The following is a 57,671-nucleotide window of genomic DNA, read 5'->3' as shown; positions in this document are numbered from 1 at the left end:
CAGGCAGAAAATATAATGGGAGCCGCTCCGGGCCGGTTTATTCGTTTCCAAAGCTACTAATAGGGCGCAGCTAAATATATAAATTTAATTAAATATGAGAACTTATCTGCGCGTTCTGCAATACGCCCGGCCGCTGGCCAGCTTTCTGCCGCAGTATCTGCTGTTCACGCTGCTGAGCATCTTCTTCGGGCTGGCCAACTTCACGCTCATCATCCCGCTGCTGAAGGTGCTTTTCGACAAAACTGACACCGTGCGGCTGCAAGCCCCAGCCCAGCTGCCGGCGTTTGCGCCCAGCCTGGACTGGATTAAAAACACGTTCAATTTCTACTTTGCCGACATGCTGGCCGCGCAGGGCAAGATGGGCGCCCTGGCCTTCGTGTGCGTGATTGTGGTCGGGTCGGTGCTCTTGAGCAACGTGTTTCGCTACCTGAGTATGCGGCTGCTGGCCGGGGTGCGGGCGCGCGTGATTCAGAATCTGCGCCGGGCGCTGTATCACCGCATCGTGGAGCTGCCGCTGGGCTTTTTTGCCGGCCAGCGCAAGGGCGACCTGATGTCGCGCTTCACCAGCGACGTGCAGGAAGTGGAAACGTCCGTGGTCAACACAATGACGGCCGTCATTCAGGAGCCGCTGAAAATCATTGCATTTTTCGCCCTGCTCTTCTACATTTCGGTGCCCCTGACCTTGTTCACGCTGGTCTTGCTGCCCGTGTCGGGCGGCATCATCGCCAGCATCGCCAAGCGGCTGCGGCGGCAGGCCCAGCTCAGCCAGAGCACACTGGGCTCGATGCTCTCGGTGATTGACGAGACGCTGGGCGGCATCCGCGTCATCAAGGGCTCCAATGCGCAGGCGTACATCAAGGGCAAGTTTGAGGAACAGAACGAGCAGTACGCGCGCACCTCGCGCCGCATCGACAACACCCGCGATTTGGCCTCGCCGTTCTCGGAGTTTGCGGGCGTGGCCGTGGTGGCGGGGCTGCTCTATTTTGGCGGCACGCTCATTCTGGGCGGCGAATCGAGCCTGACCGGCGAGACCTTTATTGGCTACGTGGTCTTGTTTTCGCAGGTGCTCACGCCGGCCAAGGCCTTGTCTTCCTCGTTCGGCAATATTCAGCGCGGGCTCGTGGCGGGCGAGCGAATTCTTCAGCTCATCGACACCGAGCCCGCCATCCGCGACCGGCCCGACGCCGAATCCCTACCCCCCTTCGCGCACGAAATCGAGCTGCGCGGCCTGAGCTTTCAGTACGGCGACGTGCCGGTCTTGGAGCATATCAACCTGACCATCAAGAAAGGCCAGACCGTGGCGCTGGTCGGGCCCAGCGGCAGCGGCAAGAGCACGCTGGCCGACCTGCTGCCCCGCTTCTACGACCCCACGCAGGGCCAGATTCTCATCGACGGCCATGAGCTGCGCGACTGCACCCTGCATTCGGTGCGCGACCAGATGGGCATTGTGGCGCAGGAGAGCATTTTGTTTAATGATACTATCTTGAGCAACATTCGCTTCAACACCCAGGCCACGGATGAGGAAGTGATGGCAGCGGCCCGCATCGCCAACGCCCACGAGTTCATCATGGCCAGTCCCGACGGCTACCGCACGCTGATTGGCGACCGCGGCTCGCGGCTTTCGGGCGGGCAGCGGCAGCGCCTGAGCATCGCGCGCGCCATTTTGCGCAATCCGCCGATTCTGATTCTGGATGAAGCCACCTCGGCCCTCGATACCGAGAGCGAAAAGCTGGTGCAGGAAGCCCTGACGCGCCTTATGCGCTCGCGCACCTCGCTGGTCATCGCGCACCGCCTGAGCACCGTGCAGCACGCCGACGAAATCATCGTGCTCCAGCAGGGCCGCATCGTGGAGCGCGGCACCCATGAGGAGCTTTTGCGCCAGTCCGGCGGCCTGTATCAGCGCCTGAGCCAGCTGCAAACCAGCGCCGTGCTGGCGTAGAGTAGCGTGGACTCTGCGAGTCCGCGCGGGAACGACGCCCGAACATCAGCCTAACAACCCACGCGCGGACTCGCAGAGTCCACGCTACGGCGTTTTCCCTATCTTTCGGCCCCAACCAACTCCTCTGTGCCATGCTTGCTCTCAAACGTTTCGTGACCGTCGTCGTGATGGTGTACCTGCTGCTTGCGCTACTGTTTTTCCTGGTGCCTTCGGTGCGGGCCACGGTGGCGGGCCTCTCGCCGGGCTTGTCGGGGCTGGAGCAGGAGCGGCAGTTTTTCTACTGGCTGGCCGCGATTGGGGCGGGCATCTTGGCCCTGCACCTGCTCACCGAGAATGCCGATAGCGTGATGCTGCGCCGGCAGGTGGCCCAGCACGAGGGCAAGGTGAACGAGCTGAAAGCCAAGCTCTACGACCAGCAGCAGCAGGTAGTACGCCCGGCCAGCACCATCCCGCGCCCGGTCGAAACGACCACGACCACCGTGGTACAGCCCGTCGAAACCGTGGTGCGCCCCGTGGAAACGGTGCGCCCCGCCGAGGCGGCCCCTACCCCCGGCAGCGGCTTCACCATCAGCGCCAACCCCGATGCCATTCCGCGCACCAATCCTTATAACAACCCTGGCCCTGGCAGCACCAATCCGGCCGCCGAGCGCCCGGTGTTTCCGCAGTCCGACCCCAGCCTGTCGAACACGCCGCCCGCCGACCGCCCGGCCCTGTAGGCGGCCGGGAGCTGTGGCGCCCAATTCCCTACCCCCCTGATATTCCGCAACGTGCCCGAACCCGCCGCTGCCCTGACCGACATCCTACGCGCCGAGCTGACCGAAGCCCGCGCCGTCCTCGACCGCTTCCTGGCCGACCCTGACAACCTCGCCCGCGTCGCGCAGGCCGCCGAGCTGATGGCCGCCTCCTTGAAAAGCGGCGGCAAAATCCTGAGCTGCGGCAACGGCGGCTCGCTCTGCGACGCCCAGCACTTCGCCGAAGAGCTGAGCGGCCGTTTCCGCCACGACCGCCCCGCGCTGGCCGCCATCGCCATTACGGAAGCCTCGCACATGAGCTGCGTGGCCAATGACTACGGCTTCGAGTTCGTGTTTTCGCGCTTCGTGCAGGCCCTGGCCCGGCCCGGCGACGTGCTGCTGGCCATCAGCACGAGCGGCAGCTCGCCCAACATCCTGCGCGCCGCCGAAGCCGCCCGCGCCGCCGGCATGAGTGTGGTTTCGCTCACCGGCAAGGATGGCGGCCAGCTCGCCGCGCTCAGCGACGTGGAAATCCGGGTGCCGCATTTTGGCTTTGCCGACCGGATTCAGGAAGTGCACATCAAGGTGATACACGGGCTGATATTGCTAATTGAGCGGCTGATGGTAGTGGGCTAAGAAGCTGTTGAAGTTAGCGAACACGGGGTAGAGGCGCAATATTTTGCGCCTCATCGTTGAACGACGCAGAACGACGCCCAGCAGGACGTTCAACGACAAGGCGCAAAATATTGCGCCTCTACCCCGTGTTTACAAAATAAAGATTAACTCAATCAGCTTCTTAAGTAATCTTGAACGTCATGCTGACGAAGGAAGCATCTTGCGGGGGCAAGTAACTCAATTGTCCAGTTATTTCAATTACCAGTTATTTCAATTAGTTATCCACGCGAGATGCTTCCTTCGTCAGCATGACGTTCTTTTATCATCCATACTAATGCTCACCAAAACCTTCGGCTCGGCCGTGCAGGGCGTCAATGCCTACACCATCACGATGGAAGTCGTGGTGACGGCCGGGACCAACTTCTACGTGGTGGGTCTGCCCGATAATGCTATCAAGGAAAGCCAGCAGCGGATTGAGGCGGCGCTGAAGTCGCGCGGCTACCGGATGCCGCGCACGAAGGTGGTGGTGAACATGGCGCCGGCCGACATCCGCAAGGAGGGCGCCGCCTATGATTTGCCGCTGGCGCTGGGCATCCTGCACGCCTCGCAGCAGCTGCAAACCGAGGTGTTAGATGAGTACATCATCATGGGCGAAATGTCGCTCGACGGCGAGCTGCGGCCCATTCGGGGCGTGCTGCCCATTGCCATTCAGGCGCGCAAGGAAGGCTTCAAGGGCTTCATCCTGCCCCAGGAAAACGCGCAGGAAGCGGCCATTGTAAATAACCTCGACGTGATTCCGGTGAGCACCATGCAGGAAGCCATCGACTTTCTGGAAGGCCGCTTGGAAATTATGCCCGTGCGCATCGACACGCGCGACATTTTCGAGCACGCGGCCAACAAGTACAGCGCCGACTTTGCCGACGTGCAGGGCCAGGAAAACATCAAGCGGGCGCTGGAAATCGCGGCGGCCGGCTCCCACAACGCGATTATGATTGGGCCGCCCGGCGCGGGCAAAACCATGCTGGCCAAGCGCCTGCCCAGCATCATGCCGCCGCTCACGATGCAGGAGGCGCTGGAAACGACCAAGATTCATTCCGTGGCCGGCAAGGTCGGCGCGGGCGCGGGCCTGCTTAGTGCCCGGCCGTTTCGCAGCCCGCACCACACCATTTCGGACGTGGCACTGGTAGGAGGGGGTAGCAATCCGCAGCCGGGCGAAATCTCACTGGCCCACAACGGCGTGCTGTTTTTAGACGAGCTGCCCGAGTTCAAGCGCAGCGTGCTGGAGGTGATGCGCCAGCCGCTGGAAGAGCGCCGCGTGACCGTGGCCCGCGCCAAGGTCAGCATCGAGTTTCCGGCCAACTTTATGCTCATCGCCAGCATGAACCCGTGCCCGTGCGGCTACTACAACCACCCCGAAAAGGAGTGCGTCTGCGGCCCCGGCGTGGTGCAGAAATACCTGAACAAGGTCTCGGGCCCGCTGCTCGACCGCATCGATTTGCACGTCGAAGTCACGCCCGTGACCTTCGACCAGATGACGGAAACCCGCAAATCCGAAACCAGCCAGGACATCCAAATCCGGGTTGATAAAGCGCGCCAAGTGCAGGCCGTGCGCTTCCAGGAATTCCCCGATATTCACTCCAACGCCATGATGCCCTCGCAGATGGTGAAGGACATCTGCCTGATTTCCGAAGCCGGCCGCCAGCTGCTCAAAACGGCGATGGAGCGTCTGGGTTTATCCGCGAGAGCCTACGACCGCATCCTGAAAGTAGCCCGCACCATCGCCGATTTGGCTGGCACCGAGGATATTGAGATTCAGCACCTGGCCGAGGCCATTCAGTACCGCAGCCTGGACCGGGAAGGCTGGGCGGGGTAGAAATTCAATGAGTAATTAATAATGAAAAATGAACAATTGCTTTAAATTCGCCAGTTAGGTATTGCTCCTTATCCGGTACTCATTGTTAATTGATTATGCAACTCCCTCTTTCGCTCGATTATATCCGGCAGGTGCTGGCCGAGTATTTCGCCGATAAGCCCGTGCGGCGAATTCAGGTATTTGGCTCGTATGCGCGGGGCGAGGCCACGGCGGAGTCAGATTTGGATTTGCTGGTGGAAATGGCGCACCCGGTGGGGTGGGAATATTTTGGCTATGCCGAAGACCTAAGCCAGCGACTTGGAATAGCAGTCGATTTAGGTAGCGGCGTATCAGACTATATGTTTCGCTACATTGCCAAAGACCTTAAAACGATATATGAGCCCGAACAAGCAACGGCCGCGTGACCCCGACCGCGCCCGTCATATGGTAGAGGCCGCCAAATTAATTGTTGAGTTCACGGCGCCACGTGAATTTCAGGAGCTGCTGACCGATATGCTATTCAGGTCAGCGGTGGAGCGGCAATTTGAGATTCTCGGCGAAGCCAGCTCGCATATTTCCCCCGCCACGCAGGTGCTTTGGCCTTCGATAGACTGGAAAAAAATCAAGAACTTTCGTAATCTGCTTGCTCACGAATACTTTCGGACCGATTACGCGCAAGTCTGGCACATTGCTCGTAACGAGTTGCCAGGCCTGATACCGGTGCTGGAGGATTTATTCACCGAGCTAGACCGCGAATTCGGCCCCGACGCCCGTGTATAAGCGTCTCGCCAAGCCGCTGCTCTTCCGGCTCGACGCCGAGCGGGCGCACCATCTGGTGTTCGACAATCTGCGCCGAGCGGCCCGCGTGCCCGGCACCGGCGCGCTGCTGCGCGGGCTGTATGACTACCGCCATCCTGGGTTGGAGCGCGAGGTTTTCGGTCTCAAATTTCCGAATCCGGTGGGCTTGGCGGCGGGCTTCGATAAGAACGCGGTGCTGACCGACGAGCTGGCCGCGCTCGGCTTTGGCTTCGTGGAAATTGGGACCGTGACGCCCCGGCCGCAGCCGGGCAACCCGGCGCCGCGCCTGTTCCGGCTGCCGCAGGATGGCGCGCTGATTAACCGCATGGGCTTCAACAATGAGGGCGCCGAAGCCGTGGCGGCGCGGCTGGCCGGCCGCCGCAACCGGCAGCTTATCATCGGCGGCAACATTGGCAAGAACAAGGACACGCCGAACGCCGACGCTGCCCAGGATTACCTCATGGCGTTTCGGGCGCTGGCGGCAGTAGTCGATTATTTCGTGGTCAATGTGAGTTCGCCCAACACGCCGGGCCTGCGCGAGCTGCAAGAGAAAAAGCCGCTGATTGATATTCTCAGCCAGGTGCAGCACGAGAACCAGCGCCGCGCCCAGCCGCGCCCGCTGCTGCTCAAAATCGCGCCCGACCTGAGCGACGCGCAGCTCGACGACATTCTCGAAATAGCGCGGGAAACCAGTCTGGCGGGCCTCGTGGCCACCAACACGACCATCAGCCGCGCTGATTTGAGCAGCGACGCGGCCTACGTGACCGGTCTCGGCGCGGGCGGGCTGAGCGGGCGCCCGCTGCGGGCCCGCGCCACCGAAGTGATTCGCTACCTGGCCAGAGGCAGTGCCGGCAATCTGCCCATCATCGGAGCGGGCGGCATTCACTCCGCCGCCGATGCGCAAGAGAAGCTGGCCGCCGGCGCCACGCTCGTGCAGCTCTACACGGGCTTTATCTACGAAGGGCCGGGGCTGGTGCGGCGCATCAACCGGGCTTTGGTGTTGGCAGGGGGGTAGGGATTAGTAGCGCGGACTTGGTAAGTCCGCGTGAGTCCGCGCGTGAACGAAGCCTACGAACGGCGCCCGCGCGAACTATAACGTTCGCGCTACTAATCCCTACCCCCCTTCGCCGCCCCAAGCCTTACCACTTCACTCCCGCCCGAAACTCAATCACGTCGGCCGCGCCGCGGTGCACTTTCAAATCAACGGACCCGAAAAGCCGGGAAGTGAAGTGGTATTTCAGGCCCAGCCGCTCGTAGTAGAACTTGTTCGATTTGTAGGGATTGTAGAGGTAAAAACCCAGGTGCGAGACGAAGGCCAGCCGCCCAAACAGCAGCTCGTGGCCCAGGAAGGCGCCGGCTTTGCGCACGTCGGGCAGTTGGCGCCGGTCCTGCGCCGTGTCGCGCAGCGTGGCTTGCAGGCTGCGGTCATAAAAGCCTTCCAGGCCCAGCACGAGATTGGACTTGCGGTTGAGGCGGCGCCCGGCGGCGGCAGTCACGGAGTTGACCGCGTACTTGGTCTGGTCGCTTTCGTTGCGCTGCTTGAAGCCCAGGCTAGTGCTCAGATTGAAAAAATAATGCCCCACGTCGGCCGGGGCGGGTGCCGGCGCGGCCCCCAGCGGGGCGGGGCGCCGCTGATGGTAGTTCAGGCCTAGCACCAAGGTCGGCAGGTTGGCGCCGAAGTTGGGCTTGGTGGTCGCGCCGTTGGAGTAGTGGTTCAGGCCTAGGCCCAGCAGCAGGCCCAGGCGCTCGGTCAGGGCCTGGTCGTACTCCAGGCGCAGCTGCAAGGTCGCGTTCAGGGCCGACGAGGCAATGGTGTTCTTGTGATTGGTCTGTTGGTCGTAGGGGTTGGTCAGATAAGCCAGCCCGGTGCCGAGGCGGAAGCTCAAATCGTGCCTGTCCGTGCGCCAGAAGCTCTTGCTCAGGTAGAGGCTGGCGGCGTAGCTCCGGCCCAGGGTCGGGTTGTGATAATTGTAATAGACCAGGGCCAGCCCCACTTTCGGGAATTTATACCAGCCGTGCCAGGGCTGCCGGCCGGTAGTCTGGCGCTGAACGTTCAGCTCGAAGCCCGTGGGGTGGGCCCGGACGAGGTGCTGCACGGCGTAGGTATGGTCGAGGAGGAAGCTGCCCTGGGCGTAGGCCCCGATGATGAGTGGGGCGGGCGGCGCCAGGCCACCCGGCAACGAGTCGGCCCGGACCGGCACCTGCGCGGCAACCGGGGTAGCAGCCAGTAGGGGGGGGAGGCAAGCTGCGCCGCACATCCTGAGGAAGCTCAGAAAATCAGGCAGTAGCGGGAAAGTCATAGTTGAGTTGAAGCGGGAGGGCAAAGTTACGGCTGGCTTCTATTCGACCGGTACCCAGACCGTGGGAGCGAGAAACATGCGAAAAAAGGCAACCCTACCTCGGTTACTAGTAGTATAAAGCGCGATTTTGGCTTCTGCTCTTTTTTGCGCGTAACTCATATTTTTATTAAAGTGGGTTACCAGGAGCCTGGCTTTCGTATAGAGCGTACTCGTCAAGTTAGTTGAGCAGATAAGCCCGATTCACTTCGACTAGCTAGTGACTTGCCAAATAAGTTCTTTCCTACATCTGCATCTGTCCAACCATTCACTCCCCTCCTTTTTTCCATGAAAAAGACAATCCTTTCCCTCACCCTGCTCGCCGGCGCCACCGCCGCCGCTCAGGCCCAGAGCGGGCCCGGCACCCGCTTCGGTCTCAAAGTCGGCGTCGTAGCGGCCGACGTTGCGGGTAAAGATGCGGATGTCCGCTTCGGCGACAACACCCAGAACCGCTTTGGCTTCCAGGCCGGCATCACCACCACGGCCGCCTTCGGGGTCGATGGGTTCTTCCAGCTTCACCCCGAGCTGCTCTACTCCCAGAAAGGGTTTCAGATTAAGCGCAATGGTCAAGAGCAACGGACAACCCTGCACTACATCGACCTGCCGCTGCTGGCGCGCATCAATGCGGCCGGGCTGATTTTCGAGGTTGGCCCGCAGCTTGGCTACCTGATTGGGCGCAGCAACCGGGGCAAGGTGACGGGCGCCGAAACCACCAATATGCAAAAGTTTGACGTTGGCTATATCGTGGGCGTGGGCTATCAGCTCGAGAGCGGCCCCAACGTTGGGATTCGCTATAACGGCGGCGTCAGGACGCTATTCGAAGACAGTGCCGGGAGCAACAACCGGGTCCGCAACTCGGTATTTCAGTTCCAGCTGGGCTTCGCCTTCCCCGGCAGCGGCAGCTAAGCCGTTGTGCTGAATTCTGGAAAAGCCCGGTTCCGCCACGTGTGCGGGGCCGGGCTTTTTGCTAGCAAGGGGGGTAGGGAATCGTGTTAGCATTTCCCTACCCCCCTTGCTGGCAAAAAGCCCGGCCAGCCGTTTCCTTTGCGGGCATGAAAAAAACTATTATTTCGCTGCTGGCCCTCACGCTGGGGCTGGCCGCAACGGCGCAGGCGCAGTACCGCGGGCGCGGCGGCAACGTCTCGCTGGGCCTCAAGGCCGGCGGCTCGCTCAGCACCTTCGCCGGGGCTGATTCGGAGCGTTATAGTAGCCGGTTTCGGTTTCACGCTGGCGTATTCGCCAATCTGGGTCTCAGCAAGCTTATCGCCTTTCAGCCTGAACTGCTCTACTCGCAAAAAGGAGCCGGGCTTGCTGGTAATAACGAGACAAACTATCGGCTGCACTACGTGGACGTGCCGCTGGTCTTTCACGTCAATACCGACGGTTTTTTCCTCGAAGCGGGCCCGCAAATAGGTTTTTTGGCCGCGTCAAGGTTTCATATCGGCAGCTCTTCGGCGGATAATAAATTCCTGTACAAGACAGTTGATTTAGGGTATGTGGCCGGATTGGGCTACCAGCTTAAGCACGGTCCGGGCTTCGGGCTGCGCTACAATGGCGAGTTCACTGAGTTTACCAAGCCCTTCGTATCCGGCAGCCTGGCCAGACAGTCGCGTATCCGCAATAGCGCATTGCAGCTATATGCCACGTACTCGTTTAATTGATTTGCAACCCGTCTTGAAGAAACAAGCCCCCGGTTTTCGCGCGAAAACCGGGGGCTTGTTTTTGTTCCAATTAAGGCCGGCCGGGCCTATCCCTGCTGCGCCACCGCGTAGTTGCGGTAGAAGTGCGGGATGGTTTCGATGCCCTTGAGGAAGTTGAAGACGCCGTAGTGCTCGTTGGGCGAGTGGATGGCATCCGAATCGAGCCCGAAGCCCAGCAGCACGGTGTCCAGGCCCAGCTCCGACTTGAACATGGCCACGATGGGGATGGAGCCGCCGCCGCGCGTGGGCACTGGCCGCCGGCCGAAGGTCGTTTCCATCGCGTCGGCCGCCGCCTTATAAGCGGCCGAGTCGGTGGGCGTTACCACGGGCTCGCCGCCGTGGTGGGGCCGGACGCTCACCGTGACGCCGGCCGGCGCAATGCGCTCAAAATGAGCCTGAAACTTCTGCCCGATTTCGGCCGAGGTCTGGTGGGGCACGAGGCGCATCGAGATTTTGGCGTGGGCCTGGCTCGGAATCACAGTTTTGGCGCCCTCGCCGGTATAGCCGCCCCAGATGCCGTTCACGTCGAGTGTGGGCCGCACGCCGGTGCGCTCCAGGCACGTGTAGCCCGCTTCGCCGGCCGTGGCGGTCAGGCCGATGCTCTGCTTAAATTCTTCTTCTGAAAAAGGTGCCTTGGCCATCTCGGCGCGCTCGTCGACGCTCAGTGCCAGCACGTTATCATAAAAGCCAGGGATGGTGATGCGGCCGTTTTCGTCGTGCAGGCTGGCAATCATCTGGCAAAGTGCATTAATCGGGTTTAGCACCGCGCCGCCGTAGAGGCCGGAGTGCAGGTCGCGGTTGGGTCCCGTGACGGTGACCTCGTGGTAGCTCAGGCCGCGCAGGCCGACTTCGATGCTGGGCACGTCGTTGGCGATGATGCCGGTGTCGGAAATCAGAATTACATCGGCCTTGAGTTTCTCCTTGTTCGCGCGGACGAAGATTTCGAGGTTGTTGGAGCCGATTTCCTCCTCGCCCTCAAACATGAATTTGAGGTTGCAGGGCACGCCGCCGGTGCCGTCCTCGGCGCCATTTTCCTGGCCGCGCAGCATCATTTCCAGGGCCTTGACGTGCATGTACACCTGGCCTTTGTCGTCGCAGGCGCCGCGGGCGTAGATTTTCTCGTCCTTAATCACTGGCTCGAATGGCGGCGAGGTCCATAGCTCGTAGGGGTCGGCGGGCTGCACGTCGTAGTGGCCGTAGACCAGCACCGTGGTCCGGTCCTCGCCCGCGCGGTACTCGCCGTAGACGATGGGGTTGCCGGCCGTCGGGCACAGCTCCACGTGTTGGGCGCCGGCTTCTTCGAGCCGGGTTTTCAGAAAATCAGCCGCCCGCAGCACGTCGTCGTGAAATTTCGGGTCGGCCGAGACGCTGGGGATGCGAAGCCAGTCGAGCAGCTCCGCGAGGAAACGGTCTTTGTTTTGGGCGAGGTAGGCGGGAGCGGGCATGAGGCAGGGGGTAGGAAATGCAGCCATAAAAGTAGGGTGAGCCGTAGGAATAGCTTGGATGGTAGAAACAAGAACGTCATGCTGAGCTTGCGAAGCATCTCGCTCGGAGAAGTAATTGTTGAAGCTTACCGAATTAAGTTAGCTCACCATGCGAGATGCTTCGTTGCATTCAGCATGACGTTCTGAATTTTCTAATCCGTCCCAATTCCTACCCCCCTCCGCCCCATGCAAGCCCGCCCTTATATCCTGGCCGAAACCACCTGGCAGCACGTCAAAGATGCCAACTACGAAGTTGTGGTGCTGCCCTGGGGCGCCACCGAAGCCCACAACTACCACCTGCCCTACGCCACCGACAACTACCAGGTCGACTACGTGGCCGCCGAAGCCGCCCGCCTCGCCTGGGAGGCCGGCGCCAAGGTCGTGGTGCTGCCCACCATTCCGTTCGGCGTCAACACCGGCCAGCTCGACATCACGCTCGATATCAACCTCAACCCCAGCACCCAGCTCGCCATCCTGCGCGACATCGTGCAGGTGCTGGCCCGCCAGGGCATTCCCAAGCTGGTCGTGCTCAACGGCCACGGCGGCAACGACTTCCGCCAGCACCTGCGCGAGCTGCAAGCCGAATTCCCGCAAGTGTTTCTGAGCACGTTGAACTGGTTCAGAGCCGCCGACCGGGGCCAGTTCTTCACCGCCCCCGGCGACCACGCCGACGCCCTCGAAACCAGCGCCATGCTCCACATCGCGCCCAGTCTGGTGCGCCCGCTCGGTGAAGCCGGCTCCGGCCACGCCAAGCAGTTTCGCATCGCGGCCCTGCGCGAAGGTTGGGCCTGGGCGCAGCGCGAGTGGAGCCAGGTGACCGAAGATACCGGCTCCGGCAACCCCGCCGAGGCCACCGCCGAAAAAGGCGCCGCGCTGCTAGCCGCGGTGACGGCCAACATAGCGCAGTTTCTGACGGAGCTGGCGGCGGCGGATGTTAGGGATTTGTACGAGTAGGAGGAGGGGTAGGGAATTATTACTCACCATCCTCACAGGGCAGCTTGGTCAGGCTGACGAAATCCACCTGGACCGGCGAAATATGGCTGCTAGGCGCCGCGCCCTGCGTAGCAAATACAGCCACGTAACGCGGCTCCAGGGCGAAGTCGCCGCGCGCGGCTTCTTTGAAGGCAAAACTTTCCAGCGCGCCCGCCGTGTAGAGGAAGCGAAAGTGGCGGCCACGTTTTTCAATCTTCAGGGCTGACTGGCGCAGGTTGCTAGCCACGAGGCTATCGCCGGGTTGGCGCAGGGTGAACAAGGTAATATGGGCAAACTCTTCGGGTTTGCTGCCGCCCGCCGCCTCGGTCGAGCTGATGCCCTGGATGAGTATCTCGGGCGGCCGGGCATAACCGCCGAAGTAGTTGTTATAAGCTAGCGACACGCGAATCACCTTCCCGGTGAAAGTCTCGTTCTCGGAGAGCAGCAGGCCGGCCTGCTGCCAGTTGTGGGCCGGAAAGAAGTTGCGGAAGTGGATTTCGGCTGAGAAGCACCCGGCCGCGACCCGGTGCACCAGCAGGTTTTTGAGCGGAGCAGTGGCAGCGGCGGGCCAGTTGTCGCCGGGCAGCGTGTAAAGCGTCAGGTAACCGGGCCGGGCGGCGCTCTTGCGCCACCAAGCAGTGTCGAGGTGCTGCACCGTCCAGCCGCGGGCGCGCAAGGAGTCCGGGGCGGCGCTGGTAAACGGCTCCGCAAAATCGCCCGGCGCGGCAGGCAGCAAGCGGCGGCCCCACCACAGACCCAGGCCGATAAGCAGGACCACCACGACCGGCAGGATAAATCGCTTCAGCGCCGGCAGTCGGACCACAGTAGGGGGGGTAGGCACGGATAGTTCGGGCGTCGCCGAAGCGTCTGCCGCGTGCTGGCTGCGGTAGCGAAACCAGTAGGGGTAGTGGCCCTCGTTGCTTTTGCGCTGCGCTTCGTCGCTGTAGGGCGCGCCCAGGATAAAGCGCGCCAGCGTGTCGAGCGTGGCGACCGACGGGTTTTCCTGCTTGCCTTCGGCGCTCTTGAGCACATAAAGCGAGTAGTTCTTCAGGCTCTTGCCGCCCACCACGAGACCGGTTTGCTCGAAAATGGCGGCCGACAACACCTTGCTCTCGGCCTCCGATAGAGGGGTAGTCAGGGAATGCCCTAGGCCTCGGCGGCAGGTCTCCTTAAACAGGCTTATAAAAGCCGCTTCGTTCCGCTCGTTGGGCATACAGCTTGATTCTACGACATTTCCGCGGCATTGCTCGAGGTTTCCAGGGCAATTCCGTCTTTCTGTTGGGCGCGGCCGGACCTTCGCCCTATGCAAAAACGAAACATGGCGACCGTAAAAATCCTACTGCTCTGCGCGGGCCTGCTGCTGGCTCACCGCGCCCAAACGCAAAACCTGCAACTCCATTACGACCTGCGCCGCACTCTCGACCCGGCCCGGAATATGGCCAACTTTCCGTCGCTCAGCTTCGAGTACTTCAAGAACGTGGACACGCTCAACCACGGCGCATTTCTGCTCAAGATGCAGGCCGACCTGACCGGCCGGCGCCGCAATATAGGGCAGCTCTACGCGCAGCTATCCCAAACACTGCGCTTCTGGCAGCCCAAGGTGTTCCTGGCGCTCAGCTACAGCGGCGGGCTGGGCGTCACGCCGGACGGCTATGGCTATTACTTGGCCAGCACGCTCGGCGCGGGCTTCTCCTACCCCTTTCAGTGGAAGGGCGCCTGGCTGGCAGCCAACGTGCTCTACCGCTACAGCGCCTTCGACCGGCCCAGCTACGACCCGCAGGTGACGCTTTACCTCGGCCGGGGCTTTTTCAACTACAAGCTGCTGGTCAGCGGCAGCTTGGTGGGCTGGACTGAAAACCGGAACCAGGGCAACTCGTACACGGCTGGCCTGCGCGGCAAGAAGTTCGCCTTTTTTGGCGACCCTCAGGTGTGGCTCACCGTGCGGAAGGGCTTCGCGGTCGGCACTCGCCTGAATATTTTCTACCACCTGCTCCGCGCCGATAACACCGTCCAGCTTTACCCGACGCTGGGAGCCAAGTACCAGTTTTGATAGAAAACAAAAGCGTACCAACCCCGCCCTTACTGCCGCCCAAACAGCGGTACCCGGCTCTCGGTCCCGCTCCGGAGCCGCCCGATGTTGGCCCGGTGCGTGTAAATGAGCAGCCCGGCCAGCACGAAGCCGACGCCGACCAGCACGGAGTTGGCCGGGCGGAAGGGGGGTAGGAGCTGCAAGAATGCAAAGGCCAAGCCCGCCGTCATCGAGGCCAGCGAGACGTAGCGGAAGGCCAGCAGCATGGCCATAAATACCAGCAGGCAGACGCCCACCGCCGCCGGCGCGATGGCCAGCATCATGCCCAGCACCGTGGCCACGCCCTTGCCGCCCCGAAACCCGGCGAACACCGGGTAGATGTGGCCCAGCACGGCCAGCGCCCCGCAGCCCAGCTGCCAGTATAAAAGTTGATTGTCCGCAATGGTGTCATTCGCCAGCCATTTGGGCAGTGAGGCCGCCACAAAGCCCTTAAGCACATCGACGGCCATAACCAGGGAGCCGGCTTGCTTGCCCAACACCCGAAAGGTGTTCGTGGCGCCGGCATTGCCGGAGCCGTGCTCGCGGATGTCGGGTAGGCCGAACAGCCAGCGTCCGGCCCAGAGCGCCGTTGGGATGGAGCCCAGCAGGTAAGCCAGGGGCAGGGTTAGATAAGGCGAAAGCATGGAAGGCGAGCGGGAAGTTAACGACACAAAAGAACGTCAGGCTGAGCGCAGCGCAGCATCTTGCCGGGGGAAGTAATCAACGGCTTATAACGATTGAGTTACTTCCCTGGTAAGATGCTGCGCTGCGTGCTACCTGACGTTCTTCTGGACGGTTCGCCGCCTACGAATCGCCGAAGGGGTCGTCGGCCGCGTTTTTCTTCTTTTTCTCCTTGCGCTTTTTCACCGGCTCCTCGGTGGGCTGGTCGGCCGGCTCGTCAGTGGGCACTTCGTCGGCGGCTTTCTGCTTCGTCTTTTGTTTGCGCAGGCGCTTGCTGCCGTCCTCGGCGGGGGCATTGGCGGGCTCAGCGGGGGTAGGAGATTCAAGCAGGCCGCTGTTGGGGTCGGCGTCGGGCGTGGCGGGCTCCGCTTTTTGGGCGGGCTTCGGGGCCGGAGCATCCGCTTCGGTGGGCTTGGCGCTGGCGGGGGGGGTAGGGGCTGAAGTAGGCGGCACTTCCAGTACGCCGTCGCCGAAGGGGTCGTCCTTGCGCTGCTTCTTTTTCTTGCTGCCCGACGGCTCGGGAGCAGTCGGCGCCGGCTCGGCGCCGGGGGCGGCGCCGGTTTCGGGCTCGAAGACGTCGCCCTTCTTACGCTTTTTCTTCTTGCCGGCGTCATCGCCAAAGTCCTCGGTCTTGGCCGGGGCCTCGACGCGAGCGGGCAGCTTGCCGGTCTGACCCAGGTGCTCTTTGCGGAAGCGCGCCCGGAAGCCGTCCACATCGGCCAGGTCGCCGACGAACACGCCGTAGTCAGTGGCCGTGTTGTAGTCGTATTTGGCCTTCGAGCTGATGGCGTAGTTGTAGCCATCATCATCGGCCGATTTGGTGAGCAGCAGGCCGTTGGCGTACTTGAAGTAGTACCAGGTCTGGGGCTCTACTTCGAGATACATCTCGACCAGGTCGGCGTTGTTTTCGCGCTTAATTTCCACGTAGCCATCCAGTTGTGCGTTCACGTCGCGCTTGCCCACGCCGGCCAAGCCGAGCTTGCCCACCGAGTACCAGGCCTTGAGCTTGGAGTTCCAGCGTAAATCGACCTTGTTGAGCACTAGGGTGTGCAACTGAAGCTTGGGTGCAATCTTGGAGAGGGCCGTGCCGCCGCGGCTGGCGTAGCCTTCCAGGTCGCGCTGCTCAGCAAATTCGCCCAGCTTGTAGAGGTCGTTGGCCGAGGCTTCCAGGGCGGGGGGCGAGTTTTTGGTGACGCTGCCGATGCGGGCGACTAACGCTTCCACGGCTTTTTGCGGCAGACTGATGTCGAAAGCCAGCAGCGCATCCACTTTATAGCGGGCGCTGTCGGGCTGGCCGCTGCCCACGCCGCTGCCGCTGATGGCGAAGTTCTTATTGTTGCTGATGAAGGTGAGCGGACCGCGGAAGTCGAGGCGGCCGGTGGCGTCGTGATACGTGAGGGCGGCGCCACCGTATTTATTGGGGTCGGTCAGGTCGTGGCGCGAGAGGGTGTAGTCGCGGGTTTTGGCGTCGTAGCGCAGCTGCCCGTCCACGGGCAGGAAGTTCAGGTCCGTCTCGCTGCCCTTCACGCCGGCGTAGAGCGGATAGATGATGTTGGTGTTATCCGACAAATACAGGCCCGTGAACAGTGCGCCGCCGTCCTCAGTCTTGGGCTCGCGCAGGTTGATGCTCACCGCCTTAGGGTCGATGCTGTCGCGCACCACGAAGTAGTCGCCGGCGTATTTGTCTTTGCCAAACTGCAGCTGCGCCTGCCCGTTATACACCAGCCCGCGCCGCTGCGAGTTCAGCAGAATGTCGCCGCGGTAGGCGATGTGCGGGGCCACCTCGAAGTTGTCGGTGGGCTGCACGGCGGCCACGGCGGTGGTGGCGCCGCGCGTACCGCTGGGCGCGGCCGGGGCCGACTTGCGGCTGCCGAGCAGGCCGCGCTTCTTGGTGGGGCTCACGCTGGCCAGCGCGCCTACCCCCGTCGAGTCGCCCGACTGAAAGTTAGCAAAGCGGATGGCCACTGAGTCCGAGGCGGCGGTTTTGAAGCGGTACATGGCGTCGCCGCTGAACGCATCGCGCGAGAGCACCGTGATGTTGCCCTGGTAGAGCTTGTGGAACCGGGCCAGCGAGTCGAGCAGCACCTCCGAGTTGCGCAGGGGCTTGATGCGGGCGCCGGCCATGACGCTCACGCGGCCCGAATCGGGAATAATCCAGGCGTCGGCCGAGGCAATATGCGGCACGCCGCGGGCTTCGAGCTGGTACTTGGCCAAATCATAGGTGGCCTGGGCGGCGCGGAAGCGCAGGCCGTGCTGCTCGGGCTTGACGGAGGTAAAGTACGAAGTCGTCGAGTCGGTACCGGCCGCCACGCGCAGCTGCACCACCTTCTTCTTGAAGTCCCAGCGCCCGCCGCTGAGCGTGGTTTTAAACTGCGAATACGGCAGGTCGATGCTGGCCTTGGAGCCGGCTTCGCGGGTGAAGTCGGCGTAGCCTTTCTGCAGGTTGTAGTCGAACGCCACATCGTTGGCCGTGAGCGCGGGCTTGTTGGCTTCGGCCGACTTGACGCTCAGCGTGGCCTTTTTGCCGGTGTAGCCGTTGGTTTTGAAGCTCAGCTCCGGCGACTTGATAAATGACTGCGGCCCCTCGAAGCGGCCCTCGCCGCCCAGGCCCTGGGGCGTGAACACGGCCGTGCCTTTGAAGTTGTGCGTGCCGGCGTAGAGCTTGAGCGGCTCGCCCGAGCGCGGCGTGGTCAGGAACATTGAGTCGGTGCGGGCGGCCCAGCGCATGAGGTAGCTGGCGGGCAGATTCACCTTGGGCAAATCGACGCCGCCCGTCGTGACGCCCGCAATGACGCCCGACTTACCCTGCGTCACGGTTGAATCTTTGTAGAAAATAAACTGGTCGGAGGCAAACGTGCCACTCAAATATTTTACGCTGCCGCCGGCTTGCAGGCCCTTGCCGTCGAGCCTCACCTTGCCCGTTAGCTGGCCTTTGCCGCCGTAGAGGGGGTAGCCCGCTGTCGGCACGCTGTGGGTAAAGCCCAGCGAGCCATCGTCCTGCATCAGGAGCTTGGTCTTAATGGGTGGCATGATGCCGCCGCTGTTGAATACGCCCTCGAAGCCGGCCGTGGAGCGGGCCACGTTGTTGAGCGAATCCAGCCGGAAGGGCGGGATGTCGAAGTGCATGGTCGTGTCGTAGGCGCCCCCCAGCACGTCGGACTTGTTGAAAAATACAGTCGTGGGCGAAGCTGAGTTGAAGGCGGGGTAGGCGCCGGCCTTCTTGCGGTTCGATTTGTTGCGCGGGTCGTTGATGTAGAGGCGGCCCGAGGTCTGCTTGCCGCGGTTGGTGAGGGCGAAATCGGAGTGGTCGGGCGCACCGGGCGCAGTCGGCTTGCGCACCTTGCTGCGCACCACCACCGAGTCGAGCTTGGGCATATCGACGAAAAAGCCGTCGTAGTCAAACTGAAACTCGCGGCCCCGAAACGTAAACGACGACGCCACCACCCGGCCGCTGAACTTGATGTTGCGGTTGCGCTCAATCCGAATCAACCCCGAGTCGGGCTGCACGAACACCGAAGCCGAGTCGTCCGAGAAGTTGAACCTATCGACGCCGCGCACCAGCAGCACGTTGTTGTCCAGGTTGAGCGTGGCGTTGCGGCCCGAGCCAGCCAACGACTTGATGGCCAGGTGGTCGAAATCCTTTTTGTCGCGGGCCGCCGCCACGTAATGCAGGCCCTTGGGCAGGAGCAGCACCTCACCGGTGAGGGCCGTCCACTGCACGTAGCCGTCGCGGGCCAGGCCGGCGATGGCTGAGCGCAGGTTGGGCTCCGACATTTTCAGGTCCTCGGCCATCGTGCTCACGTTCAGCTTCTTGGCGTTGTCGTGGCTGCGGCTGTAGCCGACCAGCATCTGCAGCGGGTGCAGATGGTTGATGCTCTTGAGCTGCTGGTAGCGGGTGTTGGTAAAAAACTCCTTGCTCTCAAAGTCGGCCGTCACCTGGTCCTTGGCCGTGAGCATGGCAAAGTCGATGGTGGGCTTGTTGAGTTGCCAGGTCAGCAGCTCAGTGCGCACATCCATCTGGTGGTAAGAGTCGGAGTAAGGCGTGTTTTTGTAGATGCCCTGTTCGCGGGCCAGCTTCAGCATCTGCTTGCCTTTCAAGTACTTAAGCGTCACGCCCGGATGGGTAATCGAGTCCTTGGTACCCTGATAGATCGTGACGGCGGCGCGGTCAGCCGTAATCACCGAGTCGCCCAGCACGTAAGCCCGCGACGAGGCCTTGAACTTAGGCTGGCCCGCCAAACTCACCAGCAGCCGCGAGGCCGAGCCGTCGAGGGCGGCGCTGAGCAGCCGGCCGCCGGCCAACGAGAGGCCGCCGCGGTAGCTGATGTTCTGGCCCACGTTCTTGAGGCGCGCGTCGTTGGTCAGGGAGATGAAGCGGGGGTAGGAATTATCGGCCGCGCCGGGCTTGCGGCGGGTGGCCTTGTAGCTCAGGGCGCCCTTCACGGGCGCTTCCAGCACGGCGGCGTAAGTCAGCGTGACAGGCTGGGCCGTGAACTCGGGCTTGCCCATGTCGAAGTCAAACCCCTGCAAGTCAGCCGTCACCGGGTTCTGCCGGATGGTCCAGGCCAGCTGTCCGCCCTGGGCGATGAAGCGGTTGGTGCCGGGCACGGCCGTGCCGCTCACCTTACGCAAGGTCACCGAGTCGCCGGCCGTAGCCAGCTGCACATCAGCGTCCTTAATCACGAACACGGCCCCGCGGGCGGGTGGCGCCACGTAGGTATCATAAGCCGCGTCGGGGGTCGGGGTGAAGGCGCCCTGGTCGAAGTCGTCGGCTTTGGCAGCGGCGGGGGGGGTAGGGGCCGATGAGGCTTTGGCGGCGGGCACGGCAGCTTTGGCCGGCGCCTTGGCCACAGCTTTTTTCGGAGCCGCCTTCTTCGTGGGAGCACCCCAGCCATCGTTGTCGCCCCAGCCCCCGCCGCTCGGCGACGACCACAGGTCGGAGGTGTCCCAGCCGCTGCTGCTGGCTTTTTTCTTTTTCGGCGCGGCTTTAGCCACCGGCTTGGCAGCGGGCTTTTTAGCCGCAGCTGCAGCCAGCTTGGCGGCGGGCGCGGCCGGTTTGGCCGGCTCGGGCGCGCCAAACTCCTCGGTGCTCTCGGCCGGGGCAGCATTGTAGGCAAAGGAAATCGTGCCGCCCTTCATTTTCAGGCTGTTGAAGCCGGAGCGGTAGAGCACGCCGCTGCCGAGCAGGCGGGCGCTACCGAAGAGAAATTTCTCGGTCTGCACCACCGGCTCCTGGTCCACACTCTGGCTGAGCACGTCCAGAAACTGGTCCATCTGCTGGTCGCTGAGCTTGGCCGGCCCGGCGCCCGCCCCGCCCGTGATGGCCGTAAACAAGGCCTCGAAGTGCGGCCGGGGCCGGAATTTCTTGGCCAGCAATTGCTGCGAGATGGCCACGATGCGTCCCTGCTGGGTGGCCGTGAGCCGGTTGGAGCCCCAGAGTGTGCGCAGATTAGCGGCGGCCGTGCGCGCCGAGGCGCTGTTGGTGCTCACCATCATCGTCTGCACGTCGAGAATGTACTGCGCCGGGTCGGTCGAGAGCTTGCCCACAAACTTGTCGCTGACCCGCAGCGGCGGCGCAATTTTGGGTGCTGCTGCGTTGGGCGCGGTTGCGGGCGGCGTAGCGGGTGCGGCGGGCTTGGCCGTAGCAGGGGGGGTAGGCCGCTTGGTTTGGGCCAGGGCCGGCGCGAGCGCGCCCAGGAGGCTGGCCGCGGTAAAGAGGAAAGTAGGTATAAGAGCCGAAAGCTTCATAGAATAGTCACAATAAAAATGGCTTACCGCTAACCCAAGCCCGTCCGGAATACAATTTCGGCAATAATTATCACATACGCCCCGCGCAGAACGCAAAACCGGCCGAAACCGTGCCAGATGGATAGTCGGCCGTAGCGCGAGCTTCGTAAGTCCGTGCAGAAACGACCCTCAACCGACACCTATTATATTATAATCTAACGGCGCCCGCGCTGACTTACACAGGCCATGCTATTTTCGCAAGGACGAGGCCCGCACCCGGATAGTCGCCGCCAGCGACAGGTGCTGATGGGTAATGGGCTCATTGTCGCGCAGCTGCCGGATTTCCGTTAGCAGCAGCTCGCTGGCCCGGCGCCCGATGTCGTAGCCCGGCTGGGCCACGGAGCTGACGGCCGGCTCAATCAGCGCCGACACTGCCCAGTCGGAAAAGCCAATGAGCGCGACCTGCTCCGGCACGCGGTAGCCGCCTTCTTTGAGCGCCATGAGCGCACCAATAGCCACTGAGTCGGTGACGGCAAAGATGCCATCGGGCGGCTCCGGCAAGGCCATAAACTGCTGGGCAAACCGAAAGCCCTCGGCGTGCACTACCTCAGTGCACTCGGCCACGTATTCGGGGCGGAAGGGCCGGCCGGCGGCGGCTAGCGCGGCCTGGTAGCCGGCGAAGCGCTGCCGGGTGTTCTCGGGGTGGGGCGGGCCCTTGAGGTGGGCAATGCGCGTCAGGCCCTGTTGCAGCAGGTGGGTCGTGGCGTCGTAGGCGCCCTGGAAGTCGTTGGTTTCCACGCTGCTGGCGTCAAAGTCGCGGCTCACTTTATCGAACAGCACGATGGGCAGGTCGTAGTTCTGTAGGGCCCGCAGATGGTCCACGGTGGCCGTTTCGTTGCTCAAACACACCAGCAGGCCGTCCACGCCGGTGGCTTGCAGCATCTGCGTGACGCGGATTTCCTTTTCAAAATTCTCGTTCGACTGGCTCAGGATGACGTGGTAGCCCTGGGCCTCCGCCACGTCGATGATGCCACTGATGACGTCAGAGAAAAACGGGTGCACAATGTCGGGCACGACCACGCCAATTACTTTATAGGCTTTCTGGCGCAGCTTCACGGCCAGCGGGTGCGGGGTGTAGTGCAGGCGCTCGGCGGTGGCCATCACCAGCTTTTTGGTGCTCAGGCTGATATCGGGATAATCTTTCAGCGCCCGCGAGACCGTAGCCACGGTCACGCCGAGAACTTGGGCAATGTCGCGTAGCGTGGCTCGTTTCATAAGGCTTGGCGGGGTGGGACGGGGGTAGGGAATGGACTGGCAGAGGCAGCCAAAGCTAAGGGCAAAAAAGGGGTATTGCCGCTCAGCCAGCGCAGTCAAGTCGCAATCGTTTGCAACCCAAGCGTAAGAGCTTACCAAACCTTCTTTAGCTCCAAATGGCATCCGGCGTTACGTTTGAGAAGCAACCACTTAAAAAATTTTAGAAAGCGAAATCGGTTACGTAATCGATTTCGGAGCAGAATCCTGCCTAAACGCAAAGGCGCTACTTGACTTACTAGTAGTAAAACGATAATCTTTACCACATAACAAAGTCAACTCATCTTTTCAATCACTCCTCTTATGTCCATCACTCTACTGATTCGGGCCGGTTTGCCGGCCCCGACGCAGGCGGGCCGAAACCGGCTCGCGCTGCTGAAGCTGCTGGCGCTCGGTGCGCTGCTCATGCTGCTGCCGCTGCTGAGCCAAGCGCAAGCAACGCGGGCCATTTCCGGCAAGGTGACCGACGGGCAGGGCGGCGGCCTGCCGGGCGTAACCGTCCTCGTGGTCGGCACGACGGTGGGTACCAGCACTGGCGCCGATGGCGGCTTTGAACTGCAAGTGCCGGAGACGGCTACTTCGCTGTCCTTCTCGTTCGTGGGCTATTCCGCGCAGACGGTCAGCATCACAGGCAAGTCATCGGTGCAGGTCACAATGCGGGAAGATGCCCAGGCGCTGGGCGACGTCGTCGTCGTCGGCTATGGCTCGGTGCGCAAGCAGGACCTGACCGGGGCGGTGAGCAATCTGGGCCCGAAAGACTTCAACAAGGGCACTTTCACTTCCCCCGACCAGCTTATTCAGGGCCGGGCTTCGGGCGTACAGGTAACCCAGAACAGTGGGCAACCCGGCGGCGCGGCCACCATCCGCATCCGGGGCAACTCGGCCGTGACGGGCACTGGTCAGCCGCTTTATGTAATTGACGGCGTGCCACTCGATGGCCGCACGGCCCGGCCGGGCCTGACTACCTCTTTTGGTGATAGTCCCGACAGCAACCCGCTTAACTTTCTGAATCCGTCCGACATAGAGTCAATTGATATCCTAAAGGATGCTTCCGCCACGGCCATTTACGGCTCGCGGGCAGCTTATGGCGTGGTGCTCATCACCACTAAGCGGGGCAAGTCGGGCGAACCCCGGCTGGATGTAGGCATATCGGGTGGCTTCTCGAACATCATGCGCCGGATTGAGGTGCTCGACGCTGCCCAGTTCCGGCAAGCGCTGACCTATTATGGTGCTTCCCCGACCAACGACCGGGGCCAAAGCAACGACCCGTTGGAAGCTATTCTGCAAACCGCTCCACTCCAGAATTACAATGTAGCCCTGAGCGGCGGCAGCGATAACGGCCGCTACCGGCTTTCGCTCGGCTACCTCAACCAGGATGGTATTATCAAAAGATCCGGCTTCAAGAAATACAGCGCCAACCTCGCGACCAATTTGAAATTTCTGGAAAGCAAGCGTTTGGGACTTGACGTGAATATCACGGCCAGTCAGTTCCGCGAGCAGTTGGCACCCATCACCAACAACGGCGACTTCCGGGGCAGCCTCATTGGTCAAGCCTTGCAGTGGAATCCAACTGACTCGCTGTATGGCGCCAATGGCCTGCCGATATCCCGAATAGGTACCTCTACTGTCAATCCCGTAGCCACGCTGGAGTACACCAACGATAATTCCCGCGTTACGACTGCCCTAGCGTCGATTTCACCTTATTATAAGTTTACCGATTGGCTGGAGTACCGCGCGCTAATTTCGGCCAACTACAGCACCGGCATCCGCCGCACCTCCTATGACCAGCGCCTCAACATCAACGACTACCAGGGCCGGGGCTACGCCGCCATCGGCAATACTGAGCTGCAAACTCAGCAGATGACGCACACGCTCAACTTCAACAAGCGGCTAGGCGTCGACTTGAATGTGACCGCGCTGCTGGGCTACGAATATACCAAGTTTGGCTATTCGGGCTCGAACGTGAACGCACTAGGACCCGCGGCTGGCGGCTTCGGTAATTACGGACTGGACTACACCAACTACATCCAGATATCCAATACATCGGCTCGCAATATCTCATCGTTCGTGGACCCCGCTTCTGAGTTGCAGTCGTATTTCGGCCGCGCCATCCTCAACTATAAGGAGCGCTACCTTCTGACAGCTACCCTGCGCCGCGACGGTAGCACCAAGTTTGGCGACAACAACCAGTACGGCTACTTCCCGTCGCTATCGGCAGCCTGGGATATCAGCCAAGAAGACTTCCTAAAAGTAGATGCCATCAACCAGCTGAAGGCGCGCGTCGGCTACGGCCGTACTGGCAATCAGGAGTTTCCGGCGGGCGCGGCGCGAGACCAATACATATTCTTACCCAACGGCAACGGCGCGGTTCGGCGGGTCAACACGCCAAGCCCAGACCTGAAGTGGCAGTCGGATGAGCAGTACAATGCCGGCCTAGATGTAGCATTGTTTAACAACCGTGTGACGCTGACTGCGGATTATTTCTACAAGAAAACTACGGACCTGCTGTATCCGCTCTCACCAACTCAACCCGCCGCGCCCGGCTCGGTAGTACAGTGGGATAATCTTGACGCTACCATCGTAAACAAAGGCGTGGAGCTGATTGCTGGCGTCACGCCGGTCGATAACCCACGCTTCGGCTTGAGCTTTACCGCTAACGCGACCTTTATTCGCAATAATGTGTCGGGTCTGTCCGCTCCCATTTTTACGGGTGCGCTGAACGGCCAGGGTCTGTCGGGCGTGACCATAGAACGGATTCAGAGCGGCTACCCCATTAACTCCTACTTTACCCAGCAGTTTGAGGGCATCGATGAAACCGGGCAGGCTTCCTACGCCGACCTCGGGGCGCCCCGCTACCTGGGCAACCCCAATCCCACCACGCTGGCGGGCCTGAGCACCACTTTCCGCTTCCAGAAGCTGTCGCTGACGGGTAACTTCAACGGAGTGTTTGGCAACAAGATTTACAACAACACGCTTAACAGCGTGCTCAATGTAAGCCAGATTCAGGGTGGTAAGAACATCGCCCTGAGCAACTTTGAGGACCCCACGAAGGAATCTCTCAGCAATCGTCTTGCGCCTTCCTCGCGCTTCCTGGAAAGCGGCAACTACGTGAAGCTTACCAACCTGACGCTGTCGTATGCGCTAGGCGACATCGGCAAAGCGTTTAAGGGGGCCAGCGTCTACGCCATCGGCCAGAATCTGTTCGTGCTTACGAACTACTCGGGCTTCGACCCCGAAATCAACACTAATAAAGCGGTGAACGGAGTGCCGTCAGCGGGGATTGACTACACCGGCTACCCCACTGCTCGCACGTTCACATTTGGCGTCAATTTCTCCTTGTAATCCCACCCCTTTAGCTTATTCATTCTATGAAGAAGATACTCAGCGCGGCGGCTATGCTGGCCGTGCTTCAGCTAGCGAATAGCTGCCAGATTAACGAAGAGTTTCAGGGAACTATCCGCGGTAGCCAGATAAGCAGCACCGGTGGCAATGCGGCGGCTCTGCTCGATGGCGTGTACCTCTCTATGCGCAGTCCTTTTCAAGGGGCCACTCAGGTGTTTGCCCTTTCGGAAGTAACTACTGATGAGCGCATTATGCCCACCCGCGGGGGCGACTGGGACGACAATGGCGTGTGGCGCCAACTACACCAGCATAACTGGGATGCGGACCACGTGCAGGTGCGCGATGCCTTCAACAACCTGAACGGCATTGTCTTCGCAGCTACTGATATGCTGCGCTTCAATCCTAGTACGCAACAAGCCGCCGAGGCCCGATTCCTACGCGCCTGGGCTACATATTGGATATTGGACCTCTACGACCAAGCGCCGTATCGCGAGCCGGGTGAGGATGAGAGCATCACTCCCCGTGTACGCAAGGGTACCGATGCCCTCACCTACATCATCAGTGAGGTAACGGCTGTGCGCAATGACCTGCCCGACGGACCCGCTAGCCGGGCCAATAAGGATGCGGCCCGCGGCTTGCTCATGAAATGCTACCTCAACAAGGGAGTGTACGCCAACCGGACGACCCCCGCGTTTGACGCGGCCGACATGAACCTGGTTATTGGCCTGGCCGATGAGATTATTAATAGCGGGCGCTACCGGTTTGCTACCAACTACTTTGACAATTTCGCGCCCGCTAACACGGCTATCGGCACGGAAAACATCTTTACCGAACTGAACGAAGGCGGCATAAGCAGTGGGGCGCAGTTCGACCTGTGGCGCTTTATTTCGCATTACAACATGACGCCTAGCGGCTACAACGGACCGGCGGCACTGTCAGAATTTGTCAACAAGTTTGAAGACCGCGACATTCGCAAGGGTACGGTTTACGAGTACCAGAACGGGCCAGCTAACCCTGGCAAGCACGTGAACGTGGGCTTTCTGGTAGGCCAGCAGTATGACCTGCAAACAGGCGTTGCGCTGAAGGACCGGACCGGCGCGCCTCTGGCCTTCACCCCAGAAGTAAAAATCATCGAGACTGATGCTACTGCTCTGGAGCGCACCGGCATTCGCCCCATGAAGTACCCGCCGGATTTTACCAACAACGGGGCTGGCACAATTGACAACGACATGGTACATCTGCGCCTACCCGACGTTTTGCTGATGAAGGCCGAGGCCATCTTGCGCGGTGGCACCGCTACCGCAGCCGGTACCTACGGCAGCACGCCTCTGGAACTGGTCAACTCCATTCGCACGAATCCTTCGCGCAACGCCAGCGCCCTGAGCAGTTTGGACTTGAACTCGCTACTTGATGAACGCGGCCGGGAACTGTACCTGGAACTATGGCGGCGGCAAGACCTCATCCGGTTTGGTAAGTTCCTAGCCCCTTTCCAGGAGAAGGAGCAGACTAGTGACCCAAAGTACCTCATCTTCCCCATTCCTAACCAGCAGATAGCAGTAAACACAAACATCACCCAGAATCCAGGATACTAGCGACTAACCGCTAATAAGCCGCCGCTTACGCACAGGCAGGCCGTTGGTCGCTGCTATTGAGCAGTCGCCGACGGCCTGTTTTTGTGGGGCTCAACCTTTCAACTGCCAGTTATGAAAAATATGATGTTAGCGCTCCTGGCGGCGCTGCTCTGCTCAATTTCCCTACCCCCCCTCGCCGCCCAAACGCCGTTCGCGCCGCCCGACCCTTGGCGCATTACGGCGGATAAGGTGGACCCCAGTAACTACTACGGTGTGACTGTGGCCAACGGGATGCTGGGCATCGTGTCCTCGCCTACCCCCTTCCAGGTGAAGAGCGTGGTGCTGGCCGGCGCCTACGACCAGTACGGCCGGGGCCGGGTGAGCAACTTCCTCAACTCCTTCAATCTGCTGAATATGTACCTGGAAGTGGACGGCCGGCGCCTGGGCCCCAGAGACGCCACCAACTTCCGGCAGGAGTTGGACATGCAGCGCGCGTCGCTCACGACGACCTTCGACTACGCCGACAAGGCCACTATCAAGTACACCTACTACGCCTTGCGCCACCTGCCCTTCACGGTGCTGCTCGACGTGAGCATCACGGCCAAAAAGGACCTGGCCATGACCGCCGCCTCCGTGATGGAGGCGCCCGACGCGCTGCGCGACGCGCAGAACTACTACAACGAAATCGACCGGCCCCACGTCACGCTCAGCCTGCTCACGTCGTCGGCGCGCAGCCCGACGGGCAAGCTTCAGCTCTGCGCCTCCAACAGCTTTCTCTTCAGCGAAGCGCACGGGCAGGAGCCCAAGGTCATCCACGAGATGTGGGACAACAACATGCACCTGATGAAATTCAGCCGGGCGCTGAAGGCGGGGCAGACCTACGCCTACGCCGTGGCGGGCTCGTCCATCACCTCGGCCCACCACGCTGACCCGCTGAATGAAGCTGAGCGGCTGACCATCTTCGCCCGCTTGGAGGGTCGGGACCGGCTACTGGCTTTCCACGCCAAAGCTTGGCAGGACCTATGGCAGAGCGATATCCAGATTCAGGGCGACGCGCAGGCCCAGCAGGACGTGCACAGTATGCTCTATCACCTCTACAGCTTTTCGCGGGCGGGCACCGATTTTTCGCCCTCGCCGATGGGCCTCTCCGGGCTGGGCTACAACGGCCACGTGTTCTGGGACACCGACGTGTGGATGTTCCCGGCGCTGCTGGTCTTGCACCCCGAAATCGCCAAGTCGTTGATTGAGTACCGCTTCCAGCGGCTGGCGCCGGCCCGCCGCAACGCCTTTGCCCACGGCTACCAGGGCGCGATGTTTCCCTGGGAAAGCGCCGACTCCGGCGTGGAGGAAACCCCTGTCTGGGCCCTGAGCGGCCCGTTTGAGCACCACATTTCAGCTTGCGTGGCGCTGGCCGCCTGGCAGTACTACTGCGTGACCCAGGACCGGGACTGGCTGCGCGAAAAAGGCTACCCCATCCTATCAGCGACGGCTGATTTTTGGACCAGCCGCGTCGAGCGCAACGGCCCTGGCCACTACGACATCAGGAACGTGGTGGCCTCCGATGAGTGGGCTGAAAACGTGGACAACGACGCCTTCACCAACGCCGCCGCCCAAGTGAACCTGCGCAACGCCACGGCCGCTGCCAAGCTCTTGGGCCTCAAGGCCAACGCCGATTGGCTGCACGTGGCCCAGAACATTCCCATCCTCAAAATGGCCGACGGTGTGACGCAGGAGCACGCCACTTACAAGGGCGAAGGCATCAAGCAGGGCGACGTGAACCTGCTCGCCTACCCCCTGGGCGTCATCACCAGCCCCGCCCAAATCAAAAAAGACCTGACCTACTACGAAACCCGCGTGCCCACCGAAGGCACCCCGGCCATGACGCAGGCTATTTTCGCGCTGCTCTACTCGCGCCTGGGCAATGCGGACAAGGCTAGGCTCTGGTTCAAGGACGCTTACGAGCCCAATCTGCTGCCGCCCTTCCGGGTCATCGCCGAAACCAAGGGCGGCACCAACCCCTACTTCGCCACCGGCGCCGGCGGCGTGCTGCAAGCCGTGCTCATGGGCTTCGGCGGGCTGAACATCACGCCGGCCGGCATCACCCAAACCAAAACCACCCTGCCCACCGGCTGGCAGTCGGTGAAAATCACGGGGGTAGGGCCTGGGCGCAAAGCGTACTCCGTGAGCCGCTGATAATGCTTCTGCAAGTACAAAAACTCGTTTGTCATGCTGACGAAGGAAGCATCCTGTCACTGAAGAACGAGGCAGTAATTCAGTAACTATTGACTAGTGCTCGTTGGGGCGTGATAAGATGCTTCGCGGGGCTCAGCAAGACCGACGGTTTTTGACTGTTCTCTTAATTCCCTACCCCCTCTTTCATCCTGATGGCCGTCTCTGCCGCTGCTCCCGCCCCCAGTGCCGCCACCGCGCGCCTGCCCACGCTTTCCTTCTGGCACATTCTGAATATGAACGTGGGCTTCTTCGGCTTGCAGTACAGCTTCGGCTTGCAGCAAACCAACATGAGCCCCATCTACTCCTACCTCGGCGCCGACCCCGAAAAGCTGCCGTTTCTGTGGCTGGCCGGGCCGCTGACGGGGCTTATCGTGCAGCCGATTATCGGGGCAATGAGCGACCGCACGACCTCGCGCTGGGGGCGGCGGACGCCGTATTTCCTGGTCGGGGCCCTGATTTGCAGCGTGTGTCTACTGGCCATGCCGTTCAGTTCGGCGGTGTGGATGGCCGCCAGCCTGCTCTGGATTCTGGACGCGGCCAACAACGTGACGATGGAGCCTTACCGCGCCTTCGTCAGCGACCAGCTGCCGGCGCCGCAGCACGCCACGGGCTTTCTCACGCAGAGCTTTTTCACCGGTCTGGGCATCACGCTGGCCAACTTCACGCCCTCGGTGCTGGTGGCGCTGGGGCTGCTCAGCGCCACGGCCCGCAGCTCCAACAATATCCCGCACACCACCTACGCCGCCTTCTTTATCGGCGCGGCCGTCAGCATCGGCGCCATTCTGTACTCGGTTTTGAGGGTGCGCGAAAAGCCGCTCGATGCGGCGGCCGTTGCGGCCATCCGGGCCGAGCCGGGGGGGGTAGGGGCCACGCTGCGCGAAATCGGGGCCGCCATCCGCGAGATGCCACCCGTCATGCGCCGCATGAGTTTGATGATGCTCTTCAACTGGTACGGCATCTTCTGCTACTGGCAGTACATCACGCTCTGCCTGGCCCGCACGATTTACAACACCGCCGACCAACAGTCCGACGGCTTTGCGCAGGCCCAGCTGCTCACGGGCGAAGTCAATGGCACCTACAATGTGGTTACGTTTTGCAGCGCCTTTCTGCTGGCTTATCTGGTGCGGCGCCTGGGCGCCAAAGCCGTGCATATGCTAAGCCTGACGCTGGCCGGTCTGGGTTTGCTCGCGCTGCCCGCCCTGCACGACCCCAAGCTGCTGCTGGCTCCCATGCTGGGCCTGGGCATCGGCTGGGCCAGCATGATGGGCACCACCTACGCGCTGCTGGCCGGCGGCATCCCCAAAGCCCGCACGGGCGTCTACATGGGCATCTTTAACTTGTTCATCGTCATCCCGATGCTGCTCCAGACGCTGACCTTCTCCTGGGTCTACCAGCACCTACTTGATTCGCGGCCGGAAAACGTCATCCGGTTTGCGGGGGCGCTGTTTCTGGTGGCGGCCACGGCCGTGCTGCTGGTGCGCGGACCCGGCAAAGACCAAGTCTTATCCCTGGATGCCGAAACCGGCCACGCCTGACCGCGCTGCCCGCTTCTGTGACCTCCGCGCAATCTTCTGCGTCCTCTGCGGGCTAAAGCCCAACCGCGCCGCCAGCTCAATTCCCTACCCCCGCTATGCCCACCACCTTCGAGGCCCTGGCCCTGCTGCGCGCCGCGAGTACCCCCGCCGGCTTCGTGGCCAGCGTGAACGACGTGGCCAACTACCAGCGCATCTGGACCCGCGACGGCGTCATCACCGGCCTGGCCGCGCTGCTCAGTCAGGATGAAGAGTTAATCGGCACCTTCCAGGCTACGCTGAGAACCATCTTCGCCCACCAGCACCCGACTGGTTTTTTTCCCTCGAATGTGACGCCTGCCAGCGGCCAGGCCAGCTACGGCGGCAACTGTGGCCGCGTCGATAACGTGAGCTGGGCCGTCATCGGGCTGCTGCAATTCGCCCGGCTCGCGCCCGATGGCGCCGCGTTTGCCGAGCCCTACCGGCCCCAGGTAGTCCGCGCTTTCGCCGTGCTCGACGCCTGGGAGTTCAACGGCAAGCACTTGGTGTACGTGCCGCAAAGCGGCGACTGGGCCGACGAGTACGTGCAGCACGGCTACGTGCTCTACGACCAGCTCTTGCGCGTGTGGGCCCTGGAGCTGGCCGCCGGCTTCTGGCCCGAGGGGGGGGGTAGGGAATGGCCGGCGAAGGCCGGCGCCATCCGCGCCGTCATTGGCCGCAACTACTGGCCCGACCATGAAGCTGGCGCTGACCCGGCCAGCCTCTACTCACCTAACCTGATTCATCAGTTGCAAGCGGCGCCCACTGGCTTCTGGCTCATGGGCTTCAACCCGGCGCGGGTCTACCGGCAGTTTGATTTAGCGGCCAATGCGCTGGCTTTGCTGCTGAAGGTGGGTTCGCCGGCGCAGGACGCGGTTTTGCTGCACCACCTCAGCCAGCGCCTGCGCGCCGCCGAGGGCCTGCTCCCGGCTTTCGACCCCGCCATCGAGGCGCCCGAGCCGCTGCTGGCCGAGCTGACCGACAACTACGCCTATACCTTCCGCAACCATGCGCACGAGTTTCACAACGGTGGCCTCTGGCCGGTGTGGAACGGCTGGCTGGTCGCGGCCCTGCACCAGGCCCAGCGGCCCGACCTGGCCGCTGCGCTTGCCGCCCGCCTCAGCGCCGCCAATCAGCTTAATCCCGCCGACCCGGCTCATTGGGGGTTTTACGAAAACCTGCACGGCCAGACCCAGCAGCCCCTCGGCGTGCCCTACTGCACCTGGAGCGCCGCCGGCGAGCTGCTGGCCCAGGCCTACGGGCGGGGGCAGCGGCTGGTAATCTAAGATTCCTACCCCCTCTTTTTTCCCGAAGGGCAGTGGGAAGCAAAGCTCGCCGGCCGAACCAGTAGTTGTCAACCCATTAACCTTCAAGCTCTAAGCCCCGCGTATTAATTATGACCTCACCCCGCTACCTGCTGGCTATCGGCGAGGCGCTGGTGGATTTGCTGACCACCGATTTCGTGGCCGACCTCGCCCAAACCACGACGCTGCGCGCGGTAGCCGGCGGCAGCCCGGCCAATCTGTGCCGCTTCGTGCAGGCCGCCGGCGGCACGGCGCAGCTGGTAGCCGCCGTGGGGCAGGATGGCCTCGGTGAGCTGCTGCTGCGCGAGCTGGCCGCGGCCGGCCTCAGCACCGACCACGTGGCCCGCCTTGCCGGCCACGCCACCAGCCTGATTGTGGTGGGCCGCAGCCCGGCCACGCCCAGCTTTATTCCCTACCGCGGCGCCGATTGCCAGCTGGCATCCGTGCCGGCGGCCCTGCTGGCCGGCGCCGCTGTGGTGCACACCACGGCCTTTGCCCTGAGCCGGGCGCCGGCGCAAGAGCATATTCTGGCGGCGCTGGCGGCGGCCAGCGCGCAGGCCATTCCGGTGTCCGTCGATTGGAACTACGCCGCGCCCATCTGGCAGCCCCATGACCAGAGCCAGGCCGTGTGGGCGCAGCTGCTGGCCCACTGCCCCTTGCTCAAAGTCAGCCTCGACGACGTGGCTCGCTTTGCCGGTGTCGTGCCCAAAGCTGAAATCGCCAAGGCCTTTCTGGCTGATGTGCCCACCCGCGCCCTGTGCCTGACCTGTGGCAGCGGCGGGGTCTGGTTTCGGGCCGGGGCCGAGGAGTGGCAGTACCAGCCAGCGCCGGCCGTGGCGCAGGTGCACGACGCGACGGGCGCCGGGGATGCTTTCTGGGCCGGTTTTTTAACCAGCTGGATGCAGCGCTGCGGGCTGGATTCGTGCGTGGCGGCCGGGCAGCAGCTGGCCGGCCGGCGGCTGAGTGGGCAGCTGTAAATCATTTCACGCAGTGTCCCGCAGTGTTAAATCACGTAGTGTTGAGCAGTGCGCGAGCGTTAAACAGCACTGCGGAACACTGCGTGATTTAACACTGCGGGACACTGCGTGAAATGAATAAGGCTACACTTTCACGAACAGCGCCGACACCCAGCTGCGCAAGGTCAAATGGCGCTGGTAGACCAAGTTCTGCCGCTCGGCTTCGGCCTGGATTTTCGCCAAATCTTCCTCGTAAAAGCCGCTAAACAGAATCGGCCGGCCGGTGGGCAGCAGGCGACTGTATTCATGCATGTCTTCGAGCAGCACGTTGCGGTTGATGTTGGCCAGGATGAGGTCGAAGGGCGCTTCCTGGGCCAGGGTTTCGGCGCCGCCGAGGCGGCACTCGATGCGGGAGCAGGTGTTTTCCTGGGCGTTGTCGCGGGCGTTTTCCACGGTCCAGGGCTCCACGTCGACGGCCAGAATTTCGCGGGCGCCGAGCTTTTCGGCCATGATGGCCAGGATGCCCGTGCCGCAGCCCATATCGAGCACGCGCTGCCCGGCGTGGGGCACCGAAAGCTGATTTTCCAGCATCAGGGCTGTGGTTTCGTGGTGGCCGGTGCCGAACGACATGCGCGGCATAATCACAATATCATACTCGATGCCGGCGGGCTTCGGATGAAACGGTGCCCGCACCGACACCTTATCGGCAATAATTAACTGCTCGAAATTCTTCTCCCACTCCGCGTTCCAGTTCTGGCGCGTAATCACGCGGTGCGAATAGGTCAGCTCGCCGATGCCTTCGTAGCGGCTCATGATTTCGGCCACGTCGTCGGGCCGGAAACCATCTTCGGCGCAGTAGGCGCAAAAGCCAAAGTCCTGGTCCTCAAAGGTGTCGAAGCCTACTTCGGCCAGTTCCGCAATCAGAATCTCGGCCAGCTCGGCGGGCGCCTCGACGCGCAATTCAATAAAATCCACTTCTGTATTAGTTATGAGTTATGAGTTAAAAGTTATGAGTTGTTATTCGGCAATTCGGGGCAACTCATAACTTTCAACTCATAATTCCTTTAGTTTTTGCAGCCCGCAAACGAGCGCACTTTGGTGTAGTGAATGGTGAAGTCGGCCCGGTTGCGCTCGGTGGTCACGAAGAGCACATAGTCGGCAAACTCCCGGTTGGGCGCCTCGGCCCAGAGGCCGGATTTATCAGCGAAGAGCTTGTTGTCTTCCTTAAAAACCAGCACGTTGGCAAAAGCCTCTTCCGGCTCGACGTACACCGTGCCGAAACAGTAAGAGCGGCGGCTGGGGTCAGTTTCGAGGTATACCGCGCCGTAGATGCGGCAGAACTCCAGCGAGGCTTTCGGCGCCGCGGGGGGGGTAGGGGCTAGCGTCAGCAGCGCCGTGAGTAGGAAGGAGAACATGGGAGTAAGTAGGGTGCGGGGCTGGTCCCCGCCCGGACGTTCGCGTCGCCTGAATGGTTCTGAGGAGTTCGTTCAACATTGGGGCGGGGGCAGCCGAAGGACAGCGCAGCTAAGCCCCGCACCCTACGAAAACGACTTGATAATCTCGGTAAAGTCGCGCGATTTAAGCGAGGCGCCGCCGATGAGGCCGCCATCGACGTCGGGCTGGGCGAACAGCTCGCGGGCGTTCTGGGCGTTGGCCGAGCCGCCGTAGAGAATGGTCGTGTTCAGGGCCGCCTGCGCGTCGTAGGCGCGGGCCAGGCGCTCGCGGATGAAGGCGTGCACGTCCTGGGCTTGCTGGCTGGTGGCCGTGCGGCCGGTGCCGATGGCCCAGATGGGCTCGTAGGCGATGACTACGCGGTCAAATTCCTCGTTGCTGAGGTGAAAAAGTCCATTTTCCAGCTGCCCGCCAATGAAGTCGAACGTTTCATCGGCTTCGCGGGTGTCGAGGCTTTCGCCCACGCAGAAGATGGGCTGCAGGCCGGCGGCCAGCGCCGCCTTCACCTTCTGGCTCAGCAGCGCGTCGTCCTCGCGGAAGTACTGCCGCCGCTCGGAGTGGCCCAGAATCACGTACTCGCAGCCCACTGATTGTAGCATTCGGGCCGACACCTCGCCGGTATAGGGGCCGCTTTCTTGCTGGTGGCAGTTCTGGGCGCCGAGGTGGAAGCGCCCGCCGGCCGGCAGCAGCTTGCCTACCCCCGCCAAAAATGGGAACGGCGGGCAGATAACCACCTGCGGCGCCTGCGGGCCGGTAGCCTCATCAGCCACCATGTTGGTGATTTCCGAAACTAGGGCCAGGCCCGCCTGGTAGTCGAGGTTCATTTTCCAGTTGCCGGCAACGAGGTTCTGGCGCATACGCGAAGGGAAGGGGGGTAGGGATAATAAAGCCTGCAAAGCTAATGGCGCTACCGGCAAAGGCCACGCCCGCCACCGGCGGGCGCGGCCTTTGCCGGTAGCGCTCCTGCTTCCCTAGACTCTTAGCCGCAGCAAGCCGCAGCTTACTGGCCCACCAAATCGCGCCGGCTGGCCAGGGCCGCCACCTCACGCTCGGCGGCGCGCTGCGTCACCTGCCAGGGCTGGAGCTTGCGGCCCTGCTCGGCCAGCACCAGGCCCAGCACCAGCACCAGCACCGCCGCCGCCAGCGCCGTCCAGCCCAGGGCCGGGTTGGCGGCCAGCCGCGCCACCCAGATGCCGGTCAGGGCCCAGGCCAGCACCAGCGGAAACGTGCGCTCCTGAAACACGCGGCTCAGTGCCAGCCCGAGGCCGACTACCGCCGCCAGCAACGCATACGCCAGCGCATTTTCCAGCGCCGCGCTCACCGGGCCGGTCAGCTCGCGCAGGCCCAGGGTCAGGGTAATGACCGTGGCCACTAGTATCCAGCCCAGAAACAGAGCCAGCGGAATGCTGACCCAGGCCGGGGCCGCCCCGGCCTGGGTCAGGGCCCGTACCCGGCCGTAAGTCAGCACCAGGCTGCCCAGAATGACGAGCATCACGGCCACGCTCAGGGCAATCTGCTCGTAGGCAAAGAGCACGACCCAGGCGCCGGTGGCTGCTGCGGCCAGCGTAAGCGGCCGGGCCACGGCGTCGGGCCAGGCCAATTCGCGCTGCGCCGGCAGCAGCTGCCAGCCGGCGTAGAGCAGCAGACCCAGAAATATAACTCCCCAGATGCTGAACGCGTAGCCGGCCGGCGTGAGCAGGGTCGGGTATTTGGCCGACACCTCGCCCATCGTCTGGCCATTGAAGGGGTGCGTGTTGGCGTAATAGCTTATATAAACCGTAGCCGCAACGCTTAGCGCGGCCAGCCAGCGCCACAGGCGGCCAACCGATGAGAGGGGAGTAGCGTGGTGGGTAGGAGGAGGGGTAGGGGCAAGGGTGGGAGCTGCCATATCAATAAGTATAATGATTACTGGACTAATGACCCTGAAAAAAAATATTCAGCGGCGCCCTTACTTAACGTCTGGACGCCGCGATTAAGTATTGAGGCCGCGCGCAGTGGGTGCGCGCGGCCTCGAAAAATTTAAGTTAAGACCAAGCCGGTACCTACAACTTTTCAGCCAGAAACCGCGCCGTGGGGTTCTGGTCGCCCAGTTGCTGCACCATATGCTCCGGCGTGCCCTCGAACAGCAGGTGGCCGCCGTTGAGGCCGCCTTCCGGGCCCAGGTCGATAAGCCAGTCGGCGCACTTGATGATGTCCATATTGTGCTCAATGATGAGCACCGAGTTGCCCTGCTCGACCAGCGCGTTCAGGGCCGCGAGCAGCTTGGCGATGTCGTGGAAGTGCAGGCCGGTGCTGGGCTCATCGAAGATAAACAGGATTTTATCCTGTTGCAGCGTGGCGCCCTTGGTCAGGAACGAGGCCAGCTTGACACGCTGCGCCTCGCCGCCGCTCAGCGTGTTAGCCGATTGGCCGAGGCGGATGTAGCCTAGGCCCACGTCATCAAGCGGCTTGAGGCGCTCGGCCACTTTAGGCTGGCTTTTAAAAAACGCCACCGCGTCGGTCACGGTCAGCTCCAGCACCTCGTCGATGCCCTTGTCCTGAAATTTAATGTCCAGAATATCCTGCTTGAACTTGCGCCCGCCGCAGCCCTCGCAACTCAGGTAGATGTCGGCCATGAACTGCATCTCAATCTTGACTTGCCCTTCGCCCTGGCACACTTCGCAGCGCCCGCCCTCCACGTTGAAGGAGAAGTGCGAGGGTTTCAGCCCGCGGGCTTTCGCCAGCGGCTGCTCGGCGAAGAGCGAGCGAATGGCGTCGTAGGCCTTGACATACGTCACCGGGTTCGAGCGCGAGGACTTGCCAATCGGGTTCTGGTCCACGAACTCGACGTGCGAAACCTGGCCCTGCACGCCGGTGAGCTTGTCGAACTTGCCCGTCGCCTCGCCCGCGCCGCCGCCGAGCTGCTTGAGCACGGCCGGCGCCAGAATGCGCTTGACCAGCGTCGATTTGCCGGAGCCTGACACGCCCGTGACGACCGTCATCACGCCGAGCGGAAACTTGACCGTGACGTTCTTAAGGTTGTTTTCGCGGGCGCCAAACACTTCCAGCGCGTTGCGCCAGGGCCGCCGCACCTTGGGCACCGGTACGCTGAGGTCGCCGCTGAGGTAGCGCCCGGTGTAGGTTTGGCGGTCTTTCAGCAGGTCATCAAATGAGCCCTGAAACATCAGATGACCGCCGCCGGAGCCAGCTTCGGGGCCGATGTCGATAATCTGGTCGGCCACTTCCATCATCTTCTCCTCGTGCTCAACCACAATCACAGTGTTGCCGAGCTGCTGCAACGAGCGCAGCACGCCAATGAGCTGCTCGGCATCTTTCGGATGAAGACCAATCGAAGGCTCATCGAGCACGTACATCGAGCCCACGAGCGCCGAGCCCAAGGAGGTAGCCAGCGAAATCCGCTGGCTCTCGCCGCCGCTGAGCGTGTTGCTCAGGCGGTTGAGAGTCAGGTAGCCCAGCCCTACCCGGTTGAGGTAGCCGAGGCGGTTGGTGATTTCGGTGCTCAGTCGCTCGGCGATTTTCTGGTCGTGCTCGCTCAGGCCCAGGTTCTCGAAGAAGGCCAGCGCCTCGCTCACCGGCAGCAGCACGAGGTCGGCGATGTTCTTCTCGGCCAGGCGCACGTACTGCGCGTCTTTGCGCAGGCGCGTGCCGCGGCAGTCGGGGCAGGTCGTGCGGCCCCGGTAGCGGCTTTGCAGCACCCGGTACTGAATCTTGTGGGTCTGCGTCGAAACCCAGCGGAAGTAGGCGTCGAGGCCCTCAAAGTACTTGTTGCCAGTCCACAAAAGCCGCCGCTCCGATTCGCTTAAATCCGAATAAGGCCGGTGAATGGGAAAGTCGAAGCGAATGCCATGCTTGAGCAGCGGCTTGAGCCATTCGCCCTGCTTCTCGGTCCGCCAGGGGGCGATGGCGCCTTCATACACCGTCAGGCTCTTGTCGGGAATCACCAAATCCTCATCGATGCCCAGCACCGAGCCGAAGCCCTCGCAGGTCTGGCAGGCGCCGTAGGGGTTGTTGAAGGAGAAGAAGTTAACGCTCGGCTCTTCGAAGGTGAGGCCATCCAATTCAAACTTGTCCGAGAAGGTGCGCGTCTCGGCGTCGGTGCGCACCACGCAGGCGCCGTGGCCCTCAAAAAACGCGGTTTGCACCGAGTCCGAAAGCCGGAACTGCAAGTCCTCATCATCGGGCTGCACCACGGCGCGGTCAATCAAAATGAAGACCTCGCCCTTCACTTCCGGCTTGCCTTCGCCAATCAGGTTCTCGATAAAAGCCGTTTCGTTGTCGTTAATGACAACCCGCGAGTAGCCTTTTTGCAAGAGCAAATCCAGCTCCTTGCTCATTGCCCGGCTCTTATCGGCCAGCAGCGGCGCCAGGATGGTTACCCGCGTCGAGGGGGGTAGGGAAACCAGGAAATCCACCACGTCGGCCACCGTGTCCTTGCGCACCTGCTGCCCGCTGACGGGCGAAAACGTGCGGCCCACCCGCGCAAACAAGAGCTTGAGGTAGTCGTAAATCTCGGTGCTCGTGCCCACCGTCGAGCGGTTGTTTTTGATGCTGACCTTCTGCTCAATGGCAATGGCCGGCGAGATGCCGCGGATGTAGTCCACGTCGGGCTTGTCCATGCGCCCCAGAAACTGCCGGGCGTAGGAGCTGAGGCTCTCCACGTACATGCGCTGCCCCTCGGCGTAAAGCGTATCAAACGCCAGACTCGACTTGCCGGAGCCCGACAGGCCCGTGACGACGATAAACTGGTTGCGCGGCAACGCCACGCTCAGGTTCTTGAGGTTGTGGACGCGGGCGTTCTTGATGAGAATAAACTGGCGCGGGTCGAGGGCATCAATCGGGTCTTGGGCCGGGGCGGCGGCGTGCAGGGCGTTTTTGTCAGGCATAGCTAAGCTAACCGCGGGGGGTAGGCGGAAGGTTTCCGCAAAGGTCGCCCCGGCGCGTACCTTGCGCTATGGCTCCCTTGCGTATTTACCTCGATACGTCCGTCATTGGCGGTTTTTTCGACTAGGAATTTGCTGGACCAACCCAGGCCTTGTTCGAGCGCATCGAGCGCGGCGACTTCCGGGTGTACGTGTCGGACGTTACGCGCCGCGAACTGGCTCCAGCCCCACCGCGGGTGCGCGAGCTGCTCACTGAAATTCCAACTGCTTTCTTAATTAACCTTGCCCTGACTCCCGAAGCCGAAGCGCTGGCTACTGCTTACATCGCCGGTAATGCGCTGGGAAAAGGTAGCTTGGCCGACGCGCAGCATATTGCTTTAGCTTCCGTCAACCGGCTCGACGTGCTGGTAAGCTGGAACTTCAAGCACATCGTGAACCTTGACCGTATCAGGTTCTTCCAGGCTATCAACCTGCAAAATGGCTACCCGGCCGTGGACATCCGCTCACCATTGGAATTTCTAGAGCTATGAACATCGACAAGACCCCAATCCCTGGCTTCAAGGCCGTTAATTTCTTTCGCCGGGTGAAGGACGAGCTTTCCCGCGAGATGGAAGGCAAGAGCTTCGAAGAAATCAAAACTATTTTGGAGCAGCGACGCGAAAAAGCCCAAGCGCAAGAGCATAGCCAAACAGCAGCGAGTGGCAAGGCCGCATAGGTCACAATAAAAAAGACCCCCGCGAGTGGCCCCAGAGGGCCCTATTTCCAGAATAATCCGGTATCAGACCAAGGGGAAGATAACGCATTTGGCTAGAGTTAAGTCAGGTCTTTTGAACCCAAACAACTCCCCCACAGACCGATAATTTAGCTGCGCCTATTTGGCCCTACTTACCCACGTAAGGCCCCACCACCCGCGTCCAGACGGCATACCCGGCGCGGGTCATGTGCAGCCCATCGGCCTCAAATAATTCGGGGCGGGGCCGGCCATCGGCGCCGAGCATGGGCGGGCCCACGTCGGCGAAGCGCAGCAGCTGCGGGTGCGCCGCGATGTAGTGCCGGATGAGGGCGTTGGCTTCTTGCATCCTGGGGTAGAGGGCCCAGCGCGCGAGACTAGGCTTGATGGCAATGAACACCAGCGGCGTGCGCCGCGTGGCCTCGTGGCGGCGCATGAGCTTCTCGAACGTCTGAAATGACTCGTAGACCTGCCGGGGCGTAGCGCCGGCCGCGATGTCATTGTCGCCCTCGTAGAGCACCACCAGCCGCGGGCGGTAGCGCACGACCAGCTGCTCAAAAAAGTAGTTTGCGTCGGGGAAGCGCGAGCCGCCGAAGCCGCGGTTGAGCACTGGCCGGCCCGGAAAGTCGGCGGCCAGGGTTTCCCACTTCCGAATCGAGGAGCTGCCGTAGAACAGAATTGGCGCGGCCGGGGGCGGCGTGCGGCTGTCCTGGCGGGCAAAGGCGCGCAGCTCGGCGGCCCACTGCGCGGGGTCGGGGCGCGCAGGCGTCTGGGCGAAGATGCCCAGGGCCAGCAAGAGCAGCAGCAGCGTGAAGCTGCCGGGCAGCAGGCGGCGCAAGCGTTGGGCGGGGGCAAACGGGGCAGCAGAGGTCATGGGCCTGAAAAGGTAAGGTAATTGTCGGGCGGCGGCCCAGCCGCCTCGGGCAGCGGCGGCCGGCGGCGAGTAGTGCGGGCGTTCGGCGGCTAAAAATGGCAGCCGAACGATAATATCGAATATTTCCGCCTTAACTGGCTTCGCAGGAAGGCGATGATGTTGTACTTTTCGAGCCTGAACTCTGCATATCAAGCCCCAAATTTAGTTAAAATAGTCTGATTTCATGATAAAATTTATACTCGCTGTTTTTTCCTTGCTGGCTTTCTCTGCTCAGTGCCCCAGTGCCGCCAGGGCCCTACCCCCCCCCGCGCTGCTCAACGGTCAGTGGAAGGGCCCACTCAAGCTCATGGGCGGTGAAATCACGATTCTCATCACCATCGTGCCCCTCACCAACGGCACCTACTACGCCGCCCTCGACGCGCCGCAGCAGCGCATCAGCCGGATGCCGGTGGAGGTGGAGCTGAACGAGCACAACCTGCGCCTGCGCATGGAGCAGGCCGGCAGCAGCTTCGAGGGCAAGGTTTCGGCCGACGGGGCCACTTTCACCGGCACCTGGAAGCAGCCGGGCTTCACGGCTCCGATGGTGCTGCGGCGGGCCGCGGCGGCCGTGCAGGCCGCCACCAAGCTGCGCGCCACGCCGCCCTACCGCGAGAGCGAAGTCACGTTTCAAAACCCGGTCAGCCGCCAGCGCCTGGGCGGCACGCTCACCGTGCCGGCCGGCGAAGGGCCGTTTCCGGCCGTGGTGCTGCTCTCCGATTCCGGTCCGCAGAGCCGCGACGTGGAGGTGCCCGGCTACCGCATGTTCGGGCAGCTCGCCGACTACCTCACCCGCCACGGTATCGCCGTGCTGCGCTTCGACGACCGGGGGGTAGGAAAGTCGAGCGGCACCTACGCCCAGGCTACGACGGCCGACTTCGTCACCGACGCCCGCGCCGCGCTGGCGTTTCTGCGCACCAACCCCCTGATTGCGGCTCAGCGCGTGGGCCTGCTCGGCCACGGCGAGGGCGCCAACGTGGCCCTGCTGGCCGCCGCCGCGGCGCCGGGCCGGGCGCCGGCCTTCGTGGTGTCATTGGCCGGCTACGGCCAGCCCGGCTACGAGGTGCTGCTGCGCCAGCAGGGCGAAATCATGCGCCTAATTGGGGCCGACCCCGCCCAGGTGAAAGCCGCCAGCGAGGTCTATCAGCGTACCATCAGCATCATCCGCCAGACGCCCGACAATGCCGTGGCCCGCACCAAGGTGGCGGCCCTGCTCAGCAGCGCCAACACCGGCATCGATGCCACGATGGCCCGCGCCCGCGCCGTGCAGCTCACCTCGCCCTGGTCGCGCTACTTCTTTGATTTCGACCCTCAGATTCAGCTCGACAAGGTGCAGTGCGCGGTGCTGCTGCTCAACGGCACGGCCGATTTGCAGGTCTCGGCCCGGCGCAACATGACGCCCCTTTCGCGGGCCCTGCACCGTTCGGGCCAGCCGGTGGCAGCGCACCGGCTCGACGGCGTCAACCACCTGTTTCAGCCCGCCCAGGAGGCCTGGCCGGTGGTCAACGGCGTGCAGCAGCCCACGTTTTCGGCGGAGGCGCTCAAGAGAATTCAGGACTGGGTGGCGCTACAAACCAAGGTGCCCGGCGCCCCGCAGCCCGTGACGGTGAAGCGCCCGGCCACGGCGCGCAAAGCGGCCAAGGCGCCCGTCCGCTCGCGCAGCCAGCGGGGGTAGGGCTTGGCAGCCGGCAGGGGGGTAGGGAATTGGCCGGATACGTCTGAGGTGAATCAGTGGGGCCGCGCTCCTCGCAAATACCGCCAAACCTGCTAACATTGCGCCGCTGACTGCGAAGCCAGCGGCGTTTTTGTTGTTTAAATCCTCTTCCAATTCCTTGCATGGCTGCTTCGCCCGTTCCGCGCCCGTCTGAGCCGTTTGGGGCGGGGCCGCGCTGGCGCTGGCTGCGGCGCTATTTCGGGTTTTCGCGCGGCGAGACGCGAGGCTTTATCGTCTTGCTGCTGCTGATGCTGGGGGCGGCCGTGGCGCCGCGCCTGCTGCGGCCCGCCGCGCCAGTATATGAGCCCGCGGCCGACCAGCAGGTGCTGAATCAGCTCGTGGCGCGGCTGCAAGCCGGCCGGGCGCCGGGCAGTCCCTACCCCCCCCGGGCGGGCGAAGCCGGCCGCTACGGCCCGCGCGGCAGCCGCTTTGCGCCGGTGGCGCAGGTGCGGCTGGCACCCTTCGACCCCAACCAGCTCACGGCCCTGGACTGGGAAGCCCGCGGCGTGCCGCACTTCGTGGCCGGGCGCATCGAGAAATATGGAAAAGCGGCGGGCGGCTTCCGGGCCAAAAGCCAGCTCCAGCGCATCTACGGCCTGCCCGACTCAGTGTATCAGCGGCTGGCGCCCTTCGTGCTGCTGCCCGACGAGCTGCCCCGGCGCGAGTACGGCACTAATAGCGCTAATTTTGCCCGAACGGGTCCGGGTGGCCGCCCGGATTTGCCGCCGTTTCCGGCCAGCAAGTACGCGCGCAAGCCGCGCAACCTGGCGCCGTTTGACCTGAACCAGGCCGACACCACGCAGCTGATGCAGATTCGCGGCATCGGCGCGGGCGGCGCCAAGTGGATAGTGCGGCGCCGCGACGAACTAGGCGGCTTCGTGAGCGAGGCGCAGCTGGCCGACGTGTTCGTGCTGCGCGACGCGCCCGACCTGCAGGACAGCCTGCGCAAGTACACGTTCGTAGCCGCCGGCTTTCAGCCCGCCCAACTCAACGTCAATACGGCCAGCTTCGAGGAAATGGCGCTGCATCCCTACATCGGCAAGCGGCTGGGGCGGGTCATCGTGGCCTTCCGCAAGCAGCATCCGCCGTTCCAGCAGGCCGAGGACTTGCTGCAAATTCGCATTCTGAGCGAAGAAGATCTGGCCAAGATGCGGCCCTACGTGCGCTTTGAGTAGCACGGGCTGGTGGCTGACGCTGCCTTGCTTGGTGGGGCCGGCGGTAGCGCTAGTGCGAAACTTGATTGAAGCCCTATACGAAGTAGCGTTTTAGGGGGATAGAGATAAAAAACGTTTATGCGTGATTCCGTATTTTATCCCTTCACATAATCTGTCTTAGTAAGCGCGCTCTTGGAATCCGTGCGGTTTTGGGCTTCCCTCCGAGGCGCGGCCGGCGTGGTACTTTAGATAGACAACACGCACTTTTTGTTGCTCGCCTAGTTAGGGCCGGCCGCCATACCAGCGACGCCAAACAAGAACTGGTACCCACACAAAATTAGCACGTCGACTCCTACTAACAAGGCCAGCCCGACCGCCCGACCCCACCGCCGCTGCCAAAGCCGCCACCCTAGCAGCCCTACTATCCAGGCTAGCAGCAGCAGGGTCAGCAATTCCCACGCCCAGAACAAGTAGATTGGCAAATTTCCGTCCCCCCCTCGGGACACCAGGAACACAAACGCTCCTGGTAGCAAGAAAGCTATCAAGAGGTGGGCGGCCCAAAAAAGGCGGTTAGAGAGTCGGTTGGGCATAAGCGCATTGTTTTTAACACAAGTAAAGAAGGCGTAAGCCTTTTTGCGTGTTGTAAACGACCGTTTACAGCTTGTAAAACAGTGAATAAACCTTGCTCAATGCTTCACCAGCCGCAATACCGCGCTTTCGCCGCTGGGCAGGCGCAGGCGCAGCAAGTACAGCCCGCCCGCCAGGCTGCCCAAATCGAGCGGATACCGCCAGGCGTCGGCGTCCTTCAGAGCTGTTTCGGCGCGCAGCGCGCGGCCCAGCGCGTCGTACAGATTCAGGCTGATGGGGCCGCGCTGGGCATCGGTCAGCAGCACCGTGAACTGCCCGCTGCTGGGGTTGGGCGCCACGCTCAGCGGGCTCGGGCCGCTGACCTCCACGGCTACATCGGCCGACCAGTCGGAGCAGCCGGCGGCGTTGCAGGCCCGCAGGCGGTAGAAGTGGCGGCCGGGAGCGGTTAGCACATCGTCGTAGGTGCGGGGCGCGGTGGCGGGCTGGCTGGGGGCCACGTCGGCGTAGGCGGCGGGGCTCTCCGGGGCGCGCTGAAGCTGGTAGAAGGTGGCGGCGGACGTTTCGGTCCAGGTCAGGTTGACCAGCGTGGCGCCGTCAGAGGTCAGGGCGCTGGTGGCCGTCAGGGTGGGGGTAGCGAGCTTGCCGATGATGGTAAAATCGGCGTTGGAGAGGCCGAAGAACACGTTGCCCGTGGCCCGCACCATCACCCGCGCGCGGTCGGTGGCGGGCAGGGAGGGGGGTAGGGAAAAGTCGGCCGCCCCATCGTTGGGCGTGGCCGCGGCCAACACCACCGGGTACGTCAGGCCGCCGTCCAGCGAAAGCAGAATATCCACGCGGCCCGCGCTGATGGGCGCGGCGGTGGTGCCGGCCACGTCCCAGCTCACCGCGGCCGGCATCCCCGCCTGCCAGGCCGGGGCGCCCGCGCCGGGCGCCAGCACCCGAAACGGGCCCGCCGTGGCCACCACCGCCAGGCTGGTCGAGTCGTAGGCCAGGCCGCTGCCATCGGGGCGGTTGTCGCGGGCGACGAAGCGGAAGCGCAGGCGCCGGCCGTAGTCGGGCAGCTGCTCGCCCAGCGTCTGGGTGTTGGTGAGCAAGTCGAAAAGCTGCGGGAAATAGCGGGTGGGCGAGGGCACCGGCGCAAACGTCCGGAACAGCGGCGCCGAGCCGCTGGGGCTGGCAATGGGCGTTTCGGCCCCCAGGTCCACTTCCTCCCAGCTATACGTCAGCGCGTCGCCGTCGGGGTCGGTGGCCGTGCCGGTGAGCACGAAGGGCGTGCTCTTCGGGATGAAGTAGTAGGGCCCGGCCACGGGCACGGGCGGCCGGTTGGCGGTCGTGGTGCTGGTGCCGCAGCTGGCGGGGCCGTCCACGTAGGCCCGGATTTCGTCGCGGCTGACGGAGAGAAAGTAGGGGTCGGAGTTGAGCTGCACGTTTTCCGGCGCGCAGATGCCGGCGTAGGCCATGATGCTGGTGCCGCTGCCCGGCTCGTAGGCCGTGTCGGGGTTGCGGTTGCCCTCGCCGCAGAGCTGCCGGGTGCTGTGAAAAGTGTGGTGGGCGCCAAACTGGTGGCCCATCTCGTGGGCCACGTAGTCGATGTCGAAGGCGTCGCCGCTGGGGTTTTGCAGGCCGCTCACGCCCTTGGCCTTGTTTTGATTGTTGCAGGCGGCCGGCGTGAAGGCAATGCCCGCCCCGCCGGTGCTGAACACGTGGCCGATGTCGTAGTTGGCCGGGCCGATAAGGCGGTCGGTGTTCTGCTGGTTCTGGCTGAGTAGGGCGTCGCCGTTGGCGTTGGTGTAGGCCGGGCTGGGCTGGGGGCCGGTGCCGCTCAGAAACACGAGCTGGTCGTTGTTGGCCACCAGCACCAGGCGCAAAGCCAGCTCCTTTTCATAAACGCCATTCACCCGGTTCACCGACGAGACGATGGCCGCCAGCGCGCCGGCCACGGTGTTGCCCTTGGTCAGGGCGTACTCGGGCGTGCAGGCCACCGCCAGCCGGAACGTGCGCCGCACCACGGGCTCATCGTCGGCCGTTTCCAGCCGCGCCGCGCCGGTTGCTTTGGGTTGGGCGCCGGCCGCGCTCCGGGCCTGGCATTGCCAGCCAGTGAGGGGGGTAGAGAACTGGTCAGTTTTGTAGAAAACCCGGTGGTGCACCGTGTCGCCCCCGGCCACCGGGTCGAGGTACCAGGCGCGGCCGGTGGCGGGCAGCACCTGGGCATGGAAGCCGGCCGGCGACACGTCGAGCCGGGCCACGGCGCCGGGCGTGTCGAGGCTGAAGCCCCGGTAGGTTCTAATCTGCGGAAAGCGCGCCGCCAGCGCCGGCGCCATCACTGCCACCTGCCGCACTCGAAACCGCTCGGTGCCGCCCCCCGGCCGGGGCAGGGCAATGACGACGCCCGCCCCGGCTGCGGCAGGGTTGGCGGCGGCCGGGGGGGTAGGGATTTCGGCCGGCGCGGCCTGCAAGGCCGCGCGCACGGCACTCAGCTGCACCGTCAGGGGCCGGAAGTGGCGCAGCGCCCCGCTGGCCGGGGTGCGGCCGGCGCCCGGCGCGCGCGCGTCGTCGGCCCAGAGCGCGCGCTGGGCAGTGGCGGCCAGCGGCAGGAGCGGCAGGAGCAGCGCGGGCAGTAGGCGTTTTAGCATGAGAAAGCGGGGAGTTAGCAGCAGTGGAGCGGAGCCGGGACCAAATTAAGGCCGCGGGCCTCAGGTTTCTCGCTACGCAACAGCCAATGTTCAGCCGGCGGCGGCAACCAGCCGGCAGAAGAAACTGGCCATCCGCCGCCGAAAAATAGCCGCCTGTCCGGCTGCTTTCTCACTTATTTGCCCTTCTTTTCAGGGAAGGGGGTAGGGAATAGGGGCCCACTGGCTTTCGCAGTATGAAGAGATATCGACCCACAAACCTTGTGAAAATCAACGCGCCATCTTGCCCAAATCCCCGGCCTTGAGCTGCTCACTGCTTGCCATCAACGGGCAGCAGTACCTGGTAAGAATTCCAAAACTCCTCGCGATAAGGCACCTTGGCATCCACTTCCATCAGCGTCGTTTGCAGCACCTGCGGCCGGGCCAGCTCCACGCTGGTGGTGAGCAGCTCGTGAGTATCCTGCCACTGGTGCTTCTGCTGGCTGTCGCGCAGCACAAGGTCCGTGGTTGACTCCCGCCGGGCGTATTTAAGGAAGTAGGTGCCCTTTACTTCTTCGTACTGGTATACGTCGTGGTGCTTGGCGTAATGGGTAGCGGGCTGCGTGAGGCCGAAGCGCTTGAAGTGCTTGGCCTTGGTCAGCTCATAGGGGCTGCGCGTGGTGAAGGCCTCGTATTTGACGACCGCGAAATTCTCGGTGTCCACGTAGACGGTTCCCTCGTAGGAGTCAGGCGCCGGGTAGCCGTAGGGCGTGGTGAAGGCGTTGGGCCGGTTGCACACGAACCCGACCTCGTACACCGAGCGATTATTGTACTGCGTCTGGCCCTTGAGCGTCAGCGTGTACTTGCGCATGGCGCCGGCTTCCAGCGGGTTGCGGGTGGTCAGGACGGGGTCGTCGCTCCACAGCAGCCAAAACTCGGGCGGCGCTTGGTACCCCGCTATCGTGGGGTCGCCGGATTTGCGCTGCTGCCGGATTTGCAGGAAGCGCTGCTTGCTGGCGTGCTCCCAGCTGCCGCGGCGGTAGCCTTCCTGGTCGTAGAAGTCCAGCGCCGCTTCCTGCTGCGCCCGCAGCGAGTCGCCGCGCCGGTACTGCGCCCGCGAGTAAAGCTGCATACTGTGGGCCTGCTGCGGGTAGTTGGCCGGGATGTGCTCGCGGGCGTTGCGCAAAATGGCCTCGGCGCTCAGCGGCGCCCGCACGATGACGTCGCCCAGCATGTGGTCCTGCGGCGCCAATTCAACAGTGAGCGCCTGGCCCGGCGGCTGCCGGGCCAGCGCCCGCCGCACCGCGCCGTAGCCGATGCAGGAAATCTGCACCGTATCGCGCGCGTGCCGCGGGCACGAACAGGGCAAATTCGCCCGCCAGGTTCGTGACCGTGCCCGTGGCCGTGCCCCGGATGCCCACGCTGGCAAACGCGACAGCAGTGCCGGTTTTGGCGTCGCGCACCTGCCCCCGCAGCTGGCGCCCCGTCACGGGTGCGCCCGCCACGGTGCCGGCCGCCAGGCGGGTGGTGGGCCGCATGGTGCGGGTAAAGAACAGGCCATCGAACACCTGCCCCCAGGGCGCCCGCAAGGGCAGGTAGCCCAGCGGCGAAGCGTAGTAAGTGCTGCCAGCGGGGCTGTCGCGCAGACTCACAAACCCCACGGCGCAGCCCTGCTGTTGAAAGGCAGCCTCTATGCTGCCGGGTGGCGGCGTAAGCACCGCATGGAGATAGGTTGTGTCGCTGGTTCGGCCGTAAGTGCCCTCGTAAGCCACGAAGCCCAGCGCATATACCTGATTGCCCAGCTTGTCCTTCACCAATTGCCCCATCGGCACGGCTCCGCTCAGCAGCTTGCGCGCTGACACCGGCTCGTCCTCGTCCTCTTCCCCCACGTGCTGCTGGGCCTGCAAGCGGCGCACGTAGGTGGCCGTCACGGCATCGTCCAACTCAATTTGCTCGATTCGGTTGGCCAAATGGTAGGAAGCGGCCCACACAATAATCCTGGGGTGCTCGGGCTGCCGGGCCAGAAACAGCAGGTTGTCGGCCAGGAGCGCATCGCGCGAGTTCTGCGCCACTTCTTTCCGGCCGCGGGCGGCAGATTTCTCATCCTGCTGGTAGCGGGCCGTGGTCTGAAGCCACTGCTGCCAGAAATGGACCCGACCGGCCTGGGCCGGCTGGTGAGCCGCGATGTAGGCCAGCGAGGCGCGGGTGCGCCAAAACCAGCGTGCCAACGCCACAGTATCGGCGGGGTGCAGCAGCTCTTGCTTGAAGTCGCCGCCCGAAAGCTCGGCCAGCAGTTCCTGCGCCGGGTAAAAATCGGCTTCTTTCCACTTCGTGCGCCGGTCCAGGGCCACGAAGCCGCGCAGCTCCGGCAGCAGCTGCTCAGCCGTGTACTCGCCGGAGAACTGACAATCAAAGCCCGCCAGCTGAAGTTTCGGGTGCGTGCCCAGGTAGGCGGCCAGGGCCTCAAACTCGGCCGTGCCCGACCAGATGCCTTCGTACACGGACTTTTGCAGCACCGGCAGCACCGGCTTTCCCGCCGCTATTTCCCGACTTGCCTTATCCAGCGCGTACATGTCGCCCTCAAAGGCGAGCGTGGTAAAGCCCAGCGAGTCGTGCAGGTAGCGAATCAGATCAATCTTGGCCTCGAACGTTGCGCCGTCGTAGTGCGTCTGCTCGCCCAGCATCACGATGCGCGCCCCGCCGATGGCCTTGCGCAGCGGCGCGTAGTCGCGGGGTGCGTCCGGGGCCAGGCAAACCAAGGGCGGCAGGGTTGGCGCCGGGCGGGGGGGTAGGGACTGGCTCCGCGCCGCGAGGCAGCCGAGGCCGCTGAGCAGAAAAATCAGCCCCTGCCGCAGCCACTGGCAGCGCGCTAAATCGCTCATCCGTCAAAGGGTTGTTTTGGGAGGCAAAAACTAGGAAGAAGCCACTAGCTGCTCTTCGTTTTTGCCCAACGTCGTAGCTGCTGAATTCAGTGCTGACTTATTCACAAAACTTACTCACAAACTCAATTACGCATCCGTTTTCACCAGCACGACCTGCGCCTTGTCGGCGATGCTGATTTTGCGGCGAAAGTCCACGTAGGCGGGGTAGGCCGAGGCAGGCAGCTGGGCGCGGCGCAGCTCCAGGCGGCGCACGTATTGCACGGTGCCATCGGGCAGGGCCGTGAACTGGCTGGCGTAGGTGCCGTAGGGCGTGCTGAAGCTCAGGCCGGCGGGCAGCGTTTCGGCCCGGAACCCGACCGGCAGGTGCAGGCGCACGGTGTCGGCGTGCAGGCTGGCGGTGGGCAGCCAGAGGGGAGCCTGCCGGGCGCCCACGGCGGGCGGCAGGGCGGGCAGACGGCTGAGCAGGTTGGGCGTCAGAAACACGCGCTTGCCGGCCGGCGGCGCGTAGGCCGGCAAACTTAGGCCCAGCGTCTCGACCACGGCCGGTCCGGCCGATGCGACCAAGGCGGCCGGGCGCGGGCCGGCGGCGAGGCTGAACTTGGTGAGCGTGAAGGTGGGCAGGCTCAGGTGCTCGGACACGTACTTTTTCTGCTCGGCCGGGGCCAGCTCGTGCAGCAGGTGGGCGTAGTGGTCCTGCTCCTGGCCGGTGCGCAAGGTGCGCACGCTGGCCGTGGCGTTGCCCGTCGCATCCAGAAACACCTCCAGGCGGCGCTCGCGGCGGTTGTGCTGGGCGGTGTAGCGCGGCGTGGATACCAGCTGCCCGCCCAGCGGCGTGAGCAGCAGCGCGTGGCGGTTGCCGGTGAACGAGCCCAGGTAGTTGAACGCCTCGCTCTGGCTTGTGCACTCCAGCCACACGGTGTCGGCGGGCGCCGACTTGGTAGCGGCCAGCGGCGCGCACAGAATCACGTGATTAAAATGGCTGACGGGGAAGTCGGGCGCCACGTCGGGCTGGTCGGTGCCGGCGGCCACCAGGGCCACGTAGGCGGGCACGCCGGCCGCCGCCAGCAGGGCTTTGGTGTAGTTGCTCAGGGCCTTGCAGTCGCCGTAGCCGCTAGCACTCACAGCCTGCGCGGTGCCGGTCTGCCAGCCGCCCAGGCCCAGCTGCACGCTCACGTAGCGGGTGCTGCCTTGCAGCAGCTCATACACTCGTTGGATGCGGGCGCGGGCGTCGGGCGCGTCTTTGACCAGGGCCAGCACCTTGGCGGCCAGGGCCGGCGGCAGCTGGTCGCGGCCGGCATTCAGCTCGTAGTTCCACAAGCCCAGGCGCTGCCAGCTGGCCTGCGAGCCGGCGTGGCCCTGCACCACGAACGCGTCGGCGGCCAGCAGCACCGAGGGCGCCGTCACCGACAGGGGCGGGGCGGCGGGCTCGTCCTCGTCGAGGGCGGGCAGCTCGCGCAGCTCCCACTGGTAGGTTTGCTGGCTGTTGGCATCCGAGCGGGCGGCGGTCACGCCGGTTGGCAGCTGCCGCTCCTGGTAGCGCAGAGGCAGGCCGGCGGGCGTCGTCACGCGCAGCGTGGCCTGCTCCACGGCCAGGCCAGCCTGGTTTTGGGGCCGCCAGGCCGGGTAGAACAGCAGGTTATCGGACACGATTTCGTAGTCGAACTCTACCGTGTAGGGCCCGGTGGGCTGGCGCAGGTCGGCCCAGCGCACGCGGTCGTCGGTTTGCAGGCTGAAGCCGTCGCTGCTGCTCTGGTCGTGCACTTCCGCGGCCCGCAGCTGGTGCAGCAGGCGGCCGGCCTCGTCGTACACGGCCCCGCGCAGGTAGCTCAGCGAGCGGAGCTGGTCGTAGCCCACGCCAAACTGGCCGAAATCGGCTCCGGCCCCATCGAGCACCGTCACCACGCGGTGCACGGTGTGCACGAGGCGGCTGGCGTTTTTAATGACGACCTGCTCATTCTGGGCGCGCAGCACGGCGTGGGCATTTTCGCGCAGCGCCGCCGGAATGACGCTGACCGGGTATTTGGGTTCCGACGCCCGCCGCGAATTCCCTACCCCCCGCTTTTCCAACCAAGCCGCCCCCGCGTTGGCGCGGGCGAGGGGGGTAGGGACTGCGGCCGCGCTGGTTGCGGGCACGGCGGACTGGAGAGCTTGTTTCGCCGCTGATAAATGAAGGCCGGGGCCGGACGCAGCCAGCAGCACTGAGCCGCTCAGCAGGCCTAAAGTAGCGAGGTAGGTAGTATAAAAGGGGCGCATCAAGCTTTCTTTTTGATAATTAATTTCTCGGCCTGCTTGGTCAGCATCAGCCGGTAGAGGTCGCGCAGGTGGGCGTATTCGGCGGCCGGGTACACGGTCTTGCGCAGGTTCAGGCGGCTGGTGAGCTGCACGGCCGGCCCAGTATTGACGACCGCGAACGTGAAGCGCCCGCCCTCGTCGGGCAGGTTCACGACCAGGGCTTTGGGCACTTCGGCCAGCTCGTAGCCGGCGGGCAAGGTAAGGGTGAGCAGGCGGGTTTCGTCGCGGGCGGCGCCGAAATCAACGGGCAGGCGGCGCTCGGTGGCCGGAAACGGATTAGACGCCAGGCTCAGCGCGGCAAACGGGCTCAGGTAGAGCTGCCCGGCCGGGGCGGTGGCGCCCGCGTCGGCGTCTTCGGCCGGCTCCGAGAAGGCGTAGTTTACTTGCAGCGGCTTGCTCAGGTCCTCGCGGCTGCCGATGGCTGCCGCCGGCACGCTGCCGCCGGCGTGGGCGGCGGTGCGGGCGACCAGGTATTTTTTCTCGCCCAGCCGGGTCAGCTCGTCGCGCTCATCGGCCGCGGCGTAGCCGCCGTACTCCTCGTGCACCTGCCCGCTCAGGGCGCCACTGGCGGCCAGCGTGAGCTGCACCTGCTGAAAAAACACGTGGCGCTGGCTCGGCGTCAGGTCAACCCAGCGGCCTTCGTCGGGGGCGGGCGCAATCAGGCGGCCGGTGCGGTTGAGGCAGCGGGCGGGCAGCACGCCGCAGGGCAGCAAGGGTTCGGTGGCGTCGACCAGCAGTTCCCTACCCCCCTCCAGCGCCACCAAGGCAATCACGTAGTTGAATTTCTCGACCAGCGGAAAGTCGCGGCTCACCTGCCCGTGGTCGCGGGTGCTGAGCAGCACGGGCTGGGCCGGCAAACCCGCATCGCGCAGGGCGGCCAGCAGCAGCAGGTTCACGTCGGCCGAGGTGCCGCGGTGCGCCTCGAAGGCCCGCTTGAGCGAGCCCTCGGTGTAGAGGCGGTTCTGCCCGTCGTAGCGCACGCTCTGCATGACGACTTCGCGCACGGCCGCCGCGCGTTGGGCCGCGTCGGGGTATTTGGCGGCCAGCGCCTGCATCTGCGCCTTGAGGAAGTCGCCGCGCCCCAGCTGGGCCCCGAAATTATCATCGAGCAGCAGCTCCGAGTTGATTTTGCCCCAGTTGCCGGCCACGGCCTGGTAGCCCTGGCCCGGCAGCCGGAAGCCGGCCATCTCGAAGTCGATTTTGGCCACGTAGTCGGCCGGCGTGGTCATGAAGGGCTCGTCGGGCAGGGCCGGCAAGTCCTTCATTACCCAGCGGTGGCTGATGACGCGGGCCGTGGTGGTTTCGCTGCTGGGCGCCTCGCGCTGCGTGCCGAAGCCGCTGCCCGAAAAGCCGCCCGACATATTCTGGGTGAACTGCGCGGCGCTCTCCTCCTTGGTCTGGATGGCCGGGGCGTAGTAGCCCTGCATGAGCATCTTGTAGTCGAAATACTCCGGGATGTTGGCCCGGAACTCGCTCCAGCGCACCAGAATCTCGCGCTGAAAGGTCCAGTCCTGGAAGTTGAACAGAAAGTCCGACGTCACGGTGTAGGCGTATTCAAGCACGGCACCTTCGCGCACGTTGGGCAGGGTGAACTTGCGCACCCGCAGGTTTTTGCTGCGCTCCTCGGTGAACGTGTTGGCCGATTCGAGCTTGGTTTTCACCACCTGCCCGTTCACCAGATTGTAGGTGAAGCCGCGCAGGCCGCTGATTTTTTCTTCGCTGCTGCCGCGGTGGAAGAGCGGCACGCGCACCGTGGCCGCGTCGTAGCCCGCTTTCCGGAGAATCTTGAGGCGCGTCACCCGGTCACTTTCCAGCTTGAAGCCCTCGCTGGTGTATACGAAGCGCGTCACGCCGTAGTCGCAGAGCACGACGGCCGCCGCGGCGCTGTCCTGGGCGAAGGGGGCGGCCGTCAGGTCCTTGGGGTCAATCTTGCCGAGCTTCATCGGCTCGGGTTGGGCCTGGGCGGCGGTGGGGCGCAGCAGCAGCGCGGGCAGCATTAGCACGCCGGCCGTGGCCGATAATGATAGGGGTAGGCGTCCACCCATATAAGCGAAAACAAAAAGAAGTTGGTGAATAGATATTTGCCGCAAGATAGGCGGCTCAACCCTCAGTTACCAACTGCTGTTTGTTTATCGACTAAAAAAAGGCAACCTGCTGACTATCAAAGCCGACGGGCTGGAGAAAAAGCCTGTTTCAGCGCCGCATTATACCAGCCACGTTATACTATTTGCTCGGCGGCCGGCGCGGGCTCCTGCTCGGCCGGCTGCCGGGCGGCGGCCCCCGGCGTATCGGTGGGCACCAGGGCCAGGTAAGCGACGGCAGCCAGCACCACGGCCAGGCTCAGGCCGTGCACGAGGGGTAGGCGGGCGGGCTGATTATCGAACACCCAGCCCGCCAGCAGCGCGCCCAGCCCGATGCCCACTTCCAGGGCCACGTACATGGTGGCCACGGCCCGGCCGCGGTACTGCGGGTGGCTCAAATCCACGGTCCAGGCGTAGAGCGTGGGCGAGTTCAGGCCGGTGCCGATGCCGAATACCACTGCCGCCCCCAGAAAGCCCGCCGGCGTGGCCCCGAACGTGAGCAAAGCCAGCGACCCAGCCAGCACCGCCGCCGACCAGCGCAGCACCCGCACCCGCCCCAGCCGGTCGGAGGCGCGGCCCGCCAGCAGCCGCACCGTCAGGCTAGAAACGGTGTAGGCGATGTAGAACAGGCCGCGGTTGGTCAGCCCCAGCAGCCGGCTTTGGTCGGGCACCACCGTCAGCACCGCCCCGAACGGAAACAGGCACAGCAAGGTCACCAGGGCCGGGCGCAGCACCCGCGGCTCAATGATTTCTTCCAGCCGCAGGCGCAGCAGGCTCCAGCGGAAGGGTTGGCGCTGCGGGGGGGGTAGGGTTTCGGTGAGCGTGCCCTGTACCAAGACTGAAACCAGCGCGAAAGCCGAGGAGCAGTAAAACAGCACATTAAGCGAGAAGTGCGACACGACCCAGTCGCCCAGCGCCGGCCCGGCCGCCATGCCGATGGTGCCCGTCACGCCCAGCAGCCCCATCGCCTCGCCGCGCCGCTCGACGGGCACGATGTCGGCAATGAAGGCGGCCGTGCCGGTGGGCTTGAAGCCGGTGCTGAAGCCGTGCAGCAGCCGCAGCCCCAGAAACCCGGCCACCGTCAGCGCCCACGGATAAATCAGCCCGCACACCACGCAGACCAGCGAGCCAAACACCATCACCGGGATGCGCCCCACGGTGTCGGCCAGCTTGCCTGAAAATGGCCGCGAGATGGCCGCCGTCAGCGTAAACATGGCGATGATAAACCCTTTGTAATCAGCGCCGCCGAGCTGGGTGAGGTGGTCGGGCAAGGCCGGCAGCAGTAGGTTGAAGCTTAGAAAAAACAGAAACGACGACAAGCACATCAGCCAGAAGCCAACGGAATAGGAGCGAAAGGGCATGGGGCAAAGGTCGGGAGTTTGGCACGGGCCGCCGCCCCGCCGGGCCCGCGCCGGCCGAAAGCAGCTCAACCGTAATTTAGCGCCTGAGCTGCCGTCAGGACGGGTGCCGGCAAGACAGGTGGCGTTCAGAATAAGCAGCTTACCTGACCCGGCAGGTTGTGCGGCTTGCTTGTCATCCGTAATTTTCCGCCGTACTTTTCGCCGTGGACCGGGGTGCGGTCCTTTGTTTCTCCTTATGCCGCCCACTCCCGATTCGCTGCTGCCGCCCGATGAGCTTGAGCGCCTGCGCACGCTGCGCCGCTACGACATCGAGCAGTCGCTCAACGAGCCCGTCTTCGACGCCTTCGTCAACCTGGCAACTCGTTTGTTCCGCACGCCCATCTCCCTCGTGGCCCTGGTTGAAGAGGACGAGGTGCTTTATCCGGGCAACCAAGGCCTGCCCGGACTCGCTGGCCAGCCCCGCGGGGAGGCAATCTGCTCGGTGGTCGTGCAGCAAAACAAAGCCGTGGTCATCACCGATTTGGCCATCGACGACCCTGGGCTGCTAACGGAAGCGGCCTACGCGGCGGCCTGGGCCAAGGGGTTGCGCTTCTACGCCGGCGCGCCCGTGCGGATGCCCGACCAGCGCAGCATCGGCACGCTGTGCGTGATTGACCGCCAGCCCCGTAGCTTCAGCCCCGCCGAGCAGCAGGCCCTGAGCCAGGTGGCCGAGCTGATGGGGCAAACCATTGCCGTGCGGCACCTGTGCCTGAGCGACCCCGAGCTGGGCGCCGCCCGCTGGCAAATCCTGCGCGCCGTGGTGCAGGAGCAGCTCGAAGCGCTGGTTATTCTTGTCCGGTATCTGTCGGCCCGCGACTCTACGGCCGATAATTACCTGGAGTCCACCACCGCCCGCCTCAACGACCTGCGCCGCGCCCTCGCCGACTACCGGCAGCAGCTTGACTACCGGCAGCACTAGCGCGCGGCACTGGCCCGCAACCACTGGCAGTCCAATCCGAAAACAACGCGGACCCGCCACGCCAACTCTATGCTACGCCAGGCTCACGCTACGCCAGCCGGCGCAGGGCCGCTTCGTAGCGCCCCGCCGCGCCCTCATCATAGGCCAGAAACAACGTCGGCTCAATCAGCTCCAACTCCATAAGCAAAAGTTCGCCCTCGACTTCCACGCCATCAACGCGGGCGTAGAGACAGCCGGGCGCGAAGCGCGCCACCAGCGCATCGGCCGTGGCGCGCAGGGCCGGCGGGGGGGACGCGGCCCTGGTGTCGGACCCAAAATAGAGCTGCACCCGGAATTCGCCGCGCTTGGGCGTCTTGAGCACGCAATGGCTGAACTCGCCGCCGAAGTACAGCAGCGACCACTCGCCCGGCGCCTGAATCTGGGGCAGGAAGGGCTGGGCCAGAAAGTCCTCCGCCGCCAGCAGCGCCGTCAGGGCCGGCGTCTGCGCCGCGGCCTGGACGCGGGTCAGGGCAAAGGTGTTCTTGGCGCCGCCGCTCACGGCGGGCTTCACGACCAGCTTTTCAGCCTGGAATTCGGCAAAAAGCTCTTCGGCCTCGAATGCGCTGCCCCGCGCGAGCCAGCGCGTGGGCACGATGCGAAACCCCGCCGCTTCGATGTCGCGCAAATAGCGCTTGTCGGCGTTCCAGCGCACAATCGCCAGCGGGTTCCAAATCCCTACCCCCTGCTTTTCGAGCAAGTCGAGCCAGTGGTAAAACTCCTCAATGCGGTCGAAATAATCCCAGGGCGACTTGAGCACCACGGCATCGTAGGCGCGCCAGTCCACGGCGGGGTCGGTCTGTACGCTTCCCTAAATAGGAAGCCAGTTTGGAGTAGAGAAAGGCGTACTTTCAC

General features: G+C 63.4%; 41 protein-coding genes. 22 read left to right on the top strand and 19 right to left on the bottom strand.

All coding sequences use genetic code 11. The features are described from left to right. Nucleotides 1–94: 94 nt before the first annotated feature. The 7 genes from ACFE70_RS14345 to ACFE70_RS14315 all read left to right on the top strand — a co-directional run bounded on the left by ACFE70_RS14345 (nt 95) and on the right by ACFE70_RS14315 (nt 6,950). Nucleotides 95–1,939: an ABC transporter ATP-binding protein gene (locus tag ACFE70_RS14345; protein ID WP_375418448.1), complete on the top strand. Its 1,845-nt coding sequence runs from the start codon at nt 95–97 to the stop codon at nt 1,937–1,939. A gap of 131 nt (nt 1,940–2,070) precedes the next feature. Next, on the top strand, nt 2,071–2,655 hold the full coding sequence (locus tag ACFE70_RS14340) for a hypothetical protein (protein ID WP_375418447.1): 585 nt from the start codon (nt 2,071–2,073) through the stop codon (nt 2,653–2,655). Between the two features lie 72 nt (nt 2,656–2,727). Beyond that, on the top strand, nt 2,728–3,306 hold the full coding sequence (lpcA, locus tag ACFE70_RS14335) for a D-sedoheptulose 7-phosphate isomerase (protein WP_375418452.1): 579 nt from the start codon (nt 2,728–2,730) through the stop codon (nt 3,304–3,306). A gap of 313 nt (nt 3,307–3,619) precedes the next feature. Next, nucleotides 3,620–5,158 carry a YifB family Mg chelatase-like AAA ATPase gene (locus ACFE70_RS14330; RefSeq protein WP_375418446.1) on the top strand — a complete coding sequence of 513 codons (1,539 nt, stop codon included), beginning with the start codon at nt 3,620–3,622 and terminating at the stop codon, nt 5,156–5,158. A gap of 95 nt (nt 5,159–5,253) precedes the next feature. Further along, nucleotides 5,254–5,562, top strand: coding sequence for a nucleotidyltransferase family protein (locus tag ACFE70_RS14325; RefSeq protein WP_375418445.1), 309 nt, complete (start codon nt 5,254–5,256; stop codon nt 5,560–5,562). Beyond that, nucleotides 5,534–5,917 (top strand): DUF86 domain-containing protein, encoded by a 384-nt coding sequence (locus ACFE70_RS14320; RefSeq protein ID WP_375418444.1) that lies wholly within the window; start codon nt 5,534–5,536, stop codon nt 5,915–5,917. Before ACFE70_RS14325 ends, ACFE70_RS14320 begins: the two co-directional genes overlap by 29 nt. Continuing rightward, nucleotides 5,910–6,950 (top strand): quinone-dependent dihydroorotate dehydrogenase, encoded by a 1,041-nt coding sequence (locus ACFE70_RS14315; RefSeq protein ID WP_375418443.1) that lies wholly within the window; start codon nt 5,910–5,912, stop codon nt 6,948–6,950. The genes ACFE70_RS14320 and ACFE70_RS14315 overlap by 8 nt, the downstream gene beginning before the upstream one ends. A 124-nt stretch (nt 6,951–7,074) precedes the next feature. Here ACFE70_RS14315 and ACFE70_RS14310 read toward each other — a convergent pair whose 3' ends face one another. Continuing rightward, nucleotides 7,075–8,235, bottom strand: a complete 1,161-nt coding sequence (locus tag ACFE70_RS14310) for an acyloxyacyl hydrolase (RefSeq protein WP_375418442.1) — start codon at nt 8,233–8,235, stop codon at nt 7,075–7,077. A gap of 324 nt (nt 8,236–8,559) precedes the next feature. Here ACFE70_RS14310 and ACFE70_RS14305 point away from each other — a divergent pair, with 324 nt between their 5' ends. Both ACFE70_RS14305 and ACFE70_RS14300 read left to right on the top strand, forming a co-directional pair. Continuing rightward, entirely contained in the window at nt 8,560–9,177 is a 618-nt protein-coding gene (locus tag ACFE70_RS14305; RefSeq protein ID WP_375418441.1) for a porin family protein, read from the top strand. Between the two features lie 146 nt (nt 9,178–9,323). Next, nucleotides 9,324–9,932 (top strand): porin family protein, encoded by a 609-nt coding sequence (locus ACFE70_RS14300; RefSeq protein ID WP_375418440.1) that lies wholly within the window; start codon nt 9,324–9,326, stop codon nt 9,930–9,932. An 86-nt stretch (nt 9,933–10,018) separates the two neighbouring features. Here ACFE70_RS14300 and ACFE70_RS14295 read toward each other — a convergent pair whose 3' ends face one another. Next, nucleotides 10,019–11,416, bottom strand: coding sequence for a dipeptidase (locus tag ACFE70_RS14295; protein ID WP_375418439.1), 1,398 nt, complete (start codon nt 11,414–11,416; stop codon nt 10,019–10,021). 225 nt (nt 11,417–11,641) lie between these two features. On the opposite strand from ACFE70_RS14295, the gene ACFE70_RS14290 reads away from it, so the two are divergent. Continuing rightward, nucleotides 11,642–12,409 (top strand): creatininase family protein, encoded by a 768-nt coding sequence (locus ACFE70_RS14290; RefSeq protein WP_375418438.1) that lies wholly within the window; start codon nt 11,642–11,644, stop codon nt 12,407–12,409. A gap of 19 nt (nt 12,410–12,428) precedes the next feature. On the opposite strand, the gene ACFE70_RS14285 is transcribed toward ACFE70_RS14290, so the two are convergent. After that, the gene (locus tag ACFE70_RS14285) at nt 12,429–13,640 is read right to left on the bottom strand and encodes a hypothetical protein (protein WP_375418437.1); all 1,212 of its coding nucleotides are present in this window, start codon (nt 13,638–13,640) and stop codon (nt 12,429–12,431) included. A 90-nt stretch (nt 13,641–13,730) separates the two neighbouring features. Here ACFE70_RS14285 and ACFE70_RS14280 point away from each other — a divergent pair, with 90 nt between their 5' ends. Next, nucleotides 13,731–14,477 carry a DUF5020 family protein gene (locus ACFE70_RS14280; RefSeq protein WP_375418436.1) on the top strand — a complete coding sequence of 249 codons (747 nt, stop codon included), beginning with the start codon at nt 13,731–13,733 and terminating at the stop codon, nt 14,475–14,477. A gap of 29 nt (nt 14,478–14,506) precedes the next feature. Here ACFE70_RS14280 and plsY read toward each other — a convergent pair whose 3' ends face one another. The 3 genes from plsY to ACFE70_RS14265 all read right to left on the bottom strand — a co-directional run bounded on the left by plsY (nt 14,507) and on the right by ACFE70_RS14265 (nt 22,178). Further along, complete coding sequence (gene plsY / locus ACFE70_RS14275) at nt 14,507–15,139, bottom strand: glycerol-3-phosphate 1-O-acyltransferase PlsY (RefSeq protein ID WP_375418435.1); 633 nt, start codon at nt 15,137–15,139, stop codon at nt 14,507–14,509. Nucleotides 15,140–15,299: 160 nt separating this feature from the next. After that, nucleotides 15,300–20,924: a hypothetical protein gene (locus ACFE70_RS14270; protein ID WP_375418434.1), complete on the bottom strand. Its 5,625-nt coding sequence runs from the start codon at nt 20,922–20,924 to the stop codon at nt 15,300–15,302. Between the two features lie 228 nt (nt 20,925–21,152). Continuing rightward, on the bottom strand, nt 21,153–22,178 hold the full coding sequence (locus ACFE70_RS14265; protein WP_375418433.1) for a LacI family DNA-binding transcriptional regulator: 1,026 nt from the start codon (nt 22,176–22,178) through the stop codon (nt 21,153–21,155). A 339-nt stretch (nt 22,179–22,517) separates the two neighbouring features. Between ACFE70_RS14265 and ACFE70_RS14260 the strand changes: the two genes are divergently transcribed. The 6 genes from ACFE70_RS14260 (at nt 22,518) to ACFE70_RS14235 (ending at nt 33,190) form a co-directional block, all read left to right on the top strand. Next, nucleotides 22,518–25,556 (top strand): SusC/RagA family TonB-linked outer membrane protein, encoded by a 3,039-nt coding sequence (locus ACFE70_RS14260; protein WP_375418432.1) that lies wholly within the window; start codon nt 22,518–22,520, stop codon nt 25,554–25,556. Nucleotides 25,557–25,582: 26 nt separating this feature from the next. After that, nucleotides 25,583–27,148, top strand: a complete 1,566-nt coding sequence (locus tag ACFE70_RS14255) for a RagB/SusD family nutrient uptake outer membrane protein (protein WP_375418431.1) — start codon at nt 25,583–25,585, stop codon at nt 27,146–27,148. Nucleotides 27,149–27,268: 120 nt separating this feature from the next. Further along, nucleotides 27,269–29,320 carry a glycoside hydrolase family 65 protein gene (locus ACFE70_RS14250; protein WP_375418430.1) on the top strand — a complete coding sequence of 684 codons (2,052 nt, stop codon included), beginning with the start codon at nt 27,269–27,271 and terminating at the stop codon, nt 29,318–29,320. Nucleotides 29,321–29,511: 191 nt separating this feature from the next. Continuing rightward, a complete protein-coding gene (locus ACFE70_RS14245) occupies nt 29,512–30,894 on the top strand; it encodes an MFS transporter (protein ID WP_375418429.1) in 1,383 nt (460 codons plus the stop codon). Between the two features lie 95 nt (nt 30,895–30,989). Continuing rightward, on the top strand, nt 30,990–32,195 hold the full coding sequence (locus ACFE70_RS14240) for a glycoside hydrolase 100 family protein (RefSeq protein WP_375418428.1): 1,206 nt from the start codon (nt 30,990–30,992) through the stop codon (nt 32,193–32,195). 110 nt (nt 32,196–32,305) lie between these two features. Further along, nucleotides 32,306–33,190 (top strand): carbohydrate kinase family protein, encoded by an 885-nt coding sequence (locus ACFE70_RS14235; RefSeq protein ID WP_375418427.1) that lies wholly within the window; start codon nt 32,306–32,308, stop codon nt 33,188–33,190. Nucleotides 33,191–33,313: 123 nt separating this feature from the next. On the opposite strand, the gene prmA is transcribed toward ACFE70_RS14235, so the two are convergent. The 5 genes from prmA to uvrA form a co-directional block, all read right to left on the bottom strand. Beyond that, nucleotides 33,314–34,144 carry a 50S ribosomal protein L11 methyltransferase gene (gene prmA / locus ACFE70_RS14230; RefSeq protein ID WP_375418426.1) on the bottom strand — a complete coding sequence of 277 codons (831 nt, stop codon included), beginning with the start codon at nt 34,142–34,144 and terminating at the stop codon, nt 33,314–33,316. An 89-nt stretch (nt 34,145–34,233) separates the two neighbouring features. Further along, nucleotides 34,234–34,584: a hypothetical protein gene (locus ACFE70_RS14225; protein WP_375418425.1), complete on the bottom strand. Its 351-nt coding sequence runs from the start codon at nt 34,582–34,584 to the stop codon at nt 34,234–34,236. A 123-nt stretch (nt 34,585–34,707) separates the two neighbouring features. Then, entirely contained in the window at nt 34,708–35,478 is a 771-nt protein-coding gene (gene tpiA / locus ACFE70_RS14220) for a triose-phosphate isomerase (protein WP_375418424.1), read from the bottom strand. A 143-nt stretch (nt 35,479–35,621) separates the two neighbouring features. Beyond that, a complete protein-coding gene (locus ACFE70_RS14215) occupies nt 35,622–36,509 on the bottom strand; it encodes a hypothetical protein (protein ID WP_375418423.1) in 888 nt (295 codons plus the stop codon). 154 nt (nt 36,510–36,663) lie between these two features. After that, entirely contained in the window at nt 36,664–39,504 is a 2,841-nt protein-coding gene (gene uvrA / locus ACFE70_RS14210; RefSeq protein ID WP_375418422.1) for an excinuclease ABC subunit UvrA, read from the bottom strand. A gap of 149 nt (nt 39,505–39,653) precedes the next feature. Here uvrA and ACFE70_RS14205 point away from each other — a divergent pair, with 149 nt between their 5' ends. Then, on the top strand, nt 39,654–40,031 hold the full coding sequence (locus ACFE70_RS14205) for a hypothetical protein (protein ID WP_375418421.1): 378 nt from the start codon (nt 39,654–39,656) through the stop codon (nt 40,029–40,031). Beyond that, nucleotides 40,028–40,216, top strand: a complete 189-nt coding sequence (locus tag ACFE70_RS14200) for a hypothetical protein (protein ID WP_375418420.1) — start codon at nt 40,028–40,030, stop codon at nt 40,214–40,216. The genes ACFE70_RS14205 and ACFE70_RS14200 overlap by 4 nt, the downstream gene beginning before the upstream one ends. Nucleotides 40,217–40,382: 166 nt before the next feature. Here ACFE70_RS14200 and ACFE70_RS14195 read toward each other — a convergent pair whose 3' ends face one another. Further along, nucleotides 40,383–41,105 carry an SGNH/GDSL hydrolase family protein gene (locus tag ACFE70_RS14195; protein WP_375418419.1) on the bottom strand — a complete coding sequence of 241 codons (723 nt, stop codon included), beginning with the start codon at nt 41,103–41,105 and terminating at the stop codon, nt 40,383–40,385. A 253-nt stretch (nt 41,106–41,358) separates the two neighbouring features. Here ACFE70_RS14195 and ACFE70_RS14190 point away from each other — a divergent pair, with 253 nt between their 5' ends. Next, the gene (locus tag ACFE70_RS14190) at nt 41,359–42,816 is read left to right on the top strand and encodes an alpha/beta hydrolase family protein (RefSeq protein ID WP_375418418.1); all 1,458 of its coding nucleotides are present in this window, start codon (nt 41,359–41,361) and stop codon (nt 42,814–42,816) included. Between the two features lie 161 nt (nt 42,817–42,977). Further along, a complete protein-coding gene (locus ACFE70_RS14185) occupies nt 42,978–44,030 on the top strand; it encodes a ComEA family DNA-binding protein (RefSeq protein ID WP_375418417.1) in 1,053 nt (350 codons plus the stop codon). A 665-nt stretch (nt 44,031–44,695) separates the two neighbouring features. Here ACFE70_RS14185 and ACFE70_RS14180 read toward each other — a convergent pair. The 6 genes from ACFE70_RS14180 to ACFE70_RS14155 form a co-directional block, all read right to left on the bottom strand. After that, nucleotides 44,696–47,230 carry a reprolysin-like metallopeptidase gene (locus ACFE70_RS14180; protein ID WP_375418416.1) on the bottom strand — a complete coding sequence of 845 codons (2,535 nt, stop codon included), beginning with the start codon at nt 47,228–47,230 and terminating at the stop codon, nt 44,696–44,698. A 307-nt stretch (nt 47,231–47,537) separates the two neighbouring features. Then, nucleotides 47,538–48,539 (bottom strand): hypothetical protein, encoded by a 1,002-nt coding sequence (locus tag ACFE70_RS14175; RefSeq protein ID WP_375418415.1) that lies wholly within the window; start codon nt 48,537–48,539, stop codon nt 47,538–47,540. Continuing rightward, the gene (locus ACFE70_RS14170; RefSeq protein ID WP_375418414.1) at nt 48,460–50,088 is read right to left on the bottom strand and encodes an erythromycin esterase family protein; all 1,629 of its coding nucleotides are present in this window, start codon (nt 50,086–50,088) and stop codon (nt 48,460–48,462) included. The genes ACFE70_RS14175 and ACFE70_RS14170 overlap by 80 nt, the downstream gene beginning before the upstream one ends. 126 nt (nt 50,089–50,214) lie before the next feature. Then, the gene (locus ACFE70_RS14165) at nt 50,215–52,341 is read right to left on the bottom strand and encodes a DUF3857 domain-containing protein (RefSeq protein ID WP_375418451.1); all 2,127 of its coding nucleotides are present in this window, start codon (nt 52,339–52,341) and stop codon (nt 50,215–50,217) included. Further along, nucleotides 52,341–54,425: a transglutaminase domain-containing protein gene (locus ACFE70_RS14160; protein ID WP_375418413.1), complete on the bottom strand. Its 2,085-nt coding sequence runs from the start codon at nt 54,423–54,425 to the stop codon at nt 52,341–52,343. The genes ACFE70_RS14165 and ACFE70_RS14160 overlap by 1 nt, the downstream gene beginning before the upstream one ends. Nucleotides 54,426–54,598: 173 nt before the next feature. Then, nucleotides 54,599–55,822: an MFS transporter gene (locus ACFE70_RS14155; protein ID WP_375418412.1), complete on the bottom strand. Its 1,224-nt coding sequence runs from the start codon at nt 55,820–55,822 to the stop codon at nt 54,599–54,601. A gap of 235 nt (nt 55,823–56,057) precedes the next feature. Between ACFE70_RS14155 and ACFE70_RS14150 the strand changes: the two genes are divergently transcribed. Beyond that, nucleotides 56,058–56,780, top strand: coding sequence for a GAF domain-containing protein (locus ACFE70_RS14150; RefSeq protein WP_375418411.1), 723 nt, complete (start codon nt 56,058–56,060; stop codon nt 56,778–56,780). Nucleotides 56,781–56,868: 88 nt separating this feature from the next. Here ACFE70_RS14150 and ACFE70_RS14145 read toward each other — a convergent pair whose 3' ends face one another. Continuing rightward, nucleotides 56,869–57,603 (bottom strand): RimK family alpha-L-glutamate ligase, encoded by a 735-nt coding sequence (locus ACFE70_RS14145; protein ID WP_375418410.1) that lies wholly within the window; start codon nt 57,601–57,603, stop codon nt 56,869–56,871. Between the last annotated feature and the right edge of the window lie 68 nt (nt 57,604–57,671).

Origin of the sequence: uncultured Hymenobacter sp. (assembly GCF_964243305.1) — a bacterium.
Lineage (GTDB): Bacteria > Bacteroidota > Bacteroidia > Cytophagales > Hymenobacteraceae > Hymenobacter.
This window is presented reverse-complemented; position numbering and strand designations above follow the sequence as displayed.

What these genes read in the sequence shown, in the direction of transcription:
- ACFE70_RS14345 (WP_375418448.1), top strand. Translation starts at nt 95, where the DNA reads ATGAGAACTTATCTGCGCGTTCTGCAATACGCCCGGCCGCTGGCCAGC.
- ACFE70_RS14340 (WP_375418447.1), top strand. Translation starts at nt 2,071, where the DNA reads ATGCTTGCTCTCAAACGTTTCGTGACCGTCGTCGTGATGGTGTACCTG.
- ACFE70_RS14330 (WP_375418446.1), top strand. Translation starts at nt 3,620, where the DNA reads ATGCTCACCAAAACCTTCGGCTCGGCCGTGCAGGGCGTCAATGCCTAC.
- ACFE70_RS14325 (WP_375418445.1), top strand. Translation starts at nt 5,254, where the DNA reads ATGCAACTCCCTCTTTCGCTCGATTATATCCGGCAGGTGCTGGCCGAG.
- ACFE70_RS14320 (WP_375418444.1), top strand. Translation starts at nt 5,534, where the DNA reads ATGAGCCCGAACAAGCAACGGCCGCGTGACCCCGACCGCGCCCGTCAT.
- ACFE70_RS14310 (WP_375418442.1), bottom strand. Translation starts at nt 8,235, where the DNA reads ATGACTTTCCCGCTACTGCCTGATTTTCTGAGCTTCCTCAGGATGTGC.
- ACFE70_RS14305 (WP_375418441.1), top strand. Translation starts at nt 8,560, where the DNA reads ATGAAAAAGACAATCCTTTCCCTCACCCTGCTCGCCGGCGCCACCGCC.
- ACFE70_RS14300 (WP_375418440.1), top strand. Translation starts at nt 9,324, where the DNA reads ATGAAAAAAACTATTATTTCGCTGCTGGCCCTCACGCTGGGGCTGGCC.
- ACFE70_RS14295 (WP_375418439.1), bottom strand. Translation starts at nt 11,416, where the DNA reads ATGCCCGCTCCCGCCTACCTCGCCCAAAACAAAGACCGTTTCCTCGCG.
- ACFE70_RS14290 (WP_375418438.1), top strand. Translation starts at nt 11,642, where the DNA reads ATGCAAGCCCGCCCTTATATCCTGGCCGAAACCACCTGGCAGCACGTC.
- ACFE70_RS14285 (WP_375418437.1), bottom strand. Translation starts at nt 13,640, where the DNA reads ATGCCCAACGAGCGGAACGAAGCGGCTTTTATAAGCCTGTTTAAGGAG.
- ACFE70_RS14280 (WP_375418436.1), top strand. Translation starts at nt 13,731, where the DNA reads ATGCAAAAACGAAACATGGCGACCGTAAAAATCCTACTGCTCTGCGCG.
- plsY (WP_375418435.1), bottom strand. Translation starts at nt 15,139, where the DNA reads ATGCTTTCGCCTTATCTAACCCTGCCCCTGGCTTACCTGCTGGGCTCC.
- ACFE70_RS14270 (WP_375418434.1), bottom strand. Translation starts at nt 20,924, where the DNA reads ATGAAGCTTTCGGCTCTTATACCTACTTTCCTCTTTACCGCGGCCAGC.
- ACFE70_RS14265 (WP_375418433.1), bottom strand. Translation starts at nt 22,178, where the DNA reads ATGAAACGAGCCACGCTACGCGACATTGCCCAAGTTCTCGGCGTGACC.
- ACFE70_RS14260 (WP_375418432.1), top strand. Translation starts at nt 22,518, where the DNA reads ATGTCCATCACTCTACTGATTCGGGCCGGTTTGCCGGCCCCGACGCAG.
- ACFE70_RS14255 (WP_375418431.1), top strand. Translation starts at nt 25,583, where the DNA reads ATGAAGAAGATACTCAGCGCGGCGGCTATGCTGGCCGTGCTTCAGCTA.
- ACFE70_RS14250 (WP_375418430.1), top strand. Translation starts at nt 27,269, where the DNA reads ATGATGTTAGCGCTCCTGGCGGCGCTGCTCTGCTCAATTTCCCTACCC.
- ACFE70_RS14245 (WP_375418429.1), top strand. Translation starts at nt 29,512, where the DNA reads ATGGCCGTCTCTGCCGCTGCTCCCGCCCCCAGTGCCGCCACCGCGCGC.
- ACFE70_RS14240 (WP_375418428.1), top strand. Translation starts at nt 30,990, where the DNA reads ATGCCCACCACCTTCGAGGCCCTGGCCCTGCTGCGCGCCGCGAGTACC.
- ACFE70_RS14235 (WP_375418427.1), top strand. Translation starts at nt 32,306, where the DNA reads ATGACCTCACCCCGCTACCTGCTGGCTATCGGCGAGGCGCTGGTGGAT.
- ACFE70_RS14225 (WP_375418425.1), bottom strand. Translation starts at nt 34,584, where the DNA reads ATGTTCTCCTTCCTACTCACGGCGCTGCTGACGCTAGCCCCTACCCCC.
- tpiA (WP_375418424.1), bottom strand. Translation starts at nt 35,478, where the DNA reads ATGCGCCAGAACCTCGTTGCCGGCAACTGGAAAATGAACCTCGACTAC.
- ACFE70_RS14215 (WP_375418423.1), bottom strand. Translation starts at nt 36,509, where the DNA reads ATGGCAGCTCCCACCCTTGCCCCTACCCCTCCTCCTACCCACCACGCT.
- uvrA (WP_375418422.1), bottom strand. Translation starts at nt 39,504, where the DNA reads ATGCCTGACAAAAACGCCCTGCACGCCGCCGCCCCGGCCCAAGACCCG.
- ACFE70_RS14200 (WP_375418420.1), top strand. Translation starts at nt 40,028, where the DNA reads ATGAACATCGACAAGACCCCAATCCCTGGCTTCAAGGCCGTTAATTTC.
- ACFE70_RS14195 (WP_375418419.1), bottom strand. Translation starts at nt 41,105, where the DNA reads ATGACCTCTGCTGCCCCGTTTGCCCCCGCCCAACGCTTGCGCCGCCTG.
- ACFE70_RS14185 (WP_375418417.1), top strand. Translation starts at nt 42,978, where the DNA reads ATGGCTGCTTCGCCCGTTCCGCGCCCGTCTGAGCCGTTTGGGGCGGGG.
- ACFE70_RS14180 (WP_375418416.1), bottom strand. Translation starts at nt 47,230, where the DNA reads ATGCTAAAACGCCTACTGCCCGCGCTGCTCCTGCCGCTCCTGCCGCTG.
- ACFE70_RS14170 (WP_375418414.1), bottom strand. Translation starts at nt 50,088, where the DNA reads ATGAGCGATTTAGCGCGCTGCCAGTGGCTGCGGCAGGGGCTGATTTTT.
- ACFE70_RS14165 (WP_375418451.1), bottom strand. Translation starts at nt 52,341, where the DNA reads ATGCGCCCCTTTTATACTACCTACCTCGCTACTTTAGGCCTGCTGAGC.
- ACFE70_RS14160 (WP_375418413.1), bottom strand. Translation starts at nt 54,425, where the DNA reads ATGGGTGGACGCCTACCCCTATCATTATCGGCCACGGCCGGCGTGCTA.
- ACFE70_RS14155 (WP_375418412.1), bottom strand. Translation starts at nt 55,822, where the DNA reads ATGCCCTTTCGCTCCTATTCCGTTGGCTTCTGGCTGATGTGCTTGTCG.
- ACFE70_RS14150 (WP_375418411.1), top strand. Translation starts at nt 56,058, where the DNA reads ATGCCGCCCACTCCCGATTCGCTGCTGCCGCCCGATGAGCTTGAGCGC.